The 57671-nt window shown below is 74.5% G+C and carries 48 protein-coding genes and 1 pseudogene (2 of these 49 only partly in view); 29 read left to right on the forward strand and 20 right to left on the reverse strand.

Going from position 1 to position 57671, the window contains the following annotated elements; all coding sequences use genetic code 11:
• The 4 genes from ACL02T_RS04470 to ACL02T_RS04485 form a co-directional block, all read left to right on the forward strand.
• On the forward strand, nucleotides 1-777 hold the final stretch of the coding sequence (locus ACL02T_RS04470; RefSeq protein ID WP_412829379.1) for a xanthine dehydrogenase family protein molybdopterin-binding subunit. 1503 nt of this gene lie to the left of the window's left edge; 777 of the gene's 2280 nt are visible here — the last part of the coding sequence; its start codon lies off the left edge, out of view; the stop codon is at nucleotides 775-777.
• The gene (locus tag ACL02T_RS04475; RefSeq protein WP_412829380.1) at nucleotides 774-1322 is read left to right on the forward strand and encodes a (2Fe-2S)-binding protein; all 549 of its coding nucleotides are present in this window, start codon (nucleotides 774-776) and stop codon (nucleotides 1320-1322) included. The genes ACL02T_RS04470 and ACL02T_RS04475 overlap by 4 nt, the downstream gene beginning before the upstream one ends.
• The gene (locus ACL02T_RS04480) at nucleotides 1319-2146 is read left to right on the forward strand and encodes an FAD binding domain-containing protein (RefSeq protein ID WP_412829381.1); all 828 of its coding nucleotides are present in this window, start codon (nucleotides 1319-1321) and stop codon (nucleotides 2144-2146) included. The genes ACL02T_RS04475 and ACL02T_RS04480 overlap by 4 nt, the downstream gene beginning before the upstream one ends.
• Before the next feature lie 166 nt (nucleotides 2147-2312).
• On the forward strand, nucleotides 2313-2933 hold the full coding sequence (locus tag ACL02T_RS04485; protein WP_412829382.1) for a hypothetical protein: 621 nt from the start codon (nucleotides 2313-2315) through the stop codon (nucleotides 2931-2933).
• Nucleotides 2934-3145: 212 nt separating this feature from the next.
• Here the strand turns inward: ACL02T_RS04485 and mftM are convergent, their stop codons facing one another.
• The 5 genes from mftM to ACL02T_RS04510 form a co-directional block, all read right to left on the reverse strand.
• Entirely contained in the window at nucleotides 3146-3844 is a 699-nt protein-coding gene (gene mftM / locus ACL02T_RS04490; protein ID WP_412829383.1) for a mycofactocin oligosaccharide methyltransferase MftM, read from the reverse strand.
• 369 nt (nucleotides 3845-4213) lie between these two features.
• Complete coding sequence (locus ACL02T_RS04495; protein ID WP_412829384.1) at nucleotides 4214-5755, reverse strand: VWA domain-containing protein; 1542 nt, start codon at nucleotides 5753-5755, stop codon at nucleotides 4214-4216.
• Nucleotides 5756-6976 (reverse strand): AAA family ATPase, encoded by a 1221-nt coding sequence (locus tag ACL02T_RS04500; protein WP_412829385.1) that lies wholly within the window; start codon nucleotides 6974-6976, stop codon nucleotides 5756-5758.
• A gap of 179 nt (nucleotides 6977-7155) precedes the next feature.
• A complete protein-coding gene (mdo, locus tag ACL02T_RS04505) occupies nucleotides 7156-8448 on the reverse strand; it encodes an NDMA-dependent methanol dehydrogenase (RefSeq protein ID WP_412829386.1) in 1293 nt (430 codons plus the stop codon).
• 219 nt (nucleotides 8449-8667) lie between these two features.
• The gene (locus tag ACL02T_RS04510; RefSeq protein ID WP_412829387.1) at nucleotides 8668-9780 is read right to left on the reverse strand and encodes a GNAT family N-acetyltransferase; all 1113 of its coding nucleotides are present in this window, start codon (nucleotides 9778-9780) and stop codon (nucleotides 8668-8670) included.
• Nucleotides 9781-9980: 200 nt separating this feature from the next.
• On the opposite strand from ACL02T_RS04510, the gene mftA reads away from it, so the two are divergent.
• The 7 genes from mftA to ACL02T_RS04545 all read left to right on the forward strand — a co-directional run bounded on the left by mftA (nucleotide 9981) and on the right by ACL02T_RS04545 (nucleotide 17503).
• The gene (mftA, locus tag ACL02T_RS04515; RefSeq protein WP_037048757.1) at nucleotides 9981-10082 is read left to right on the forward strand and encodes a mycofactocin precursor MftA; all 102 of its coding nucleotides are present in this window, start codon (nucleotides 9981-9983) and stop codon (nucleotides 10080-10082) included.
• Complete coding sequence (gene mftB, locus ACL02T_RS04520; RefSeq protein ID WP_412829388.1) at nucleotides 10072-10371, forward strand: mycofactocin biosynthesis chaperone MftB; 300 nt, start codon at nucleotides 10072-10074, stop codon at nucleotides 10369-10371. The genes mftA and mftB overlap by 11 nt, the downstream gene beginning before the upstream one ends.
• A 32-nt stretch (nucleotides 10372-10403) precedes the next feature.
• On the forward strand, nucleotides 10404-11642 hold the full coding sequence (mftC, locus tag ACL02T_RS04525; protein ID WP_412829389.1) for a mycofactocin radical SAM maturase: 1239 nt from the start codon (nucleotides 10404-10406) through the stop codon (nucleotides 11640-11642).
• 167 nt (nucleotides 11643-11809) lie between these two features.
• Nucleotides 11810-14200 carry an oxidoreductase gene (locus tag ACL02T_RS04530; RefSeq protein ID WP_412829390.1) on the forward strand — a complete coding sequence of 797 codons (2391 nt, stop codon included), beginning with the start codon at nucleotides 11810-11812 and terminating at the stop codon, nucleotides 14198-14200.
• Nucleotides 14197-16065 (forward strand): mycofactocin system FadH/OYE family oxidoreductase 2, encoded by a 1869-nt coding sequence (locus ACL02T_RS04535; RefSeq protein WP_412829391.1) that lies wholly within the window; start codon nucleotides 14197-14199, stop codon nucleotides 16063-16065. The genes ACL02T_RS04530 and ACL02T_RS04535 overlap by 4 nt, the downstream gene beginning before the upstream one ends.
• Nucleotides 16066-16129: 64 nt before the next feature.
• Nucleotides 16130-16837, forward strand: a complete 708-nt coding sequence (gene mftE, locus ACL02T_RS04540) for a mycofactocin biosynthesis peptidyl-dipeptidase MftE (protein WP_412829392.1) — start codon at nucleotides 16130-16132, stop codon at nucleotides 16835-16837.
• A 108-nt stretch (nucleotides 16838-16945) separates the two neighbouring features.
• On the forward strand, nucleotides 16946-17503 hold the full coding sequence (locus tag ACL02T_RS04545; protein WP_412829393.1) for a Uma2 family endonuclease: 558 nt from the start codon (nucleotides 16946-16948) through the stop codon (nucleotides 17501-17503).
• On the opposite strand, the gene ACL02T_RS04550 is transcribed toward ACL02T_RS04545, so the two are convergent.
• The gene (locus tag ACL02T_RS04550) at nucleotides 17490-18641 is read right to left on the reverse strand and encodes an alkaline phosphatase family protein (RefSeq protein ID WP_412829394.1); all 1152 of its coding nucleotides are present in this window, start codon (nucleotides 18639-18641) and stop codon (nucleotides 17490-17492) included. The genes ACL02T_RS04545 and ACL02T_RS04550 overlap by 14 nt on opposite strands.
• Nucleotides 18642-18703: 62 nt before the next feature.
• Here ACL02T_RS04550 and mftF point away from each other — a divergent pair, with 62 nt between their 5' ends.
• From mftF to ACL02T_RS04580, 6 genes are all read left to right on the forward strand, one after another.
• A complete protein-coding gene (gene mftF, locus ACL02T_RS04555) occupies nucleotides 18704-20128 on the forward strand; it encodes a mycofactocin biosynthesis glycosyltransferase MftF (protein WP_412829395.1) in 1425 nt (474 codons plus the stop codon).
• Nucleotides 20129-20404: 276 nt separating this feature from the next.
• Complete coding sequence (locus tag ACL02T_RS04560) at nucleotides 20405-20917, forward strand: (2Fe-2S)-binding protein (protein WP_412829396.1); 513 nt, start codon at nucleotides 20405-20407, stop codon at nucleotides 20915-20917.
• A gap of 3 nt (nucleotides 20918-20920) precedes the next feature.
• Complete coding sequence (locus tag ACL02T_RS04565; RefSeq protein WP_412829397.1) at nucleotides 20921-23416, forward strand: xanthine dehydrogenase family protein molybdopterin-binding subunit; 2496 nt, start codon at nucleotides 20921-20923, stop codon at nucleotides 23414-23416.
• Nucleotides 23413-24264 (forward strand): FAD binding domain-containing protein, encoded by an 852-nt coding sequence (locus ACL02T_RS04570; protein ID WP_412829398.1) that lies wholly within the window; start codon nucleotides 23413-23415, stop codon nucleotides 24262-24264. The genes ACL02T_RS04565 and ACL02T_RS04570 overlap by 4 nt, the downstream gene beginning before the upstream one ends.
• A gap of 153 nt (nucleotides 24265-24417) precedes the next feature.
• Nucleotides 24418-25164 carry an SRPBCC family protein gene (locus tag ACL02T_RS04575; protein ID WP_412829399.1) on the forward strand — a complete coding sequence of 249 codons (747 nt, stop codon included), beginning with the start codon at nucleotides 24418-24420 and terminating at the stop codon, nucleotides 25162-25164.
• A 299-nt stretch (nucleotides 25165-25463) separates the two neighbouring features.
• Nucleotides 25464-26477: a P1 family peptidase gene (locus ACL02T_RS04580; RefSeq protein ID WP_412829400.1), complete on the forward strand. Its 1014-nt coding sequence runs from the start codon at nucleotides 25464-25466 to the stop codon at nucleotides 26475-26477.
• A gap of 137 nt (nucleotides 26478-26614) precedes the next feature.
• On the opposite strand, the gene ACL02T_RS04585 is transcribed toward ACL02T_RS04580, so the two are convergent.
• The 3 genes from ACL02T_RS04585 to ACL02T_RS04595 form a co-directional block, all read right to left on the reverse strand.
• Complete coding sequence (locus ACL02T_RS04585; protein ID WP_412829401.1) at nucleotides 26615-26896, reverse strand: MoaD/ThiS family protein; 282 nt, start codon at nucleotides 26894-26896, stop codon at nucleotides 26615-26617.
• A 14-nt stretch (nucleotides 26897-26910) separates the two neighbouring features.
• Complete coding sequence (gene moaA, locus ACL02T_RS04590) at nucleotides 26911-27972, reverse strand: GTP 3',8-cyclase MoaA (RefSeq protein ID WP_412829402.1); 1062 nt, start codon at nucleotides 27970-27972, stop codon at nucleotides 26911-26913.
• Nucleotides 27973-28149: 177 nt separating this feature from the next.
• The gene (locus ACL02T_RS04595) at nucleotides 28150-28470 is read right to left on the reverse strand and encodes a hypothetical protein (RefSeq protein ID WP_412829403.1); all 321 of its coding nucleotides are present in this window, start codon (nucleotides 28468-28470) and stop codon (nucleotides 28150-28152) included.
• Between the two features lie 603 nt (nucleotides 28471-29073).
• Between ACL02T_RS04595 and ACL02T_RS04600 the strand changes: the two genes are divergently transcribed.
• Nucleotides 29074-31167 carry a DEAD/DEAH box helicase gene (locus tag ACL02T_RS04600; protein WP_412829404.1) on the forward strand — a complete coding sequence of 698 codons (2094 nt, stop codon included), beginning with the start codon at nucleotides 29074-29076 and terminating at the stop codon, nucleotides 31165-31167.
• Between the two features lie 79 nt (nucleotides 31168-31246).
• Here the strand turns inward: ACL02T_RS04600 and ACL02T_RS04605 are convergent, their stop codons facing one another.
• Nucleotides 31247-32449: an acyl-CoA dehydrogenase family protein gene (locus ACL02T_RS04605; protein ID WP_412829405.1), complete on the reverse strand. Its 1203-nt coding sequence runs from the start codon at nucleotides 32447-32449 to the stop codon at nucleotides 31247-31249.
• A gap of 182 nt (nucleotides 32450-32631) precedes the next feature.
• Here ACL02T_RS04605 and modA point away from each other — a divergent pair, with 182 nt between their 5' ends.
• The 5 genes and pseudogenes from modA (at nucleotide 32632) to ACL02T_RS04630 (ending at nucleotide 36843) form a co-directional block, all read left to right on the forward strand.
• Nucleotides 32632-33417 (forward strand): molybdate ABC transporter substrate-binding protein, encoded by a 786-nt coding sequence (gene modA, locus ACL02T_RS04610; protein ID WP_412829406.1) that lies wholly within the window; start codon nucleotides 32632-32634, stop codon nucleotides 33415-33417.
• Between the two features lie 62 nt (nucleotides 33418-33479).
• Nucleotides 33480-34316, forward strand: coding sequence for an ABC transporter permease (locus tag ACL02T_RS04615; protein WP_412829407.1), 837 nt, complete (start codon nucleotides 33480-33482; stop codon nucleotides 34314-34316).
• Between the two features lie 50 nt (nucleotides 34317-34366).
• A pseudogene (locus ACL02T_RS04620) lies at nucleotides 34367-34798 on the forward strand (ATP-binding cassette domain-containing protein); the annotation flags it as partial.
• A 39-nt stretch (nucleotides 34799-34837) separates the two neighbouring features.
• On the forward strand, nucleotides 34838-35440 hold the full coding sequence (locus ACL02T_RS04625) for a TOBE domain-containing protein (protein ID WP_412829747.1): 603 nt from the start codon (nucleotides 34838-34840) through the stop codon (nucleotides 35438-35440).
• 167 nt (nucleotides 35441-35607) lie between these two features.
• Nucleotides 35608-36843, forward strand: a complete 1236-nt coding sequence (locus ACL02T_RS04630; protein WP_412829408.1) for a S8 family peptidase — start codon at nucleotides 35608-35610, stop codon at nucleotides 36841-36843.
• A gap of 110 nt (nucleotides 36844-36953) precedes the next feature.
• On the opposite strand, the gene serS is transcribed toward ACL02T_RS04630, so the two are convergent.
• Nucleotides 36954-38222 (reverse strand): serine--tRNA ligase, encoded by a 1269-nt coding sequence (serS, locus tag ACL02T_RS04635; protein WP_412829409.1) that lies wholly within the window; start codon nucleotides 38220-38222, stop codon nucleotides 36954-36956.
• A gap of 148 nt (nucleotides 38223-38370) precedes the next feature.
• On the opposite strand from serS, the gene ACL02T_RS04640 reads away from it, so the two are divergent.
• Both ACL02T_RS04640 and ACL02T_RS04645 read left to right on the forward strand, forming a co-directional pair.
• Nucleotides 38371-40029 carry an AMP-binding protein gene (locus tag ACL02T_RS04640; RefSeq protein WP_412829410.1) on the forward strand — a complete coding sequence of 553 codons (1659 nt, stop codon included), beginning with the start codon at nucleotides 38371-38373 and terminating at the stop codon, nucleotides 40027-40029.
• 231 nt (nucleotides 40030-40260) lie between these two features.
• Nucleotides 40261-40647 (forward strand): cold-shock protein, encoded by a 387-nt coding sequence (locus tag ACL02T_RS04645; protein WP_412829748.1) that lies wholly within the window; start codon nucleotides 40261-40263, stop codon nucleotides 40645-40647.
• Between the two features lie 59 nt (nucleotides 40648-40706).
• Here the strand turns inward: ACL02T_RS04645 and ACL02T_RS04650 are convergent, their stop codons facing one another.
• The 6 genes from ACL02T_RS04650 to ACL02T_RS04675 are packed head-to-tail and all read right to left on the reverse strand — an operon-like array spanning nucleotide 40707 to nucleotide 48548.
• The gene (locus ACL02T_RS04650) at nucleotides 40707-41537 is read right to left on the reverse strand and encodes an endo alpha-1,4 polygalactosaminidase (protein ID WP_412829411.1); all 831 of its coding nucleotides are present in this window, start codon (nucleotides 41535-41537) and stop codon (nucleotides 40707-40709) included.
• Entirely contained in the window at nucleotides 41534-42202 is a 669-nt protein-coding gene (locus tag ACL02T_RS04655; protein ID WP_412829412.1) for a spherulation-specific family 4 protein, read from the reverse strand. Before ACL02T_RS04655 ends, ACL02T_RS04650 begins: the two co-directional genes overlap by 4 nt.
• Nucleotides 42199-43668 carry a hypothetical protein gene (locus ACL02T_RS04660; protein ID WP_412829413.1) on the reverse strand — a complete coding sequence of 490 codons (1470 nt, stop codon included), beginning with the start codon at nucleotides 43666-43668 and terminating at the stop codon, nucleotides 42199-42201. The genes ACL02T_RS04655 and ACL02T_RS04660 overlap by 4 nt, the downstream gene beginning before the upstream one ends.
• Nucleotides 43665-45566, reverse strand: a complete 1902-nt coding sequence (pelF, locus tag ACL02T_RS04665; RefSeq protein WP_412829414.1) for a GT4 family glycosyltransferase PelF — start codon at nucleotides 45564-45566, stop codon at nucleotides 43665-43667. The genes ACL02T_RS04660 and pelF overlap by 4 nt, the downstream gene beginning before the upstream one ends.
• Nucleotides 45563-47587 (reverse strand): hypothetical protein, encoded by a 2025-nt coding sequence (locus tag ACL02T_RS04670; RefSeq protein WP_412829415.1) that lies wholly within the window; start codon nucleotides 47585-47587, stop codon nucleotides 45563-45565. Before ACL02T_RS04670 ends, pelF begins: the two co-directional genes overlap by 4 nt.
• A gap of 4 nt (nucleotides 47588-47591) precedes the next feature.
• Nucleotides 47592-48548: an NAD-dependent epimerase/dehydratase family protein gene (locus ACL02T_RS04675; protein ID WP_412829416.1), complete on the reverse strand. Its 957-nt coding sequence runs from the start codon at nucleotides 48546-48548 to the stop codon at nucleotides 47592-47594.
• Nucleotides 48549-48834: 286 nt separating this feature from the next.
• Between ACL02T_RS04675 and ACL02T_RS04680 the strand changes: the two genes are divergently transcribed.
• Nucleotides 48835-49476: a class I SAM-dependent methyltransferase gene (locus ACL02T_RS04680; protein WP_412829417.1), complete on the forward strand. Its 642-nt coding sequence runs from the start codon at nucleotides 48835-48837 to the stop codon at nucleotides 49474-49476.
• A 39-nt stretch (nucleotides 49477-49515) separates the two neighbouring features.
• Here ACL02T_RS04680 and ACL02T_RS04685 read toward each other — a convergent pair whose 3' ends face one another.
• The 3 genes from ACL02T_RS04685 to ACL02T_RS04695 form a co-directional block, all read right to left on the reverse strand.
• Complete coding sequence (locus ACL02T_RS04685; protein ID WP_412829418.1) at nucleotides 49516-50001, reverse strand: DUF2771 family protein; 486 nt, start codon at nucleotides 49999-50001, stop codon at nucleotides 49516-49518.
• A 10-nt stretch (nucleotides 50002-50011) separates the two neighbouring features.
• Nucleotides 50012-51940, reverse strand: coding sequence for an MFS transporter (locus ACL02T_RS04690; protein ID WP_412829419.1), 1929 nt, complete (start codon nucleotides 51938-51940; stop codon nucleotides 50012-50014).
• Between the two features lie 62 nt (nucleotides 51941-52002).
• Complete coding sequence (locus tag ACL02T_RS04695; RefSeq protein ID WP_412829420.1) at nucleotides 52003-52794, reverse strand: glutaminyl-peptide cyclotransferase; 792 nt, start codon at nucleotides 52792-52794, stop codon at nucleotides 52003-52005.
• An 83-nt stretch (nucleotides 52795-52877) separates the two neighbouring features.
• On the opposite strand from ACL02T_RS04695, the gene ACL02T_RS04700 reads away from it, so the two are divergent.
• The 3 genes in view from ACL02T_RS04700 to mshA are tightly spaced (at most 8 nt apart) and all read left to right on the forward strand, a layout consistent with a single transcriptional unit that may run on beyond the window.
• A complete protein-coding gene (locus ACL02T_RS04700; protein WP_412829421.1) occupies nucleotides 52878-53885 on the forward strand; it encodes a DUF3027 domain-containing protein in 1008 nt (335 codons plus the stop codon).
• A gap of 8 nt (nucleotides 53886-53893) precedes the next feature.
• A complete protein-coding gene (locus tag ACL02T_RS04705) occupies nucleotides 53894-56935 on the forward strand; it encodes a sacsin N-terminal ATP-binding-like domain-containing protein (protein WP_412829422.1) in 3042 nt (1013 codons plus the stop codon).
• Nucleotides 56932-57671, forward strand: partial view of a D-inositol-3-phosphate glycosyltransferase gene (gene mshA / locus ACL02T_RS04710; protein ID WP_412829423.1) — the 5' portion only. The gene runs 580 nt beyond the window's last position; 740 of the gene's 1320 nt are visible here — the first part of the coding sequence; its start codon is at nucleotides 56932-56934; the stop codon falls past the right edge of the window. The genes ACL02T_RS04705 and mshA overlap by 4 nt, the downstream gene beginning before the upstream one ends.

Here is a 57671-nt window from a genome sequence, read left to right on the forward strand (position 1 = left end):
CCGGTCGAGAAGATCACCGTGAAGCACGGCGACACGGACCTGATCCCGACCGGCGCCGGCACCATGGGCTCGCGGAGCCTGCAGACCGGCGGCGTCGCGGTGCACAACGCCGCGGTCGAGCTGGTCGAGCTGGCCAAGCAGCGCGCCGCGGACGTGCTGGAGGCGAGCGTCGACGACCTGGAGCTGGACAAGGCCACCGGGTCGATCGTCGTCAAGGGCGCCCCGGGCGCGAAGAGCGTCTCGCTGGCCGACCTGGCCGGCACCGAGGAGCTCAAGGTCTTCCACGAGTGGGACGCCAAGAAGCCGACCTTCCCGTTCGGCGCGCACGTCGCCGTCGTCGAGGTCGACGTGGAGTCCGGCAAGGCGACCGTCGAGCGGATCTGGGCGCTCGACGACGCCGGCCCGATCCTCAACCCGCTGATCTTCGACGGCCAGCGGCACGGCGGCATCGCGCAGGGCATCGCGCAGGCGATGCTCGAGGAGGTCGTGTTCGACCCCGAGGGCCAGCCGCTCACGGCGACCTTCGCGGACTACGGCATCCCCTCGGCCGCGGAGCTGCCCAGCTTCGACCTGGTCACCATGGAGACCCCCACGACGATCAACGCCATGGGCTACAAGGGCGTCGGCGAGGCGGGGACCATCGGGTCCTGCCCCGCGGTGCACAACGCGGTGATCGACGCCGTGTCGCATCTCGGCGTCCGCCACATCGACATGCCTCTCACCCCGGTGCGGGTGTGGACCGCCATCCACGAGGCCCAGAAGGAGTCGGCCAAGTGAAGGTAGAGATCACCGTCAACGGTGAGCACACCAGCCACGACGTCGAGCCGCGCACGCTGCTCGCGCACTACCTGCGCGAGAACCTCGGGCTCAAGGCCACGAACATCGGCTGCGACACCACCTCGTGCGGGGCCTGCACGGTCCTCGTCGACGGCGAGGCCGTGAAGTCCTGCACCGTCCTCGCGGTCCAGGCCGACCAGCAGTCGGTCACCACGATGGAGGGGCTCGACGGCGCCGCGCAGGGCGAGCTGGGCCACCCGGTCACCAAGGCCTTCCGCCAGGAGCACGGCCTGCAGTGCGGGTTCTGCACCCCGGGCATGGTGATGGCCGCGGTCAGCCTCATCGACGAGAACCCGGACCTGACCGAGAAGGACGTCCGGGAGGGGCTGGAGGGCAACCTCTGTCGCTGCACCGGCTACCACAACATCGTCCGGGCCGTGCTGGTCGCGGCGGGCAAGGACCCCGACGCCGCGCAGGCGGCCGAGGCCGTGTCCGACGAGCGCACCACGGCGCCGGGCTTCTCCACCGGGGAGGGCGACAAGTGATCCCCGTCGGCTTCGACTACCAGCGGCCGGAGTCGGTCGACGCGGCGCTGGCGCTGCTCGCCGAGCACGGCGACGACGCCACGGTGCTGGCCGGTGGGCACTCGCTGCTCCCGGTCATGAAGCTGCGCCTGGCCGCGCCCGAGGTCGTCATCGACATCGGGCGGCTCGCCGAGCTCAACTACATCCGGGTCGACGGCGACGAGGTCGCGGTCGGCGCGGGCACCCGCTACCGGGACATCGTGATCTCCGACGTCCTGGCGAAGGAGTGCGCGCTGCTCCCGGCCGTCACCCGGACCGTCGGCGACCCGCAGGTCCGCCACCGCGGCACCCTGGGCGGCGCGCTCGCCCACGGCGACCCGGCCGGCGACCTGCCCGCCGCGATCCTCGCGCTCGAGGGCACGATCGTCCTGCGCAGCCCACGGGGCGAGCGGAAGGTCCCGATCACCGAGTTCTACACCGGCGTGTTCTCCTCGGTGAAGGAGCCGGACGAGCTGATCGTCGAGATCCGGGTGCCCCGCACGGGCAGCACCGGGTGGGCCTACGAGAAGTTCACCCGGCGCAGCAACGACTGGGCGATCGTGGCCGTCGCCGTCGTGACCGCCCCGGACGGTGCGCGCCGGATCGGGCTGGTGAACATGGGCTCCACCCCGCTGCGGGCGAAGGCCACCGAGGCCGCGCTGGCCGAGGGCAAGAGCATCGAAGAGGCGGCCGCGCTCGCCGCCGAGGGCACCGAGCCCCCGGCGGACAACGCCGGCACCCCGGAGTACCGCCGCCACCTGGTGACGGTGCTGACCCGGCGGGCCCTGCAGACCGCCGCGGGCTGAGCCGGCCGCAGCGCCTGCCGACGTCCCGGTTCCTCCGTCCACGGGGAACCGGGACGTCGACGTTCTCGGGGCCGTGGGGCCGTTGTGCGCGGGGCCCGGCGCGAGGACCCTGTCCGGCGTCCGGTGGCACCGCCGGGGTGCCGCCCCGACCGGAAGGAGGTGGGCCGTGTTCGCACGCTCCACCACCATCCTTGCCCACCGCGAGAGCATGGACCGCGGCATCGCGCTGATCCGCGACGAGATCATGCCCGCGGTGCTCGACATGTCGGGATGCATCGGCATGTCGATGCTCGCGGACCCGGAGTCGGGCCGCTGCATCACGACGACGGCCTGGGACTCGCGGGAGGCCATGCAGGAGTCCGCCGCCGAGGTCCGGCCGATGCGCGACCGTGCGGTCGACGCCCTCGAGGGCACTGCGCAGGTCGACGAGTGGGAGATCGGGGTGCTGCACCGCGACCACCCGTCCGCGCCCGGCGCGTGGGTGCGGGTGACGTGGGTGCGGGGGGACCCGGCGCGGATGGACGGGGCCGTCGAGTTCTACACGTCGACGCTGCTGCCGGAGATGGAGCAGTGGGAGGGCTTCTGCAGCGCGAGCCTGCTGCTGGACCGGGCGGAGGGGCTCAGCGTCTCGTCGGTGACCTACGACAGCCGGGAGGCGATGGCGGCGGCCCGTGACACGGCCTCCCGGACCCGGGAGTCGGCGATGCGGGAGACCGGCGGCGAGGTCCTCGAGGTCCGCGAGTTCGAGCTGGTCCTGGCCCACCTGCGGGTGCCCGAGCTGGTGTGACGTCGGCGTCCGGGCGTCGGTCCGCCGGCGCCCGGGTCGGCCACGCGCCCGGGGTCGGGACCGGGCCGGCGTCCACGGCCTCGCCGCGATCCCCCGCCCGCGATCCCCGTCCGCGATCCCCCGTCCGCCCCGTCCGCGATCCCCCGCCCGCGATCCCCGTCCGCGATCCCCCGTCCGCGCTCCCTCGGGCTCCCGTCCGGGGCCGTGCGCCGTCACCGATCGAGGACGAGCCATCCACCGTGGTGGACCGAGACCTCGTACGGCAGCCCGGTGGCGGCACCGAGCTCGTGCAACGCGGCCTCGTCGAAGGTCGTCACGTGCCCCCACGTCTCGTTCGGCAGCTCCTCGAAGGGTACCGCGACGACGACCCGGCGCCGGGCCAACCGGGTCGCCTCGACCAGCACGGCCTTGCCCTCCGCGGCCGACAGGTGCTCGAGCAGGTGCACCGCCAGCACGGTGTCCGCGTGGCCGTCGGGCAGGGGGACGGCGCGGGCGTCGGCGACGAGGGTGTCGACCGCGAGCCCGAGCCGCGCCGCCATCCGGGCGAGCAGGCCGACGGTGCCGGGAACGAGGTCGGCCGCGGTGACCTCGTGCCCGGCCTGCGCGAGCCGGAGCGCGAGGAACCCGAAGCAGGACCCCAGCTCCAGCACGCTCCCGACGGCCAGCTCCCCTGCCCGTTCGTGCACCGGCTTGAGTTGGGCGTTCGTGCCGCCCGGCTCGGGCTCACCGCGCAGCGCGTCGAGGGTGTTGCGGTAGAAGGCCAGCCAGGCGTCCTCGGGGTCCGGGGCGCTCGAGGTGACGATCGCGACGAAGGCCTCCTCGAACCGCTCCGGCGGCAGGACCCCGGGCACGACGAGCGTGCGGTCCAGCCAACCGGCCAGGTCGTTGTCCAGCCGTGCGAGCCCGATCATGGCGCTCCCTTCCGCGTCCCCCTCGACGCTAGGGAGCGGGGGGTCGCCGTGGGGCGGGAACCGTCCGGCCCGGCACGGCGAACCGTCCGACCGGACAGGGCGGGGTCGGCCCGTCCGGCGGGTGCGCGGGGAGGGCGCCGGCGCCGGCGCGCTCGAGGGAAGCGTTCGATGTTCGCCTCGACCCGGCGGCGCAGGCCGTCGAGCGGGGCGTCGGCGTCCCGGCCGAGCGCAGTGGGACGAGCACGTCGTGGGCCGCGAGCCGGGCACGCTGGACCGGGCGGAGGCCGCGGCGATGGTGGCCCAGCCGACCCTCTGACCTCGTGAGTGGCGATGGTTCGCCATGACGACCATCGCCACTCACAGGGTCCTTCACCGCCCGATGAGCTCGCCGGCCATCTCGTGGGTGGTCTGTTCGAGGCCCGTGAGGTCGCGGACCACGCGGACCCGGTCGCAGTACTCGGCGTAGTCCGGGAGGTCGCAGCGGCCCAGACCCCACGAGTAGCGGGGCTCGGGCGTCAGCCAGATGGTCTCCCGGGCGCGCCGGGTGATCTCGACGAACGCCTCCATGTTCGGGTCGTTGCCGTTGCCCCGGCCGTCGCCGAGGACCAGCACGGTCGAACGCCGGGTCACGGCCGAGCCGTGCTCCTCGAGGAAGCGGCCGAAGGCCAGTCCGTAGTTCGAGTTGGCGTCGACGTCGACCACGTCCCCGCCGAAGACCAGCCCGAGCGCGTGCTCCACGGGGTGGTCGGCGAACAGCTCGGTGACCTCGGCGATCTCGTCGACGAACGCGAACGACCGGACCTGCCCGAACAGGTCCTGCAGGCCGTGGACCAGGTGCAGGGTGAACCGGGCGGTGGCCCGCACCGACAGCGACACGTCGGTCAGGACGACGAGCCGGGGCTTGTCCTCCTGCCGGCGCACCGTCACCGGTGTGAACGGGATGCCGTCGAACCGCATGTTCCTGCGCATCGTGCGGCCCGAGTCGATCCGCCCCTGCGGCGAGACCCGGCGGCGGTGTGTCAGCGCCCCGTGCAGCGTCTTCGCCAGGCGGCGCAGCGAGTCCTCCAGCTGCATCCGCTCGGTCTCCGACGCCCGGTCGACCTGCGCCGTCCGCCCCTCGCCCTCGCCGCCGTCGATGATCCGCTGCTCGATCTCCAGCAGCCGCTCGAGGTGCGCCTTGATGGCGTCCGGGAGGTTCTGCAGGACACCGGCGAGGCGGCGGCGCAGGGCCGCGGCGTCGTCCTCGGTCCCCGCCGTGGCGGCGACGTCCTCCTCCGCGGCGGTCAGCCAGCCCAGCAGCGCCTCCTGCTCGGCGACGGAGAGGTCCGCGTCGACCTTGGTGCCGGTGGCCGTCGAGATGTCGCCGGGCAGCCCGGCACCGGAGAGCCGGTCGGTCTCGATCTGGACCCGGTTGCCCTCCGAGACCTGGTTGGCCGTGTCGTCCTTCGAGAAGACGATCTCCTCGGTCATCGCGGCCAGGTCGATCTTGTTGGCCTCCTGGTGCAGGTTGTACTGCTGCGCCAGGTCCTCCGGGTCGAAGTAGTCCCGGATGTCGACGGGCTTGCCGTGCTCGTGGCCCTGCTGCGGGGTCTCCGAGGGGTCCTCGGAGAAGGTGAAGTCGTCGAGCGTGCCCTCGTCGGAGAGGTCGCCGTGGCCGTGCCCGTGCCCGTGCCCGGTCTCCGGCTCACCCACCTTGACCAGCGCGAAGAACAGGTCGAAGACCTCGTCGAACGTCGCTTCGTCCCGCCGGTCCTTCACCAGCGCGACGCGCAGCGCCTCCTTGAGGACCGCCTTGTCGGCCAGCACGCCCGGCTGCGACGCGCACCGCATGGCGTCGACGGCCTCGGAGACCGAGACCCGCACGCCGCGGATGCGCAGCAGCCGGACGAACCGGTGGATGCTGGCCTCCATCTAGAGCGCCCGCTTGCGTCCGAGGCCGAAGGAACGCGAACCCTGGCCCGACGTGACCGACCGCGGCGTGGCGGGGGCGTCGCGCTCGGACCCCTTGGCGTAGTTCGGCGTGCCGTAGACGCCCTCGCCGTGCCGGCCCGCGGTGTCCCGGTCGGCGCGGACCTGCCGGCCGTCGACGTCCCCGTCGTCGTCCTCGTCGTGCGAGTGCCCGTGACCGTGACCGTGCCCGTGCCCGTGCCCGGGCTCCTCGATCTCGGCGTTCGGGTCGACGAGGCGGGGCAGGGCGTCGAGGGCCTTCGTGACGTCCTTGTCGTACTTGACGACCACGGAGACGGTGTCGGAGAGGACCTGCGAGTTCAGCTCGTCGACGCCGAGGACCGCCAGCGTGCGGGCCCAGTCGATCGTCTCGGAGATGCTCGGCGCCTTGCGCAGCTCGAGCTCGCGCAGCCCGCGCACCACGTTGACCAGCTCCTCGGCGAGCGAGTCCGCCAGCCCGGTCTTCTTCGACCGCACGATCTCCAGCTCGCGCTCGGCGGAGGGGTAGTCGAGGAACAGGTGCAGGCAGCGGCGCTTGAGCGCCGCGGCGAGGTCGCGGGTGTTGTTCGAGGTCAGCAGCACGTACGGGCGCTGCTTCGCGGTGAAGGTCCCGACCTCGGGCACGGAGATCTGGAACTCGCCGAGGGTCTCCAGGAGCACGGCCTCCAACGCTTCGTCGGCCCGGTCGACCTCGTCGATCAGCAGCACGACGGGCTGCTCGGACCGGATCGCCTCGAGCAGCGGGCGCGGCGCGAGGAAACGCTCGGAGAAGAACACGCTCTCGTTCTCGCCGATCCGCTCGACGGCCGTGGCCAGGTCCGGGGCGTCCTCGACGACCTGCCCGATCTTCTCGCGCAGGATCTGCGTGTACATGAGCTGCTTGCCGTAGTCCCATTCGTAGAGGGCCTTGGTCTCGTCCTGGCCCTCGTAGCACTGCAGGCGGAGCAGCCGGCGGCCGGTCGCCGCGGCGAGCATCTTGGCCAGCTCGGTCTTGCCGACGCCCGCGGGTCCCTCGAGCAGCAGCGGCTTGTCCAGCCGGGTGAGCAGGAAGACCGTGGTGGCGAGCCGGGTGTCGGCGATGTAGCCCTGGTCGTGGAGCGCGGCCACGACCTCGTCGACGGACTCGAACGGCGGGTCGGGATCGGTCTGCGGGCCGTCGGAGAGGCCGTCGGACAGGCTGGTCAAGGCCGGAACTCCTTCCGCGCGGCTCGCCGGCGAGCCGCGGTGGTGCGCACGTAGGGGGCGCCCGGGCGGCCGGGCCCGCCACGGATCCAGTGTGCGCCGGATGCGCGTGACGGGCCCGCCGAGGCCGGACGCGGTCGTGAGTGGCCAGTGCCGCCGGAGAGCAGTCGCCACTCACGGGGTCAGCTGAGCAGGTCGTCCAGGTCGCCGTTGATGCAGTGGTCGACCACGGGGCGGACGGTCTCGAAGGTGCACTCCTTGGGGTTGCCCGGGGTGCACGCGTCGCCGAGGACGTGGTTGGTGATCCGGTCGACGTCGGCGGCGTCGCCCTTGATCTCCTTGGCGTTCTCGTAGTACTTGGTCGGGCCCTGGCCGAGCCGGTTCTTCGAGTACGTGTCGGCCTTGACGTCGATGAAGCGCTCCGGGATGCCCACGTCGCGCAGCAGCCGGATCGCGGCGGCCAGCGCGGCCTCCGCGGCCTGGACCTTGGTCATGCCGTGGGTGTCGATCCCCATGGCCTCCGCGATGTCCGCGAAGCGCTCGTAGGCGACCGGCATGTTGAACGCCCACACCCGCGGCAGCGCGATGGCGTTGTTGAGGCCGTGGTGGGTGTCGTAGAACGCCGACACCGCGTGCGAGATCGAGTGGATGATCCCCAGGCCACCGGAGTTGAACGCCTGGGCGGCGATGTACTGCGCGTACATCATGCCCTCGCGACCGGCCAGGTCCTGGCCGTTCCACACCGCCGCGCGCAGGCTCTGCGCGGTCAGCTTGATCGCGTGCAGGGCGTTGCCCAGCGACGGCTGGAAGTTCAGCCGGGACACGTACGGCTCGGAGGCGTGCGCGAGCACGTCGAACCCGCACTGCGCGGTGTAGTCGATCGGGCAGTCGTAGTAGAGCACCGGGTCGTCGATCGCCAGGCTGGTCACCGAGGCGTCGTCGAACGCGACGTACTTGTGGGGGTTGTCGGGGTCGGTCGTGGTGTCCGTGATGACGTACGCCCACGAGGTCTCCGAGCCGGTGCCGGCCGTGGTGGAGACCGCGATGTGCGGCGGGTTCTGCGGGTTCTCGGACTTGTTGAAGCCCTCGAACTCGTTGACGTTGCGGCCGTCGTGGGCCACGGAGATGCGCGCGCCCTTGCAGGCGTCGTGCGAGGACCCGCCGCCGATCGAGACGAACGAGTCGCAGTTGTTCTGCTGGTAGAGGCCCACAGCGTCCATGACGTTGTAGTCCTTGGGGTTCGACTCGACCTGGTCGTACACGACGACCTCGAGGCCGTGGTACTTCATCGACTCGACGATCTTGTGGACGATGTTGGTGCCGCGCAGGCCCGACGTCATCACGAGCGTCTTCCTGAAGCCGAGCTTCAGGGCCTCCGGCCCGATCATCTCGTGCGCACCCGGGCCCAGCAGAGCCTTGGGGAACGGGTGGAACTCCTTGAGCGGGAACGGTTTGAGCAGTTCGTCGACCTGCATGGCAGCCCTTTCTGGTGCAGGTGAGGTCGGCGGAGGCGGAGCCTGCGGAGCCGACCGATCGGGTCGATTCCCGACGCTAGGACCGGCGTGACGCCGGGCACAGAGGCCGACGGCCCAAACCGTCAAGAGGTGGGGGCGGAAACCGTCGGGTCGGAGGGGTGGGCCTGCTGCGGCCGACGGGTGCGGGCGCCGAAATAGTTGCCCATGACTGGCAACAGGTCAGTCCGTCCGGCCCGCGTTCCACGCCTCCCCGACCTCCCCGAAGCCGCGCCGGAGGTACCACTCGCGCGGTGCGCCGCCGGCGTCCGCCTGCAGGGCGAGGAGATCGCACCCGGCCCGCTCTGCGATCCGCAGGGCGCCGCTGACCAGCGCGTTCCCGTGCCCGCGGCCCCGGTGGGGTGCGGCGGTCTCCACCGCCTCGAGGACCGCGGTGGCGCCGTCGAGGTAGAGCGCGGCCGCCGCGACGACCAGGTCGCCCTCACGCACGGCGAGCACGCGCAGGTCGGTGCCGCGGTCCTCGACGAGGTACCGGTCGGGGAGCCGGAGCCGGCGGGGGTCGGCACTGGGCAGGTCGGGGCGCCAGGCCTCCGTCCAGAGGTCCCGGACGGCGTCGAGGGGCACCTCGTCGGCGGCCGGGCCCGGGTCCGCGTCGACGGCCCGGGCCAGGACGACGTCGTGCTGGAGCCACCAGCCGGACCGGTTGAGCTCGCGGGCGACCGGGCCGGGATCGGCACCCCGGATCGTCACGCAGCGGTGGTCGCGGCCCGCCCCGCCCAGCACGCGGTCCGCCTCTGCGGCGATCTCCTGCGCCGGGGTGCCGTCGTCGACCAGCAGGCGGTTGAGCGCGGGCGCCCACGGCACGTCGTGCTGCAGGACCGCGATCCCGCCGGCGACGGCGTCCTCCGAGCTCGCCACGCGCCGCGGCAGGGAGTCGGCGAAGGCGCGCAGCCGCCCGGCGTGATCGGTGCGGGACGGCGGCGCGGGCGGAGCGGCGAAGGTGCCGCCGGGTCCGGGGCGGTAGGTCGAGACCGCGACGACGGCCGACACCGGGACGGGGCCGTAGGCGTGCGGGAAGCGCATGGCGCCGGGATCGCCGGGCACGCCGGGCTCGTAGCGGATCTCGCAGCCGACCGTGGCGGCGTCGACGGCGAGCAGCAGCAGGTCCCGCCGCCCGGCGAAGAGCCGGTCGGCCGGGAGGGCCACCTGGTCGGCCGTCGAGAGGTGCACGAAGCCGACCTCGGCGAGGGACGGCGGTGTGACGACGCCCGCTCGCAGCGCTGTGCGCCACTCGGCAGGGGTGGTGAGATGCAGCAGGGTCGCGGGTACGGACACGCCGTCAGCATGCTCGTCCACCTGCGTCTTCGTCCTCCCCGGGGCGGGCGCGAAGATCGTCGGACCGGTCCGCGCCGCCGCTCCGAACGGACGGGGATCCCTCGGGCCCCTTGCTTCCGGCACCCGGTGCCAATATCGTCCGACCTGCCGGCCGGCACGTCCGACACCGATGTCCACCAGGTCGCACCAGGAGGTACCCGATGGCCCCGATCGAGCAGTCCGAGCAGGTCGAGGACGCCCCCGTCGTCGAGGAGACCCTCGTCGAGGAGGTCTCCATCGACGGCATGTGCGGTGTCTACTAAGAGCGCCGAGGGTGTGGCCGGGATCGACTTCGATCCCGGCGCCCCGTACCGCTGCAGCCCTCAGGTGTCGCTGCGGCCGGAGCCCTTCGGCGCACTCGTCTACCACTTCGGCACCCGCAAGCTCTCGTTCCTGAAGACCCTCCCGCTGGTGGAGGTCGTCAAGGGCCTGGAGAGCCATCCGGACGTCCACTCCGCCGTCGAGGCGGCGGGCGTCGAGGAGGCCCAGCGCCCCGCGTACCTGAAGGCGCTGGCCGGACTGGCCGCCTCCGGGACGATCGAACCCCGCTAGCCCCACCACCGCGCGCCCATCGGAGTGCCCCCGTGAAGCTCGTCGACCACTTCCAGTACGGCCTGAACTCCCCGATCTGTCTGACCTGGGAGCTCACTTACGCCTGCAACCTCTCCTGTGCCCATTGCCTGTCCTCGTCCGGGCGCCGCGACCCGCGGGAGCTGACCACGGCCGAGGCCAAGGCCGTGATCGACGAGCTGCAGCGGATGCAGGTCTTCTACATCAACATCGGCGGCGGCGAGCCGACGGTGCGCCCGGACTTCTGGGAGCTGCTCGACTACTCCATCGCGCACAACGTCGGGGTCAAGTTCTCCACCAACGGCCTGAAGATCGACAAGAAGCGGGCCGCCCAGCTGGCGGCGACCGACTACGTCGACATCCAGATCTCGCTCGACGGCGCGACCCCCGAGGTCAACGACTACGTCCGCGGCCCCGGCTCGTACGACATGGCGATCAAGGCACTGGAGAACCTCGCCGAGGCGGGCTTCCAGCAGCCGAAGATCTCGGTCGTCATGACCCGACAGAACGTCGACCAGCTCGACGAGTTCAAGGCCATCGCGGACAAGTACGGCGCCCAGCTGCGGATCACGCGGCTGCGTCCCTCGGGCCGCGGTGCCGACGTCTGGGACGAGCTGCACCCGTTGCCCTCGCAGCAGAAGCAGATGTACGACTGGCTGGTCGAGCGCGGCGACCAGGTCCTCACCGGGGACTCCTTCTTCCACCTCTCGGCGTTCGGCGAGGCGCTGCCCGGGCTGAACCTGTGCGGCGCCGGGCGCGTCGTCTGCCTGATCGACCCGGTCGGCGACGTCTACGCCTGCCCCTTCGCGATCCACGAGAACTTCCTCGCGGGCAACGTCCGTTCCCCGGGCGGGTTCCAGGAGGTCTGGGAGAACTCCGAGCTGTTCACCGAGCTGCGCCGGCCGCAGACCGGCGGCGCCTGCTCCGGATGCATGCACTACGACTCCTGCCAGGGCGGGTGCATGGCGGCCAAGTTCTTCACCGGCCTCCCGCTCGACGGGCCGGACCCCGAGTGCGTGCGCGGGTTCGGCGAGCAGGCCCTCGCCGCCCGCGGCGAAGACCACGTGATCCCGAAGTCCGAGGTCGACCACTCGCGGACGACGCTCGGCAAGAAGGCGCCGGTCCTGCTGCAGCTCTCGATGACACGACCCACCCCAGCCCGCCCGGACCGCGCCTGCGAGACCAGTCCGCTCGCCGGGTTGGGCGCGTCGGAGACCGACTCGGGCCTGCGCCTCCCGGTCGCCGGCTCCTAACCCCACAGACCGCCGGCGCCGGGCCCGGGGACGACGGGTCCGGCGCCGCGCGACCAGCCATGACCGACGTGCGCGGACGGAACCCTCGTTCCTCGGAAGCGAACGAGCGTGCCGGTCGTGCGCTGGCCGGTCAGGTGGTGCTGCGGGGTCGAACGGCACCGTCGCGCGTGCTGTTCGGACCGCACGTCACCAACCTCGGGCGCGAGCGCGGGTTCTCCGAGCGGCACGTCGCCTACTACGCCGAGCGGGCCGCGGGCGGGTGCGGCGTGATCGTCACCGAGACGGCGTCGGTGCACGGGTCGGACCGGCCGTACGAGCGGGCGCCACTGGCCCCGGAGTGCGTGCCGGGGTGGCGGGCGATCCGTGCGGCGTGCCCCGACACGCTGGTCCTGGCCGGGCTCGGGCACGCCGGCGCGCAGGGCACCAGCGCGTTCACCGGGCGGGCGCTCTGGGGCGCCTCCCGGGTGCCGGACGTCGTGTCCCGCGAGGTCCCGCAGGTCATGGAACAGCCGGAGATCGACGCGCTCGTCGCCGGGTTCGCCGCGGCCGCGGCGGAGGCGGTGGCCGCGGGACTCGACGGGGTGGAGATCCAGGCGGGCCAGCACTCGCTGCTGCGGCAGTTCCTGTCCGGGTTGACCAACCACCGCCCCGACGCCTACGGGGAGGACCGCTCCCTGCTCCTCCGCGAGGTCGTCGGGGCGGTGCGTGCCGCGCTCGGCCCGCACCACGTCCTGGGCGTGCGGCTCTGCTGCGACGAGCTCGCCCCCTGGGCAGGCATCACCCCCGCCTCCGCCCACGCCCTCCTCTCCACCCCGCGAGTCGCGCTCTGGGCTTCCGCGAGTCGCGCTGTGGGCTCCCGCGAGTCGGGCTTTGGGCGTCCGCAAGTCGCGCCCTCCGCTCCCGCGAGTCGGCAGTTCCACGAGACCGAGACGGCATTTCCGGGTGAGCCGGCGAGCCTTGCGCAGCTCGTCGACTACCTCGTGCCCGTACGTGGCTCGGGGCTGACCATCCCCGCGACCCGTCCCGACCTGCACACCCCGCCCGGTTTCAACCGCCCCCTTGCGCTCAGCCTCCTCGGGCTCGGCGTCCCGATCGTGCTGCAGGGCAGCGTGGTGGACCCGGAGATGGCGGAGGCGGCGCTCGACGAGGGGATCGCACTCGTCGAGATGACGCGGGCGCAGATCGCCGACCCTCGGCTCGTCGCGCACGTCCGCGCCGCGACGCCGGAACGCATCCGCCCCTGCACCCTCGCCAACCAGCACCGCGCCCGCGACCCGCGCAACCCGCTGATCACCGACGAGGCGGAGCCGCGGTCGGGTCACGAGACGCTCGACCCGGCGCTCCCGCTCGCACCCGTGGACGGAGCGGGCGATCTCGTCGTCGTCGGCGGGGGTCCGGCGGGGTTGGAGGCCGCCCGGACGGCGGCGCTGTACGGCTACCGGGTGCGGCTGATGGAGAGGGCTCCGCAGCTCGGCGGTGCGCTGCGGCACGCGGCGGCCGTGCACGGTCGCGCCCGCTTCGGGTTGCTCGTCGAATGGTGGGAGCGCGAGCTCGACCGGCTGGGCGTGGAGGTGGCCCTCGGCGCAGAGGCACGTCTGGCGGATCTGACCGCCGACGTCGTGCTCGCGACCGGGTCCGTGCCCTCGCCGGTGGGCTTCGTGGCCGGGCCGGACGTCGTCGTGCTGCCGGCGGGCGAGTTCGAGGCCGCGGTGCTCGCCGCGGCCGGACCCCGCCGCCCGTCCGACCCGCCCGCGCCCGATGCGACGGCCGCCGTGCTGCCCGCCGGCGCCCATGTCGTCGTGCACGACCCGGTCGGCGACTGGACGGGCCTCGGGATCGCGGAGCAGGTGGCTGCGGCCGGGCTGCCGTGCGCGCTCGTCACGCCCGACGCCGTCGCCGGCACCCAACTCGCCCGCACCGGCGACCTCGCCGACGCCAACGGCCGGCTCGAGCGGGCGGGCGTCGCGCGGGAGCTGTTCGCGCGCCTCCGGTCGGTCGGGGGCGGGACCGCGCTGCTCACCGACGTCGACCACGGAACGGCCCGGGAGATCCCCTGCACGGTGGTGATCGACTGCGCCCACCGCCTTCCCGACGACGGTCTGTGGCGCGGGCATCCCCACCTCCTGCACGTCGGCCAGCTCGACGACACAGATGCGCTCACGGCGCGACTCGGGGGAGCCCTGGGCGCGACTCGCGGAAGCTCGGGGCGCGACTCGCGGGAGCTCACGGCGCGACTCGGGGGAGCCCTGGGCGCGACTCGCGGAAGCCCAGAACCCGACTCGCGGAAGACCGAAGCGCGACTCGGGGGAGCCCAGGGCGCGACTCGCGGAAGCTCGGGGCGCGACTCGGGGGAGCCCAGGGCGCGACTCGCGGGAGCCCAGAGCGTGACTCGCGGGGTTTCGCAGGGCGGTGCGGGGAGACGGCTGGTAGTGGCGGGGGACTGCGTGGCGCCCCGGACCGTGCACGAGGCGGTGCGGGAGGGGCGGCGCGCGGTGCAGTATCTGCGCAGCTCAGCCGAGGTCGTGGGGGCCGACAGCCCCTCCGGGGGCAGCTCATGATGCTGCACGAACCGCTGCGCGTCGGCCGGCTGACCCTGCGCAACCGGATCGTCTTCACCGCTCACCTCACCGGCTACGCGACCGACGGCCGGCCCACCCCGCAGCACGCCGCCTACTACGCCGCGCGGGCCGCGGGCGGTGCCGGGCTGGTGATCACCGAGGAGCACTCGGTCCACCCGCACGACCGCCCCTACGAGAAGCTCATCCGCGGCCACGATCCGGCGGTGCTGCCCGGGTACCGCGCGATCACCGAGGCCGTGCACGCCCAGGGCGCGGCCGTGCTCGCCCAGCTCAACCACAACGGCCCGCAGTCCTGCGGGATGTATTCCCGCGAGCCCGTCCGCGGCCCCTCCGCCGTGCCCGACCCGATGTTCCGCGAGGTCCCGGTCGCGATGAGCGAGGCCGACCTCGACGAGGTGGTCTCCGGCTACGCCCTGACCGCCCGGCACTGCGTCGAGGGCGGGTTCGACGGCGTCGAGCTGCAGTGCTCGCACGCCTCCCTGATCCGCTGTTTCCTCTCGCCCGCCACCAACCACCGCGACGACGACTACGGCGGGAGCCTGGGGAACCGCGCGCGGCTGCTCCTGCGGGTCGTCGCGGCGGTCCGGCGGGAGCTCGGCGACCGGGTCCTCGGCGTGCGGATCGGCGGTGAGGAGGGCATCGAGGGCGGCATCGGGCTGGATGAGGGCGTCGCCCTGGCCCGCCTGCTCGAGCGGACGGGCGAGGTCGACCACCTCAACACCTCGATCGGCGTGGCGACCGCGTCGCTGCACCTGATCGAGGCCTCGATGCACACGCCGGCCCACTACGCGACCTTCATCCCCTCGGCGATCCGCGCGGCCGTGCGGATCCCGGTCGTCGCGGTCGGCCGCTTCACCGAGCCCGCCGTCGCGGAGCAGGCGCTGGTCGAGGGGCACTGCGACCTCGTCGGCGTCGCACGCGGCCAGATCGCCGCCCCGGACTTCGCCGCCCCCGGCGGCCCGACGCGGGTGTGCGTGGGCTGCAACCAGGAGTGCGTCGGCCGGGTCGGGGTGAACCGCCCGCTCGGCTGCGCGGTCAACCCGCGCGCCGGGCACGAGGCCGTCCCGCTGCCGGCTCCCGGAGTGCCGCGCCGGGTGACCGTGGTCGGGGGCGGGCCGGCCGGGCTGCGCGCCGCCGCGACCGCGGCCGCCCGCGGGCACCGGGTGACCCTCTATGAGCGCGACCGGCTCGGCGGCCAGCTCGCCCTCGCCGCCCTCGCGCCCGGGCGCGGCGAGCTCGCCCACGTCGTCCGGGACCTCGTGGCCGAGTGCGAACGGGCCGGGGTCGAGATGGTGCACGGGGAGCCGGACCACCTCGGAAGCGCCGACGTCGTCGTCCTCGCCACGGGCGCCCGGCCCGCCCGCCGGCCCGGCACGCTCGACGTCCGGGACGTGATCGACGGCAGCGCCGCGCCCACCGGCGCCGTGCTCGTCGTCGACGAGCTGGGGTTCCACCACGCCACCTCGGTGGCCGAGCTGCTGGCCGCCCGCGGCTGCGCCGTGGAGATCGTGACCCCGGGGATGGTGGTCGGCCAGGACCTCGGGCTGACGCTCGACCGTGAGGGCTTCCGCCGCCGGGCGCACGCGGCGGGCATCCGGCTCAGCACCGACCGGCTCGTGACGGCCGTCGAGCCGGGCCGGGCGACCCTCGTGCACCATCCCACCGGGAGGACGGAGACGAGGGAGGTCGACGCCGTGGTCCTGGCGCTCCCCGCCGAGCCCGACGACGCCCTGTGGTCCACGCTGCGTCACCGGTCCGGGGTCCACCGGATCGGTGACTGCCTGGCCCCGCGGCGGATGGACGCCGCACTCCGTGACGGCGAGCGGCTGGCGGTGAACCTGTGAAACCCGAGAGTGGTGTCCACCTGTGGACCGACGCTGTGGGCAACTGCGTTGTCGCAGGTCAGCGGTGAGGACCGACGAGCTCACGTGGACGACCCTCACCGACGGTCCACCCCGGACCCTGGTCGTCCCGGTCGGATCGGTCGAGCAGCACGGACCGCATCTGCCCCTGACGACCGACGTGCGCGTGGCCGAGCGCGTCGCCGCCCGGATGGAGCAGCGCGACCCCGATCTGGTGCTTGCCCCCGCCGTCGCCTACGGGGCCGCGGGTGAGCACGAGGGGTTCCCGGGGACCGTGTCCATCGGGCACGAGGCGTTGCGGGCCGTCCTGGTGGAGCTCGGTCGCTCGGCCTGCCGGTGGGCGGCCCGGCTCGTGTTCGTCAACGGCCACGGCGGCAACGTCGGCACCCTGGTCGAGGCCGTCCGGCTGCTGCGGTACGAGGGCCGCGACGCCGCGTGGGTCCCCTGCGTGGCTCCGGGTGTCCGCGGCGACGCGCACGCCGGCCGCACCGAGACCTCCCTGATGCTCGCGCTCGGAGCCCGGGTCGGCCCCGAGCGCGAGCCCGGCGCGACCGCCCCGCTGCGGGAGCTGCTGCCGGAGATGCGGGAGAAGGGGGTGGCCGGGGTGAGTCGCAACGGCATCCTCGGCGACCCGCGCGGAGCCTCCGCCGAGGAGGGGGAGGCCCTGCTCGCCGCGATGACCGACTCGCTCGCCGCCGCCGTCGAGCGGTGGGAGCCGGACGAGGGGACGGGGCGCCTGGCGTTCGGGAGCTGAGCCGTTCGCGCTGGTGAACGATGCCCCGGTTCCGCGCGCCCGACCGGGCCGAGCTGCGCCGGATCGTCGGTCGGGGCTGCCATCATGGGTTCGGGAAGGAGACGCACGATGAGCCTGACGTGGCCCGACCACCCCATCACGCTCGCCGAGTGGGAGGCGTTGCCCGAGAACGGCGACCTGCGCCTCGAGGTGACCGAAGGGATGTTGGTGGTGTCGGCGAAGCCGATGTTCGGTCACCAGCGGGCCTGTCTGTGTCTCACCGCCCGGCTCGACGAGGCCCTCCCCGGCGATCTGATCGCCCTCAGCGATGTCGAGGTCATGCTGGAGGAGTCGCCGCTGACGATCCGGGCCCCGGACGTGGTCGTCATGCGGACCGACGTGTACGAGCCGACCCGGGCGCGAGCCGACGTGGCGGAGGTGCTGCTCGCCGTCGAGATCCTCTCCGACGGAACCCGGCGGATCGACCGGGTGCTGAAGTACTCCGAGTACGCGGACGCCGGGATCCGCCAGTACTGGCTCGTCGACCTCCTCGACCAGGTGACCCTCACGACCTTCCAGCTCGTCGACGGCGGGTACGAGCTCACGGGGGAGTGGACGGGCAGCGCCTCGCCCCTGGTCGCCGGCGTCCCCGTCACCCTCGACCTCGACCGCCTCACCGCGCGGTAGTCGCCACCAGCAGCGGCACGAGCTGCTCCTCCGCGGTCAGCGAGCCGTGCTGGCCGGGCAGGCCGGCGAGGACGGGCTCGGCGAGCGTCCGCACCACCCCCGCCGATCCCCGCAGCGCCACGACGAGGTCCCCGATCCGCTGGGCGACGTGCGGCCCGAGCGGGCCGAACCAGTCCGCGGCCACCGCCTCGTCCCGGGTCACGATCCAGGCGTCGTCACCGAGGGTCTCCTGCCAGGCGGCGTGGACCTCGTCGAGCGCGCCCTCCTCGACGTAGACGTGCCGGGCCCGCGGGTCGCCGCCGAGGAGCCGGACGCCGAGCCGCAGCGGGGTGAGCTGGTCGGCGTCGTAGCGGCGGGTCACCTGCACCATGCCGTGGTCGCCGGTGACCGCGAGCAGCGCGTCCGGTGGCAGCCGGTCGGCGATGGTCGCGGCGAGCCGGTCGATCTGCCGCAGCTGGTAGCGCCACGCCACCGAGCCGGGCCCGTGCACGTGGCCGAGGGTGTCGAGATCGGCGTGGTAGCCGTAGCAGAGTCGGCGGCCCGGCCCGTCGAGCGCGTCGACCACTTCGGCGGCGAGGTCGCCGAGCGCCAGCACGCCGCGGTACTGGCCGCCGCGCAGGGCCGCGCGGGTGAGACCCGAGCCGCGGAAGGCCCGCGGGCCCACCGAGGTGACCCGCACGCCGTCGGCCGCGGCCCGCTCCAGCGCGGTGGGCGCGGGCTGCACCTGCTCGGGCGGCAGGGTCTCGCGCAGGTCGGCAGGCTCGGGATCGCCGTAGGTCGTCCACTTGAGGGAGTCGAGCAGCGCGTCCCCGCAGGCCCGGAAGCTGATCCCGACCACGCCGTGCCCGCCCGGCGGCAGCCCGGTGCCGAGCGAGGTGATGCTGATCGAGGTGCTCGCCGGGAACCCGACGGTCAGCTGTTCCCCCGGGAGCGAGGAGAGGAACGGGGCGTCCTCGGCGTGGGCCCGGAGCAGCTCGGCGCCCAGTCCGTCGACCAGCAGGACCGCGGCCGCGCGCACCTGCGGAAGCGTGATCGCGGGTGCCGGCCCCGGGACGTCCAGCGCGGCGAGGACGGCCGGGAACACCTCGGCCAGCGAGCCCTCGCCGTAGCGGGGGAGGAGCGGATCACCGGAGGGCACGGCGTGAGGGTCCCACGGCATGGGGCGGCCCCGGCACCGCAGCGGCGTGTTTGGATTCCCCGGTGCACACGACGGGGGCCCTGCCGGACGGGATGCGGGTGACGCTGGACCGGCGGGTCCGACGGCTGGCCGGACGGGACGGCGGGGCGGCGTTGCTCGGCGGGGCGCCGCCGAAGCTGGTCCACCTGACCGCGCGGGCGCAGGCCGTCCTCGGCGACGGCGACACGGTGACCGTCGCCGACCCCACCTCCCGGGCGCTGGCCCGCACCCTGCTCGACTCCGGCTTCGCCCACCCGGCCCACCCGATCCCGGGCGGCCCGGGCCCGGGCGAGGTCACCGTCGTCGTCCCGGTGAAGGACCGGCCCCTCGACCGGCTGCTCGCCGCCCTGCCCGCCGATCTCGGCGGCCTGGTCGTGGTCGACGACGGCGGCGCGGATCCGGCGGGCCTCGCCGCCACGGTGGAGGCCGCGCACGGCCGGGTGATCCGGCACGAGACCCCGCGCGGGCCGGCCGCCGCCCGCAACGCCGGCCTGGCCGCGGCCACCACGCCGCTCGTGATGTTCCTGGACTCCGACGTCGTGCCGCAGGAGGGCTGGCTCGACCCGCTGCTGGAGCACCTCGCCGACCCCGCGGTCGCGCTCGTGGCCCCGCGGATCGTCGCCCTGCACCCGGTGCGCGGCCCGATCGCACGCTACGAAGCCGTGCGGTCCAGCCTCGACCTCGGTCCCCATCCCGCACTGATCGTGCCGCGCAGCCGGGTCGCCTACGTGCCGAGCGCCGCGATGCTGGTGCGCCGCGAGGCCGTCGGTGCCGGGTTCGACGAGGACATGCACGTGGCCGAGGACGTGGACCTCGTGCTGCGGCTGCACGCCGAGGGCCGGCGGCTGCGCTACGAACCGGCGGCCCGGGTCGCCCACGACCACCGGACGTCGCCACGTGCCTGGTGGGTGCGCAAGGCGTTCTACGGCACGGGCGCCGCGCCGCTGGCCCGCCGGCACCGAGGTGCCGTCCCGCCGATGGTGCTCAGCCCGTGGACCGCGGCGGCCTGCGCGGCGCTGCTGGCGCAGCGCCGGTGGTCCGTGCCGGCGGCCGCGGTCGTGACGGGTCTCGCGGCGGAACGGTTGTCCCGCAAGCTCTCGCGACTGCAGCGGCCGCGGCTCTCGGCGGCCCGCCTGGCCGGGCTGGGGCTCTCCGGTGCCGGTCTGCAGGTCGCCAACGCCCTGCTGCGCCACCACTGGCCGCTCGCCGCGGCCCTGCTGCCCCTCTCCCGGCGGGCGCGGCGCGCGGTGCTGTTCGCCGCCGTGGTCGAGGGGCTGGGGGACTGGTGGACCCACCGAGGGCACGACCCGGCCGCCCGGCCGGGCCCCGTGACCCATCTGGTCGCCCACCGCCTGGACGACGTGGCGTACGGCACGGGGCTCTGGTGGGGTGCGTGGAAGGCACGCGACACCGCCGCACTGCTCCCGGTCTCACCCGGTCGGAAGTAGCGGCACCCTCCGTCAGGTCTGGTCCGGACGGGTGATTGACTTCCGCCGTGACCGCCGCGGCTGCGGAGGACTGGTCGCTTTCGATCCGCGGATACGGAGTGACGTCGGACGGGGTCGTCGTCGCTCTACGGAGGTTCGTCCGAGTGCCTTGCACGTCATGAAGATCGGGAGTGTGATGTGCTCGCCGCCACAGATGCGTGCGCGGCCCGAGAGCGCACCGGCCACCGGTGGCTCTCCCGGAGGACGCGACCACCACCGCGGTTGGGAGAGAGACTCATGGCAGAGGTCCGGGTCACCGTCGACGGCGTGAACTACGCCGACGAGGTGGAGCCCCGCATGTTGCTGGTCCAGTACCTCAGGGAACGGCTCGGGAAGACGGGCACGCTGATCGGCTGCGACACGAGCAACTGCGGTGCCTGCACCGTTCACCTGAACGGGCAGAGCGTGAAGAGCTGTTCGGTGCTCGCGGTCCAGGCGGACGGCGGCGAGGTGCTGACCATCGAGGGCCTGGCCCGCGACGGCGAGCTGCACCCCGTGCAGAAGGCCTTCAACGAGTGCCACGGGCTCCAGTGCGGCTACTGCACGCCGGGCATGATCATGGCCGCCGTCGACCTGCTCGGGGACAACCCCGACCCCGACGAGGACGAGGTGCGCGAGGGCATCGAGGGCAACCTCTGCCGCTGCACCGGCTACCAGAACATCGTCCGCTCGGTACAGCGTGCGGCCCAGACGATGAAGCCCGGCGCGTCCGCCCCCACCGAGACGCCCGCCCCCGTCGCAGGAGACTGAGAGATGACCGCGACCGCCGACACCACCGCACTCGAGTTCGGCAAGGCCCGCGCCCGCAAGGAGGACGCGCGCCTGATCGCCGGCCGGAGCCGCTACACCGACGCGATCACCCCGCCCGGGACCCTGCACGTGGCCGTCGTCCGCTCTCCGCTGGCGCACGCGCGGATCACGAGCATCGACACGGCCGAGGCCAAGCGCGCCCCGGGCGTCCACGGCGTCTACACCGTCTCCGACCTGGGCGCCGACGAGATCGGCATGCCGTGCGCCTGGCCGATCACCCCGGACCAGAAGGCGCCGCAGCGTCCCGTCCTCGCCAAGGACGCCGTCCACTTCGCCGGTGAGGGCGTCGCCGTCGTCGTCGCGCGCAGCGCCGCCGAGGCCAAGGACGCCGCCGAGCTCGTCGAGGTCGACTACGACCCGCTCGACCCGGTCCTCGACATGGAGGCCGCGCTCGCCGAGGGCGCCACCCTCGTGCACCCCGAGCTGGGCACCAACGAGTCGGCCACCTGGGTCTTCGACTCCGCGGAGGCCGGCACCGGCGGCAGCGCCACCGACGCGATCGCCGCGGCCGAGGCCGACCCGGACCAGGTCGTCGTCCGGCGCCGGTTCCGTCAGCAGCGCCTGATCCCGGCGTTCATGGAACCGCGCTCCTGCGTGGTCGACCCGACCGGCGAGCAGATGGTCATCTGGTCGGCCACCCAGATCCCGCACATCCTGCGCACCATGACCACGGTGACGCTCGGCATCCCCGAGTCGAAGGTCCGAGTCATCGCTCCCGACGTGGGCGGCGGGTTCGGCGGCAAGATCGGCGTGCTGCCCGAGGAGATGATGACGGTCCTGCTCGCCCGGAAGCTGGGCAGGCCGGTCAAGTGGACCGAGACCCGGTCGGAGAGCATGCTCACGGCCCACCACGGGCGGGACCAGATCCAGGACATCACGATCGCGGCGCGCAAGGACGGCACGATCACCGCCCTGGACGTCAAGCTCCTCGCCGACATGGGGGCCTACCTGGGGCTGGTCGGGCCCGGCGTGCCGATCCTGGGCGCGTTCATGTTCAACGCCATCTACAAGATCCCGGCCTACCGCTTCCAGGACACCAACGTCTTCACCACGAAGACGCTGACGGACGCCTACCGCGGCGCCGGTCGCCCCGAGGCCACCTTCGGCATCGAGCGCATCATCGATGAGCTCGCCGTCGAGCTCGGCCGGGAGCCGCTGGAGCTGCGCGAGCAGAACTGGATCTCCCACGAGGAGTTCCCGTTCACCACGGTGTGCGGGCTGACCTACGACTCGGGCAACTACGAGCAGGCCACCGCCCGGGCCAAGGAGCTCTTCGACTACGACGCCCTGCGCCGCGAGCAGGCCGAGCGCCGCGAGCGGGGTGACCAGGTCCAGCTGGGCATCGGCATCTCGACCTTCACCGAGATGTGCGGCCTCGCGCCGTCGCGCGTGCTCGGCTCGTTGTCCTACGGTGCCGGCGGCTGGGAGGCCGCGAGCATCCGGATGCTGGCCACCGGCAAGGTCGAGGTCATCACCGGCGCCTCCGCGCACGGCCAGGGCCACGAGACGGCGTTCAGCCAGATCGTCGCGGACAAGCTGGGCGTTCCGTTCGAGGACGTCGAGATCCTGCACGGCGACACCGCGTCGTCGCCCAAGGGCCTCGACACCTACGGTTCCCGCTCGCTGGTGGTCGGCGGCATCGCGATCACGATGGCCGCGGACAAGGTCGTCGAGAAGGCCAAGAAGATCGCCGCGCACCTGCTCGAGGCCGACGAGGCCGACATCGAGTTCGACGCCGGGCAGTTCACCGTTCGCGGCACGGACAAGGGGAAGGCGATCCAGGAGATCGCGTTCGCCGCGTTCATGGCGCACGACTACCCGGAGGGCATGGAGCCCTCGCTCGACTCCGACGCCGTGTACGACCCGGAGAACTTCTCCTTCCCGCACGGCACCCACCTCGCGGCCATGGAGGTCGACACCGAGACGGGCCGCGTGAAGCTGCGCCACTACGTCTGCGTCGACGACATCGGCAACGTCGTCAACCCGCTGATCGCGGAGGGCCAGGTCCACGGCGGCCTCGCCCAGGGCATCGCGCAGGCGCTGTTCGAGGAAGCCAACTACGACGACCAGGGAACCCTGGTCAACGGCACCTTCGTCGACTACACCCTGCCGTCGTCGGCCGACCTGCCGAGCTTCACCACGGAGATCGTCAGCACCCCGGCCACGTCGAACCCGCTCGGCGTCAAGGGCGTGGGCGAGGCGGGCACCATCGCCTCCACCCCGGCGATCGTCAACGGCGTGCTCGACGCGATCCGGCACCTCGGGGTGCAGGACATCGAGATGCCGACGACCTCGCAGCGCGTGTGGCGTGCGATCCAGGAGGCCAAGGGCCGCTCCACCCAGGAGACCCCGATCGACACCCACTCGCCGGGTGCCGGCCTCGGCTCCATCGACCCCAACAACCCGCCGCGTGAGATTTCCGAGGGAGAGGTCCAGTGATCCCCGCCAAGTTCGACTACGTCCGGCCGTCGACGGTCGAGGAGGCCGTCAGCGCGCTCCAGCAGGGCGGGGAGGACGCCAAGATCCTGGCCGGCGGGCAGAGCCTGCTGCCGGTCCTGCGGCTGCGGCTCGCCGCGCCGTCGGTCGTCATCGATCTGGGCGCCATCCCGGAGCTGCGGCAGATCAGCGAGGAGGGGGACCGGGTCGCCATCGGAGCCATGGCCCCGCACCACGACGTCATGCGCGACGACCTGGTCAAGCAGCACGTCTCCCTGCTGTCGCAGGCCACCGCGACCGTCGCGGACCCGCAGGTGCGCCACCGGGGGACGCTCGGCGGCGCGCTGGCGCACGCCGACCCGGCCGGTGACCTGGGCGCGGTCGCCCTGGCGCTCGACGCCGAGTTCGTGATCGCCGGGTCGTCCGGGACCCGCACGGTCCCGGCGAGCGAGTTCTTCGTCGACTACTTCACCACCGCGATCGGCGAGGGCGAGATCCTCACGCAGGTCCGGTTCCCGAAGTACACCGGCTGGAGCACGCACTACGAGAAGTTCAACCGCACCGCGCAGGCCTGGTCCATGGTGGCCGTCGCCGCCGCGCTGCGGGTGGAGGGCGGCTCCATCGCCGAGGCCCGGATCGGCCTGACCAACATGGGCACCACCCCGATCCGGGCCACCGGCGTCGAGCAGGCGCTCGTCGGCCAGGCCGCGACCGCGGACGCCGTCCGCGCCGCGGCCGAGCACGCGACGGAGGGAACGGCCGCTCCGAGTGACGCCGATGCCGCAGCCGACTACCGTGAGCACCTGGCCAGGGTGCTCACCGGCCGAGCGGTGCTGGCGGCCGCCGGCTGAGGGCAGCCCGCGGGGCGGAGGCCACTTCCGTGGGCACCCGCGAGACGGCTGGACGCCTGCCCGGGGACCTCGGGCAGGCGTCCGGCCGTTTCTCCTACCAGGAGCCCGCCCGCACCCGCCGGGCGCGGCTCGCCGACGAGGAGACTGGAAGTCATGCAGCTGGAGAACAAGTTCACGATCGCCGCGCCCGTCGCCGAGGCATGGGCGGCCATGAACAACCCGGAGACGGTCGCGCCCTGTTTCCCCGGCGCCACGCTCACCGAGTACACCGGTGACTCCTTCACCGGCACGGTGAAGGTCAAGCTGGGCCCGATCTCGCTGACGTACAAGGGCAAGGGCACCTACGTCGAGCGCGACGACGCGAACCACAAGGTCGTGATCGATGCCAACGGCCGGGACTCGCGGGGCAACGGCACCGCGAGCGCCAAGGTCACCGGCACGATGAGGGCGGACGGCCCGGACAAGACCGAGGTCACGATGGTCACCGACATGACCATCACCGGCCGCCCCGCCCAGTTCGGCCGCGGCGTGATCTCGGACGTCGCCGACAAGATCATCGGCCAGTTCTCGTCCTGCCTCGCGGACAAGCTGACCGAGAAGGAGACGCCGGCCGAGCCGGTCACTCCGGCGACGACGGCCGCCCCCGCCACCCCGACCGCGGGCGGCGTGGCGGCCGAGACGCCCGACGCGACCACGCCGTCCCCGATGGGCACCGAGCCGAGCGGGAGCGCGGCCAAGCCCGCCACCACCACGCCCGCCCCGATGAAGAGCACCGTCGACGCCATCGACCTGCTCGACACCGCGGGCGCCCCGATCATGAAGCGGCTCGTCCCGGTCGCGGGCGTGCTCGCCGTGCTGCTCGCGATCTTCGTCATCGTCCGGAGCCTGCGGAAGAGCTGAGCCGGGCACACGCACGGTCGAGGGCCGGCGACCCATCGGGTCGCCGGCCCTCGGTGTTCCCGCGTGGTGTGTCAACGCCGCTGAACTCCGTCTCGGTGTGCTCACGGTGGTGCGGTCGGCCGTCACTGCACCGGGACGGTGATCACGACGCCGCTGCGGGCCGGTCGTCGCGGCCGGTGATCGCCGGCTCGGTGCGCTCGCGGTCGGGTGGTCAACGCTGCATGCACGTAGCCGGCGATCATGGCGCCCGCCCGGCGGCGACGGGGTGGAGCAGCGCGTCCGGGTGCGAGGATCGGGGCATGCACGCCGGACCACACAACGCGATCACCGACGTCCCCGGCATCCGGGTCGGCCACGCGGCCCTGACCGCGGACGACGCGCTGAGCGGCACCACCGTCGTGCTCTGCCCGCCCGGGGGCGCGGTCGCCGGGGTGGACGTGCGGGGGGCCGCGCCCGGCACGCGGGAGACGGACCTGCTGGCCCCCGGCAACACCGTGCAGCGGGTGCACGCGGTCGTCCTGTCGGGCGGCAGCGCCTACGGCCTGGCCGCCGCCCAGGGTGTGATGGACCGGCTCGAGGCGGCGGGGGACGGTTTCGCGGTGCCGGGCGGCGTCGTCCCGATCGTCCCGGCCGCGGTGCTCTTCGACCTCGGCCGCGGCGGCCGGTTCGCGGCGCGCCCGACCGCGGACACCGGGGCCGCGGCGTACGACGCGGCCACCTCGGGTCCCGTGCCGGCGGGGGTGGTCGGCGCGGGGACCGGCGCGACGGCGGGCGGGCTGAAGGGTGGGATCGGCACCGCCGGCGTGGTCCTCGACGACGGCACGACGGTCGCCGCCCTCGTCGCGCTGAACGCGGCGGGCTCGCCGGTGCACGGCCCGACCGGGCGGCTGCTGGGGGCCCGGCACGGGCTGCCGGGGGAGTTCCCGGACGACGAGGTGTCGCCGGAGGCGATCGGGGAGCTCGCGGCGGCACTGCGCCGGCGGGGCACGCTGACCCCCGGGACGGCGACCTCCCTCGCGGTCGTCGCCACGGACGCGACCCTGGACAAGGCCGGGTGCGGGCGGCTCGCGACGGTCGCGCACGACGGCTTCGCCCGCTCGCTCGACCCCGTGCACACCGTGATGGACGGCGACACGATCTTCGCCCTGGCCACCGGCGACCGCCCGGTCCCGGGCGCCGAGGAGCTGTACGCGCTGCACGCGGCCGCGGCCGACGTCGTCACCCGCGCCGTGGTGCACGCGGTGCTGGCCGCCACCCCGGTCACGACGGCGGGCGGCTCGTGGCCCTCCTACCGGCAACTCGCCGGGCTCTGAGCGGGATCGTGGCGCGGGGCACCACCGGATTCGTGCGGTTGCGGCTCGCCTCGGTGCCGTCACCGCACGGATCCGCGGGCCCCGACCACCGGCCCCGCACAGGCTGGTCGTCCGAGGACCCCGCCGGCCGGCCCGGCTCAGCCGCCCGCGAAGGGGGGCAGCACGTCGACGACGGCGGCCTCGGGCAGCACCCGCTCCGTGTCCCGCACCGCGACCTCGTCCACGAGGTAGGAGCAGCGGGCGAGCACCCGCGCGAGCTCCGGGCCGTGCCGCTCCGCGAGGAGTTCGGCGAGCGAGGCCACGCCGGCCTCGCGCGGCACCTCGACGGTCTCGGCGTCCCGGCCGGCCGCGGCCCTGGCGGCAGCGAAGTAGCGGACGGTCACGGTCCGCACGCCGGTGCCGGTCGCGTCGGTGGTCACCGAACCCATCCTCCTCACCCGCCGATCGCGCTCATCGGGCGGTCGGGCTGCAGGAACCCGGGATCGTCGATGCCGTGCCCGGCGAGCTTGCCCCACATCGCGTCCCGCCAGACGTCGGCGATCTCGGCGTCGCTCGCGCCGCCCCGGACCAGCGACCGCAGGTCGGTCTCGGTGCGGGCGAAGAGGCAGGCCCGGACCTGCCCGTCGGCGGTGAGCCGGGTGCGGTCGCAGGCGCCGCAGAAGGGCCGGGTGACCGAGGCGATCACGCCGACCCGCGCCGGGCCCCCGTCGACCAGGTAACGCTCGGCCGGGGCGCCCCCGCGCTCCTCGCCGTCGGGGGTGAGGGTGAAGCGGGCGGACAGCTTCTCCATGATCTCGCCCGCAGTGATCATCTCGCTGCGCTCCCAGCCGTGCTGGGCGTCGAGCGGCATCTGCTCGATGAACCGCAGCTCGTAGCCGTGCTCGACGGCGAAGGCCAGCAGGTCGGTGGCCTCGTCGTCGTTCACCCTGCGCAGCAGCACGCTGTTGATCTTCACGGGGTCCAGGCCCGCCGCGCGGGCCCCGGCGAGCCCGTCCAGCACGTCCGAGAGCCGGTCGCGGCGGGTGATGGTGGCGAAGCGCTCGGGGCGCAGCGTGTCCATCGAGACGTTGAGCCGGTTGACCCCGGCCGCGGCCAGCGCCCCGGCGCGGCGGGCCAGCCCGATGCCGTTGGTGGTCAGCGAGATGTCCGGGCGGGGCTCGAGGGCGGCGGAGGCGGCGATGACCTCCTCGAGGCCCTTGCGCAGCAACGGCTCGCCGCCGGTGAAGCGGAGCTCGTGCACGCCGAGGTGTCGGACCGCGATCGTGATCAGCCGGACCAGTTCCGCGTCCGTCAGCTGCTCCTCGCGCGGCATCCAGTCGAGCCCCTCGGCGGGCATGCAGTAGGTACAGCGCAGGTTGCATCGATCGGTCAGCGAGATGCGCAGGTCGGTGGCGACCCGGCCGAACCCGTCGATCAGGCGGCTGTCGTCGGGGCGGCGCGGGTCCCGCTTCGCGGTCCCCCGCAGTGCGGGGAGACCCAGCTCGGTTGCCGTCACGTGCACGAGGGTAACCGGCTTCCGCGATCTTCAACCAGGGCGGAAAACGCCAGGTCAGAAGGCTCCGCAGATGCGGAGTCGGACGCCGTCGCGGGCACGCAGGAGCGGCCCGCGACGGCGTCGCGGCCTGTCCGGAGGACGAGGATCACCCCATCGGTAGGGGCACCGGGTGCCGGGTCAGATCTCGGTCTTGAGGATGCAGATCGCGAGGTGCGCGTCGAGCACGGCCTCGCGGGCCTTCGCGTCGAGGCCGGGGTCGGCCTCCGCCGCCGCCTTGGCGCTGTCGGCGGCCTGCTCGAGCTCGACGACGGCGTCGTGGGCGGCGGCGTCGCTCTCGGCGGCCAGCCGCCCCGCCTTCGCCGCCTTGCCGTCGAACTCCCGGACGACGGCGAGCAGGACGACGGACGCGCCCGTGTCCGCCTCGGCCGCCCGGAGCGCGGCGTCGGACTTCTCCCGGCATTCGGCGAGCCTGGTCTGGATGTCGGTCATCGTGAGCATCTCTGACTCCCGTGGTGGTGCGTGCGGTCAGGAGCCGGACCCGGACCCGCCGTCGGCGGGTGGCTCGTCGGGCGGGAGGGAGATGGCGGAACCGGGCCCGGACACCGTTCGGCTCCCGCGGGCGGGGACTCTGCTCACGGACATCGCCTCCCTCGACCGGGCGCTCCACCGTGCCCGGCCGCGGGAGGCCGGGCAAGGGCCGTTCGGGGGACGGCGGGCGGTGCCGCGGCGCGGACCGGCCGCAGCCGGTACCCTGGACCGGGAGATCCGGCTCCGCCGAGCCCGTCGCGGCTCGGCACGGCCCGTCCGCGGGTGCCGGGACCGGTACCCGCGTGCTCGCCCGGTGCGAGCTCCCGGAGCCCCGGGGCCGCCGTGATCTCCCCAGGTGGATGGTTCGAGTCGCCTCTCGTGGGAGCCATGGTCGGGCTCCCCGGGCGACACCCATCGCCGGACCGTTGCATGCGTGTGCGGCACGGCCGCCGGAGCGGCCCTGCCGGGCACACCGAGGAGGATTCGTTGGCTCGAGGAGGCAGGCCCCGGACGAGGGCTCGCCGTGGTGTCCCCCGCGACCGCCGCCGCGGTCGCGACGGTGCGACCGACGTCATGTCGGTGCTCGCGCGTTCGGTGCGCGAGGTCGAGGCCGCGCTGCGCCGCGGCCGGGTGTCGCCGACGACACGCACGAAGTTCCAGGCCGTGGCGCTGTTGCTGCGCGAGGAGCGCGCCCGGGTGCGGGCCGAGCAGGGCACGAGCGAGCGGCACCGCGCCGAGCAGCTCAAGCGGGTCGACGGGATCGCGAAGGCCCTGGCCATGAGCGCCGTCCGCGAGCCGACGCTCCTGGCGCTGCTCGACGACGACGCCGTCGTCTCCGACGAGGCCCGCTCGCTGAGCCGCGAGGTGCTGCGGACCGCGGGCGTCGAGACCGGACCCGAGCCCGGGCCCGAGCAGGCGGACGACGCCGCGGAGGTCCCCGCCGCACCCGCCAGGCCCCGCGTGGTGCCCCAGGCGGTGGTCTCCCGGCAGTTGGCGAACCCCTTCCTCGCCCCCGACTTCTCGGCGCCCCGGCCGAGTGCGCGCCGGCCCACGCCGCTGGCCGGGTGGGAGCTGCTCGGCCCGCTGCTGCGCTCGTTCGAGCGTGCGGGCGGCGGGGCCGCGGCGTGCATGAGCCTCCCCGACCCGTCCCCGCGTCGGGCCCCGGGCGGGCAGCAGCTCATGCCGCACCAGGCCGGGTTGGTCGCCGCGGTGGAAGCCGGCCACCGGACGTTCCTGCTCGCCGACGAGCCCGGGCTGGGCAAGACCGCCCAGTCGCTGCTCGCCGCGCAGGCGGCGGACGCCTACCCACTGCTCGTCGTCGTGCCCAACGTCGTCAAGACGAACTGGGTCCGCGAGGCCGAGCGGTGGACCCCCCGTCACCCGGCCACCCTGATCCAGGGCAACGGCGACTCCCTCGACGGGTTCGCGGACATCGTCGTCGTCAACTACGAGGTGCTGGACCGCCACATGGGCTGGCTCGGCGACTTCGGCTTCCGGGGGATGGTCGTCGACGAGGCGCACTTCATCAAGAACAAGACCGCCCAGCGCTCCCGGCACGTCCTGCAGCTGGCCGACCGCATCCGGTCGCGGACCCCCCGCCCGCTGCTGATGGCGCTCACCGGCACCCCGCTGATCAACGACATCGAGGACTTCCTCGCCATCTGGCAGTTCCTCGGCTGGATCGACGACACCGCCCCGCGCGCGGAGCTGATGAACGCCCTCACCGCCACCGGCCTGACCCCGGCCGATCCCGGCTTCTACCCCGCCGCCCGCCGGGCCGTCGTGGATCTCGGCATCGTCCGCCGTCGCAAGGTCGACGTGGCCGCCGACATCCCGGCCCGGCGCATCGCCGACCTCCCCGTCGAGCTGGACGGGCAGGCGGGCCGCTCGATCCGGGCGGCCGAGCGGGACCTCGCCCGCCGCCTGGTGGCCCGGTACTCCGACGCGTTGACGACCCGTCGGGCGGGCGCGGTGGTGGAGGGCGTCGACCACGACCTGGTGCGGCAGGTCGCCCGCTGGGAGCTGAAGGACGCGACGTCGTCGTCCGCGGGCGACAACGTCTTCGGCATGATGCGCCGCATCGGCCGGGCCAAGGCCGCCCTCGCCGCCGACTACGCCGCCCAGCTCGCCCGCAGCGCGGGCAAGGTGGTCTTCTTCGCCAAACACGTCGACGTGATGGACGCCGCCGAGGAGACCTTCGCCAGGCAGGGTGTCCGGTTCTCCTCGATCCGCGGCGACCAGACCCCTGCGGCCCGGCAGCGCGAGATCGACGCCTTCACCGGCGATCCCGACGTCGCCGTCGCGGTCTGTTCCCTGACGGCCGCGGGCGTGGGTCTCAACCTCCAGGTCGCGTCGAACATCGTGCTCGCCGAGCTCTCCTGGACCGCGGCGGAGCAGACCCAGGCCATCGACCGCAGCCACCGCATCGGCCAGACGGAGCCCGTCACCGCCTGGCGGATCATCGCCGCGCAGACCGTCGACGCGCGCATCGCCGAGCTGATCGACAGCAAGGCGGGCCTCGCCGCCCAGGCCCTCGACGGCTCCGACGACGAGGTCGGGTCGTCGGCCGACGTGCAGCTCGAGGCTCTCGTCACGCTGCTGACCGATGCGCTGTCGGACGCCTCGCCCTCCCAGGAGGCGTCCGACGGCCACCGCCGGGCCGGGTAGGGCGACACCCGCCCGGCCCGGCGGTCACGGCCTGGCCGACCTCCTCGACGGCGCTCGCGCGGAGCCGGCCGCTCGGTCCTCAGTGCCGGGCCAGCTCCTGCCGGGCGACCGAGCGGAGGTGCACCTCGTCGGGGCCGTCGGCGAAGCGCAGCGCCCGGGCCCAGGTGTAGAAGTAGGCGAGCGGGAAGTCGTCGCTCATCGCGGCGCCGCCGTGGACCTGCATGGCGCGGTCGATCACCGTGCAGGCCATCCGCGGCACCACGACCTTGATCGCGGCGATCTCGCTGGCCGCGCCCTTGGCGCCGAACTTGTCGATCAGCCAGGCGGTCTTGAGCACCAGCAGCCGGGACTGCTCGATCTCCATGCGGGACAGGGCGATCTGCTCGCGGACCACGCCCTGGTCGGCCAGCGGCCGGCCGAACGCGACGCGGTCCTTGGCCCGGCGGACCATCAGGTCCACGGAGCGCTCGGCCATGCCGATCAGCCGCATGCAGTGGTGGATGCGGCCCGGTCCGAGGCGGGCCTGGGAGATGGCGAACCCGCCCCCCTCCTCGCCGAGCAGGTTCGACACCGGCACCCGCACGTCGGTCAGGCGCAGCTCGGAGTGCCCGTGTTGGTCCTGGTAGCCGAACGTCGGCAGGTGCCGGGTGATCTCCAGGCCCGGGGTGTCGCGGGGGACCAGGACCATCGACTGCTGGCGGTGCTTGGCCGCCTCGGGGTCGGTCTTGCCCATGACGATGAAGATCCGGCAGCGTTCGTCGGCGGCGCCGGAGATCCACCACTTGCGGCCGTTGACGACGTACTCGTCACCCTGGCGCTCGATGCGGGTCTCCACGTTCGTGGCGTCGGAGGAGGCGACCTGCGGCTCCGTCATCGCGAACGCCGAGCGGATCTCGCCCTCCAGCAACGGGTCGAGCCACTGCTCCTGCTGCTCGGGCGTGCCGAACAGGTGCAGCGTCTCCATGTTCCCGGTGTCCGGGGCCTGGCAGTTGATCGCCTCCGGCGCGATGACCGGCGACCAGCCCGACACCTCGGCCACGGCGGCGTACTCCAGGTTCGACAGCCCCGAGATCGCCGGCAGGAACAGGTTCCACAACCCGCGCCCGCGCGCGGAGGCCTTCAGCTCCTCGACGACGGGCGGCAGGTCCCACTCCTGCGGGGTCCCGCGGCGTTCGGCGCGGAAGGCGTCGTACGCGGCCTCGGCGGGGAGGACCTCCTCGTCGAGGAACGCGCGCATGCGCTTGGTGTAGTCGGCAGCGGCGGCGCTGGGTTCGAAGTCCACGGGGGCATGACACCACAATGCAGCTGCATTAAACAACGCCGTCGGCGTGATGTGCGTCCCGCAGCGGGTGGCGAATCGCGCATCCGCGGACATAGGATCCCGCCCGTGCCGCAATTCCGGATCGCTCGCGGTGGCTGTCGTCCCGTCCGCGAACGTCGTGGTGGAATCCCCGGAGGAAGTTCATGAAGCGTCTGGTGGTCGCGGGCGTCGCCGGCCTGGCCGTCGTGCTCGTCGCGGCGTGCGGTTCGCCGTCGCAGGCATCCGGCACGGGTGGATCGTCGGCGGCCCCCGAGGTCCGCACGCTCACGGTGTTCGCCGCGGCCTCGCTGACGGAGTCGTTCACCGCGCTGGAGAAGCAGTTCGAGGCCGCCCATCCGGGCGTGGACGTCACCGTCAACTACGCCGGATCGTCCGACCTCGCCCAGCAGATCGTGAACGGGGCCCCCGCGGACGTCTTCGCGGCCGCGAACACCTCGACGATGAAGACGGTCGCCGAGGCGGGCCTGACCGCCGCCGCCCCGGTCACCTTCGCCACCAACGTGCTGGAGATCGCGACGCCGCCCGGCAACCCGAAGAACGTCACCGGGCTCGCCGACCTCGCCCGGCCGGACGTGCAGACGGTCGTGTGCGCCCCGCAGGTACCGTGCGGGGCGGCCACCCAGAAGGTCGAGCAGGCCGCCGGCGTCACGATCGACCCGGTCAGCGAGGAGAACGACGTCAAGTCCGTGCTGAGCAAGGTGTCCACCGGCAACGCCGACGCCGGGCTCGTGTACGTCACCGACGTGAGCGCGGCCGGGGACACGGTGCAGGGGGTGACCTTCCCCGAGGCCGACGCCGCGGTGAACGAGTACCCCATCGCCGTGGTGAAGAACGGGCCGCAGGCCGGCCTCGCGCAGCAGTGGGTCGACCTCGTGACCGGCGACGTCGGGCGCACGACGCTCGAGGCGCAGGGCTTCGGCGCGCCGTGAGCCCCGCCGCGAGCGCCGTGGGCCCGGTCGTGAGCCCGTCGTGAGCCGGGCGTGAGCACGGCATGACGGCGCCACCCGCCACCCGGGCCGCGCGGGGACCCGACCGGCACGAGCAGTCGGTCGGGCTCCCGTGGTTCGTCTGGATCCCGGCCGGGCTCGCGTTCCTGCTGATCGCGCTGCCCGTGGTGGGGCTGCTGTGGAAGGCCGACTGGGCGCGGATGCCGGAGCTGCTGCTCAGCGACTCCGCGCTCGACGCCCTCCGGCTCTCCCTGCAGACCGCCGCGATCTCCACCCTCCTGTGCATCGTGCTGGGCGGCCCGCTCGCCGTGGTGCTCGCCCGCTCCCGGCTGCCCGGCCTGCGGACGGTGCGCTCGGTCGTGCTGCTGCCGCTCGTGCTGCCGCCCGTCGTCGGGGGGTTGGCGCTGCTGTTCCTGCTCGGCCGGACCGGGCTGGTGGGGCGGGGGCTGGACCTGGCCTTCGGCATCACGATCCCCTTCACCACCGCCGCGGTCGTGCTGGCGCAGACCTTCGTGGCCCTGCCCTTCCTCGTCGTCGCGCTGGAGGGGGCGCTGCGCACCGCCGGCCGGCGCTACGAGGCGGTCGCGGCCACCCTCGGCGCCTCCCCGTCGCTGGCCTTCCGGCGGATCACCGTCCCGCTGGTCCTGCCCGGGCTCGCCTCGGGTGCGGTGCTGGCGTTCGCCCGGTGCATGGGGGAGTTCGGCGCCACCATCGCCTTCGCCGGCAGCCTGCAGGGCACGACCCGGACGCTGCCGCTGCTCGTGTACCTGGAGCGGGAGACGGACGTCGACGGTGCCGTCGCCCTGTCGCTGCTGCTGGTCGTGGTGGCGATCCTGGTGATCGTCGTCGGCCGCCCGCGCGGCTCCGAGGGGCTCTCGTGAGTCTCGACGTCGACGTCCGCCTGGACCGCGGTGCGTTCTCGCTGGAGGTGGCCCTCTCGGCCGGGCCCGGCGAGGTGGTCGCCGTCCTCGGGCCCAACGGCGCGGGCAAGTCGACGCTGCTCGGCATCCTGTCCGGGCTGCTGCGGCCCGACGCCGGGCACGTCCGGGTGGGCGACGAGACCGTGACGGACGTCCGGGCGGGGGTCTTCGTGCCCCCGCACCGGCGCGGGGTGGGGTTGCTCGCGCAGCAGGCGCTGCTCTTCCCGCACATGACGGCCGGGGCCAACGTGGCGTTCGGGCCGCGGGCGCAGGGCGTACCCAAGCGGGAGGCCGAGGCCCGGGCGCGGGCCCTGCTCGCCGACGTCCTGCCCGACGTCCCGGGGCTGGCCGGGCGCAGGCCCCTTCAGCTCTCCGGTGGGCAGCAGCAGCGGGTCGCCCTGGCCCGCGCCATCGCCCCCGAGCCCGGCCTGCTGCTGCTCGACGAGCCGCTCGCCGCCCTCGACGTCGACGCCGCGCCTGCCATGCGCTCGCTGCTGCGCCGGGTCATCCGGGACGGCAAGCAGACCGCGGTCCTGGTCACCCACTCCGCGCTCGACGCGCTGGTGCTCGCCGACCGGGTCGTCGTGCTGACCCACGGGCGGGTGGTGGAGCAGGGGTCGACGCGGGAGGTGCTCGGGCGCCCGCGCAGCCCGTTCACCGCCCGGATCGCGGGCCTGGACCTGATCCCGGGGGTGCGCACGGTCGGTGCGCTGCGCACCGACGACGGCACGGTGATCGCCGGGCGGGACGGGCAGCCGGGGGGTGTGGACGGGTCGGGACGTGGTGCGCCGGGCGGTGGGGGGGAGCCGGCCGTGGCCGTCTTCCCGCCGTCCGCGGTGGCGGTGTTCGCCGAGGAGCCGCACGGCAGCCCCCGCAACGTCCTGCCGGTGCGCCTGGCCTCGATCGAGCCGCGCGGGGACGTCGTCCGGCTGCGGGCGGCGCCGCGGGAGGGCGGACCGGGCTGGCTCGACGGCCTCGCCGCCGACGTCACGCCCGCCGCGGTGGCCGACCTCGGAGCCGAGCCCGGCAGCCTCCTCTGGTTCGCGGTCAAGGCCACCGAGGTGGAGATCCACCGCGCGGGGTAGGACGGGCCGCCCTGATGATCGCCCGGTGCCGGGGCGAATCGCCCGGGTCGGGCGTTCACACCTCGTCCACTCCTGCAACCGACGGTCACCTCATCGGTCACAAGGGTCACCCGAGCCACTATCGTGTACCTATGTCGCAGGGCGATCGGGCCTTACCGTCGCTTTCCGTGACACGTCAGCTGCTGCGGCTCGTCTGCGTCGCGATCGCCGTCGGGCTCCTCCCCGTGACCGGGTCCGTCGCGCTGGCGAGTCCGGGGGGGCACACCACCGACACGGCGGGGCCCGCGGTCTCCGCCGACCTGTTCGCGGGTGCACCGGCCGCGGCGGGCCTGCCCGGCGACTACGTCGTCCTCGCCCGGGACTCGCAGCGGGCGACCGACGCCGCGGCGCAGGTCGGGGTCGCCCCGAACACGGTGTTCACCAGGGCGTTGACCGGCTTCGCCGCCCGGCTCACCGCGGACCAGCTCGCCCGGCTCCGGGGGCTCCCGGGGATCCTCGGGATCGAGGAGGACCGGCGCATCGACCCGCTCGGGCCCCGGACGGGGCGGCTCCCCGGGCTCACCGAGGCGACCCAGGAGAACCCGCCGAACTGGGGCCTCGACCGCATCGACCAGCGCGGCCTGCCGCTCGACGAGCGCTACACGACCCGCGCCACCGGCCGGGGGGTCACGGTCTACGTGGTCGACACGGGCGTCGACGTCACCCACCCCCAGTTCGGCGGGCGCGCGAGCTGGGGTACCAACACGATCGACGACACGGACACCGACTGCGACGGCCACGGCACGGTCGTCGGCGGGATCGCCGCGTCCCGCGACTACGGCGTCGCCAAGGACGCGCAGGTCCGCGCGGTGAAGGTGCTCGACTGTCAGGGCTCCGGCACCCTCTCCTCGCTGCTGTCCGGCCTCGACTGGGTGCTGCAGAACCACCGGGCCGGCCCGGCGGTGGCGGTGATGTCCTGGAGCTACGGCCCCTCGGACGCGCTGCTCTCCGCCGTGACGAACCTGGTCGACGACGGCGTGTTCGTCGCCTCCTCGGCCGGCAACAGCGGTGCGAACGACTGCGCTGCCGCCCCGCGCGCCGCCCCCGAGGTGCTGGTGGTGGCCAACTCGACGATCGACGACCGGCGCAACAGCTCGTCGAGCACGGGGCCCTGCGTGAGCCTCTACGCGCCCGGGACGAGCATCGTCGCCACCACACCCGGCGGCCGGACGGCCTCGTACACCGGCACCTCGATGGCCGCGCCCTTCGCCGCCGGCGTCGCCGCGCTGTACAAGCAGACCTACGGCGACGCCCCGAGCTCCACGATCAAGAAGTGGCTCGTGGACAACGCGGTGCCGGGGACGATCGCGGGCGGCGAGACGGGCGGCACCCCCAACCTGCTCCTCAACACCGCCGGCCTCTGACGACTGCACGAACGGCACTCGTGTGCAGCAGGTCCGCACGAACGGCACTACTGCACCGCGAGTCGGGGGTTTCCTGCAGCGCGAGTCGGGAGTGCCGACTCGCGGGTCGGTCAGGCGGGTTCGAGGACCTCGAAGCCCGTGTAGGGGACGAGGGCGGGCGGGATGCGAACGCTGCCGTCGGGCTGCTGCCCCTGCTCGAGCACGGCGACGAGGGTGCGGCCGATCGGGAGGCCCGAGCCGTTGAGGGTGGCGGCGAACCCGCGGGTGCCGTCCTTGGCCTTGGTCCGGATGGCGGCGCGGCGGGCCTGGAAGGTGCCGAAGTCCGAGACCGAGCTGACCTCGCGGTAGCGGCCCTGGCTGGGCAGCCACACCTCGATGTCGTAGGTGTACTCGGCGGAGAAGCCGATGTCGCCGGCCGCGAGCCGGACGACCCGGTAGGCCAGCCCCAGCGCCTGGACGACGGCCTCGGCGTGACCGAGCAGGACCTCGAGCTCCTCGCGCGAGCGCGCCGGGTCGACGATCCGGACCAGCTCGACCTTCGAGAACTCGTGCAGCCGGATCAGCCCGCGGGTGTCCTTGCCGTAGGACCCGGCCTCCGAGCGGAAGCACGGCGTCTGCGCGGTGTAGGCCAGCGGGAGCCCCTCGGCGGCGAGGGTCTCGCGGGCGTGCAGGTTGGTCAGCGGCACCTCGGCCGTGGGGATGAGGAACAGCTCCCGGTCGGCGACCTCGGTGCGGAACAGATCCTGCTCGAACTTGGGCAGCTGGCCCGTGCCCGTCATGGTCGGCCGCGTGACGAGCACCGGCACCGACCACTCGGTGTACCCGTGGCGCTCGGTGTGCAGATCCAGGAAGAAGCGGGCGAGCGCGCGCTCGAGCGCGGCGCCGCGGCCCTTGAGCACCGCGAACCGCGGACCCGACAGCTTGGTCGCGCGCGCCAGGTCCAGGATCCCGAGCTTCTCGCCGAGGTCGACGTGGTCGAGCGGGTTCTCGACGACCGGGATCTCGCCCCAGGTCCGGACCTCCTCGGCGTCCTCGTCGCTGGCGCCGTCGGGCAGCTCGTCCGCCGGGAGGTTCGGGATCTCGAGGAGGTACTCGGTGAGCTGGGCCTCGAGCTCGCGGTGCTCCTCCTCGGCGAGCGTGATCGCGGCCTTCGTCTCCCGGGCCTGCCGGACGAGGCCGGGCCGTTCCTCCGGGGACGCCCCCTTGACCGCCTTCTGCAGCCGGTTCGCCTCGGCCCGGGACTCGTCGCCCTTCTGGATGGCCGCGTTGCGGCCGCCCAGCAGCTTCTCGAGGCGCTCCAGGTCGAGCGAGTAGCCGCGGCGCGCGAGCTTGCGCACCGCGTCGGTGGCGGGATCGAGCAGGACGCGGGGGTCGTGCATCGCCCGAGCGTATCGCCCGACGGCACGGCGTTCTCCCGCTCCTCCCCGACAGGAGGTGGCGTCGGGGGTGGGTCGTCGGCAGGATGGGCCGTGGATCACGTGACCGGGCGCACCGCTGCGCCGCTCGCACCTCACAAGGAGGACGCAGGTGACCACCTCCACCCCCGCGCTGCCGTCGTACGCCTCCGGAATCGCGGACGTCCCGTTGTGGGGGGACACGATCGGGGACAACCTCGACCGCACCGTCGCGGCCGACCCGGGGCGGGAGGCCCTGGTGGAGGTCGCGACGGGGCGTCGCTGGACCTACGCCGAGCTGCGCGCGGACGTCGACGCCCTCGCCCTGGGCCTGTTGGCCGACGGTGTCGCCAAGGGTGACCGGGTCGGGATCTGGGCGCCGAACATGGCGGAGTGGACGTTGTTGCAGTACGCGACGGCGAAGATCGGCGCGATCCTGGTCAACATCAACCCGTCGTACCGGACCCACGAGTTGGAGTACGTGCTCAAGCAGGCCGGGATCTCGCTGCTGGTCGCGGCGCGGGAGTTCAAGACCTCCGACTACGCGGCGATGATCGAGGACGTGCGCGGGAACTGTCCGGACCTGCACGCGGTGGTGCTGATCGGGTCGGGCGAGTGGGACGGGCTGCTGGAAGCCGGTCGCGGCGCCGACGCGGACCGGTTGGCGCAGGCGCAGGCGGGGTTGTCCCCGGACGACCCGATCAACATCCAGTACACGTCCGGGACGACGGGCTTCCCCAAGGGCGCCACCCTGAGCCACCACAACATCCTGAACAACGGCTACTTCGTGGGGCGGCTCTGCGGCTACACCCCGGCGGACCGGGTGTGCATCCCGGTGCCGTTCTACCACTGCTTCGGGATGGTGATGGGCAACCTGGCCTGCACCTCCCACGGGGCGACGATGGTGATCCCGGCGCAGGGGTTCGACCCGAAGGCGACCCTGGACGCGGTCGCGGCCGAGCGGTGCACGTCCTTGTACGGGGTGCCCACGATGTTCATCGCCGAGCTCAACCACCCCGACTTCGAGTCCTACGAGCTGTCGAGCCTGCGGACGGGGATCATGGCCGGGTCGCCGTGTCCGGTGGAGGTGATGAAGCAGGTCGTCTCCCGGATGGGCATGGAGGAGGTCACGATCTGCTACGGGATGACCGAGACGTCCCCGGTGTCGATGCAGACCCGCGCGGACGACTCGCTCGAGCTTCGCGTGTCGACCGTCGGCCGCGTGCACCCGCACCTGGAGATCAAGATCGTGGATCCGGACACCGGGCTGACGGTCCCGCGCGGGGAGCCCGGGGAGCTGTGTACGCGCGGGTACTCGGTGATGCTGGGCTACTGGGACGAGCCGGCCAAGACCGCCGAGGCGATCGACGCGGCGCGCTGGATGCACACCGGGGACCTCGGGGTGATGGACGCCGACGGGTACGTCAACATCACCGGGCGGATCAAGGACATGGTCATCCGGGGCGGGGAGAACATCTACCCCCGCGAGATCGAGGAGTTCCTCTACACCCACCCCGACATCCTGGACGCCCAGGTCGTCGGGGTCCCGGACGTCAGGTACGGCGAGGAGCTCTGCGCCTGGGTCCAGGTGCGCGAGGGCGCCCAGGTCACCGCCGAGTCGCTGCGCGAGTTCGCCAGCGGCAAGCTGGCGCACTACAAGATCCCCCGCTACGTGCTGGTCGTCGACGAGTTCCCCATGACCGTGACCGGCAAGGTCCGCAAGGTCGAGATGCGCGAGAAGTCCGTGGACATCCTCGACCTCCGGGACGCGGCGTCCGTGCGCAACGCCTGACGTCGTCGTGAGTGGCGACGGCTGCCATGGCGCCATCGCCAGTCACAGGGTGGGGCGGCGAAGGACGGTGCGCCGCACGGTTTGCGCGACTAGGCTGTGACGTAGCGCGTCCCGGTGTCGCTCGGCGAGCCCACCATCCGTGTGCGGCGGACCAGGGAACCCGGGGCGCGTTCGTCGTGCGCGGCGCGTACGGCGGGATGTGCGGTACCGAACGAGGAACGGGTGAGCAGGGTGCCGACCGGCAGGGTCAAGTGGTACGACGCCGAGAAGGGGTTCGGGTTCCTCTCCCAGGACGGGGGCGAGGACGTCTACGTCCGCAAGGCCTCGTTGCCTCCGGGCGTCGACGCGCTCAAGGCCGGGCAGCGGGTCGAGTTCGGCATGGCCGAGGGCCGGCGCGGGCCGCAGGCGCTGTCCGTGCGCCTGGTCGAGACGCAGCACTCCGTCGTCGAGGCCAAGCGCCGCCCGGCCGAGGAGCTGCACGGCCTCATCGAGGACATGATCAAGCTGCTGGACGCGCGCGTGCAACCGGACCTGCGCCGCGGCCGCTACCCCGACCGCAAGACGTGCAAGCTCGCGGCCGAGGTGGTTCGGGCGGTGGCCAGGGACCTGGACGGCTGACCGCCGTGCGCGGGAAGCGGTGCTCGGAGCACCACTTCCCGTGCCCGGGCGGGGAGCGCTCAGGGGCAGGGCTCGCGGGGGGCCGTGAGGTCGCGGGGCTTGCGGATCGACTCGAACCCCATGGCCGTGGTCTCCGCGCAGAAGGCCGAGGTCTCGAGGTCGTACTCCACGTGCAGGACCGGCTTGCCGGCCCGGACGAACGGCTCGAGCCGGGCGCACTCGTCGTACTCGGCGCACTGCTCGTTCACGGCGAAGTCGAAGTCCGGCTCCAGCTCCGCCACCTGGTCGAGGTCGTTCTTCAACCCGATGCTCAGCGAGCGCTCGTGGGCCAGCCGGGCGACGAGCCGGTTGTAGGTCAGCTGGTCCTGCGCGGTCAGGTCGAAGCCGGAGTCGTTGGTCCAGCCGTCGACGTTGTCGGCCTCGACGCCGTCGAACCCCTTGTCGCGACAGAGGTCGAAGCGGCTCGCGAGGAAGGGCCCGAGCAGGTCCGTGCGGCGGACGTCGTACCAGAACTCGCCGGGCCAGTCCTCGAGCTCGTTGCCGCGGACCTCGGCCGGCAGCGCGGCGGAGTCGGGACGCCAGTCCTCCGAGGCGCCGACGTTGACGTAGCAGATCACCGTCCGCCCGCTCGCCCTCAGTTCCTCGACGACGGGCTCCGGGGTGTCGAAGAGGTCGACGACGAAGGTGCCGGCCGGCACGGAGGTGTCGACCGGTCCCTGCAGCTGGTACTGCCAGCGGGTGTCCGCACCGTCGGCGGACTCGTGGGTCGCCGCCGGCCCGGAGCCGAGCGAGCAGGCCGCGGACACGGCAACGGTGGCCGCGATGCCCGCGAGCCTGCGCACACCCCGCACCGGTTGCGCCCCTCCTCCGTCGGGCCCCGGCGCGGTCACGCGCGGACCGTCGATCCGGCGGCCCGGGGCAACCCGTCCCACGGGTTCGGGAGCCTACGGTCGGTGACGTAGCCGTGGTCGGCCCCGGCCGCACGTACCCACTCCCGGGTGTCCTCGATCATCCCCTCGGGCGTCCCGTGCACCAGGTGCCACGTGCGGGCCCGGCCGGTACCGGTCTCGACCGGCCGCTGCGCGCGGTAGGCCTCCCAGGTCCCCTCGAAGGTGACGACCACGTCGGCGATCTCCAGGTACCTCTCGTCCGGGCGGACCCCGGGGTTGATCAGCAGCGGCCCGCAGCCCGCCGCACGCAGGCGGGCGGCGAGCGCGGCGTAGGCCGGCAGGTGGTCGTGGCCGGAGGGGACCTGGTCGGCGAAGACCCCCCGCACGCCGTACCGCTGCGTGTAGGCGCGCGCCTCGGCGACGATCTCGCCGGCGGACCGGGTGCCGTACGCCGTGTCGACGTACCCGGCCACCACCACCCCGGTCCCGGCCAAACCGGCGCAGGCGCGCCGGTACGCCGGGTCCGCGCCGGAGCCGGCACCGGAGGCCGGATTGATCACGACGATGTCGACCGTGCCGGCCCGGGCCCCGGCCGTGAGGACGGCCCAGTCGGCGGCCTCCCGGTCGGGGTGGAAGTAGGCGGGCACCCCGTCGCTGCCGTTCACCGGTGGTGGACCGGCGTGCCGGCGTGCCGGCGGACCAGGAACGCGTGCAGCACCAGCAGGACCGTCGAGACGGCGCCCTGCCAGAGGATCGCGGTGAGGTCGTCGACGCGGTGGTCGGCCACGACCTGGAAGACGAGCAGGGCGGCGACCGCCCCGCCCGCGGTCTTCAGCACCGTCTCGAGGCGGCCGAGCAGGTTGAGGACCATCCCGGAGAATACCGCCGTGCCGAGGATCAGGTAGTCCACGCCGAGGACCACGTAGCGGATGTCCTCGAGGTCGAACAGGGCCGCGCCGAGCCCGCCCAGCGCCACCGTGATCAGGGCGAGCGCCGCGGTGAACTGCAGGTGGGCGCGCAGCATGGCCCGGCGCATGCGGCCGGCGAACTCGGCGGTCGTGCGGGACCCGGCGAGCAGCCGGGCGGCGGCCGCCCGGTGGTCGCGCAGCAGGGTCTCCGCCACGCCCATCCCGAGCACCAGCGGCAGCGCGGCGAGCGTGACCGAGAGCGGCAGCGAGTCGTAGTTGCGGACGGTGAGCTCGAACAGCGCCGGGTACAGCACCAGCACCGCCACCATCAGCCCGTACGCCACCTGCAGGACCGCGTCGAGGTAGGTCGTGCGGGGCAGCGGCTGACGCGGTGGCGCCGCCCGGCGGGTGGCCTGCACGGCGAACACCAGCGCCAGCAGCACGGTCGCGGCCAGCCAGCCCAGCTCCCAGCCGCGCCCGGGCTCGCTCGGGCCGGCGAGGGGGGCCGCGATCTCGCCGTCGACGGCGTTGATCAGCGCACCGATCCCCGCGGGCGTGAGGGCGACCAGCAGCCGCGCCTCGCTGCCGGTCATCAGGAGCGTGGCTGCGGAGAGCAGGTAGACCGTCTGCCCGACCAGCAGGGCCACCGTCCCGAGGGTGACCTGCATGGTCATCGTCCAGACCAGCGACCCGAACACGGCGACGACGGCGACCACCGTGGCCGCCGCGGTGCCGGCGGCGATGGCGCGGCGGAGGGAGCGGTGGGCGGCGGGCACGTCGAGCGCACCCAGGTAGGACCAGGCGACGTAGGTGACGCCGTAACCGAGCGCCCAGCTCAGGGCGAGGCCGCCGATCAGCAGGCCGGACTCGACGTGGTCCCCCGCCGGGAGCAGGGACAGCGCGACGAGCGCCGGGACGGCGTACAGCAGCCCGCGGACGTGGAACCAGCGGCTCGCACCCGGGCCGTGCGCCACCCCTGCGGCGGGTGGCGGGTCCGCCTCCGGCTCGGTGCGCGGCCGGCCCGCGGCGGCGACGCCGGCGTACCCGGCGAGGGCGAACACGTCCCGGGCGGCGAACCGCTCCCGGGCGACCCGGTCGTTGATCCCGACGCTCTCCAGGGTCACGGCGACCTCGGCGGGGTGCGTCGAGGTGGTCGCGGCGTCCGCGAGCTCGGGCGAGAGCGCGGGCCGGCGCGGGCCGGGCACGAAGGGGGTGCGACTCATCCGGCCTCACCCACCCGCACCCGCTCCTCCGAGGGCCGGGGCGCCGACGGCCGCACCGGCCCGCGCGGCCTGCCCGCCGGGCGCGGTGCCTGGCCCGGGATCCGGTTCCGTGGCGCGACCGGGGTGAGCCGCGACGTCGGCGGGTCAAGCTGTTGCGGGACCCGCGCGAGCCGGGTGGTCGGCGGGTCGAGGGACTCCGGCACGACGGCCGCGATCCGGCTGGTGGGGACCTCCGCGGGCTCGCGCGCCGGGACGGTGCCGGTCCGCGCGGCCGGGATCTCGACCGGGTCGGGCGCGGGGACCGCCTCGATCCGCGAGGTCGGGACCTCGACCGGCTCCGGCGCCGAGGCCGCGTCGATCCGCCCGGCCGAGGCCTCGACCGGCCGCACGAGCGTCGCCGCCGAGAGCCGCACGGCGGGCCGCACCGACACCGCGGGCCCGACGGGCAGCTCCTCGCCCGCCCCGACGCGGACCGGCAGCGGGCGGCGCCGGGCGAGCGAGACGTAGACGGACCGGAAGTTCTCGGCGAACCGCTCCAGCGTGAACAGCTCGAGTGCGCGCTCACGGCCGCGCGCGGCGAGCTCGTGGCGGAGCTCGTGGTCGCGCAGCAGCCGGATGCACGCGGCGGCGAAGGCCGGGGCGTCGCCGGCCGGCACCACCAGGCCGCCGTCGCCGACCGCCTCGGCCATGCCGCCGACGTCGGTGGCCACGGTGGCGCGTCCGGACATCGCCGCCTCGATGATCGTGAGCGGCAGCCCCTCCGACCTGCTGGACAGCACGACGAGGTGGCCGCGCCGGAACGCCTCCGTCACCGGGGAGACCGGTCCCTCGAAGGTCACGGCGTCGGTGAGACCGAGCTCGGCCACCCGGGCCTCGCAGCGCCGGGCGTAGTCCTCGTTGCCGGCCGGGACGCCGCCGAACAGTCGCAGGCGCGCCGCCGGCATGGCCCGCCGCACCTGCGCGAACGCCGTGACCAGCAGCTCGATGTCCTTCAGCGGGTCGATCCGGCCCACGAACGCGAGCGTCGGCTCGGCCGGCTCCTCGGTCAGCAGCGGCAGTGCCGCGGGGTCCACGCCGTTGTGCATCGTGCGGACCCGCCCGGGTGCCGCGCCGCCCCGCCGCGCCCACCGGCCGTTGAACCCGCTGACGGGCGCGACGAGGTCGGTGTGCCGGTAGCAGAGCTCGGTGAGCCGCAGGAAGAACCGGACCTGCGCCGCCCGCGCCGCCCGGGAGTCGCCGCTGCGCCGGATCGCGAGCATGCGTTCCCGCAGGTAGACGCCGTGCTCGGAGAGCAACACGGGGGTGCCGTGGGTCCATTTCGCGAGCAGCCCCATCAGCGCGCCCGGGCCGTTGGCCGTGGCGTGGACGAGGTCGGTCTCGAGCACCGGCAGGGCCAGCGGGCGCAGGAAGTGCTCCATCAGCTCGGTGACGGCGAGGGCGTCGCCGACCGAGAGCGTCCCGGTGTCGGCCTCGGCCCGGTGCCGGTCCCAGGCGTCGACGAACAGGTCGACGGCCCGCTGCCCGCGCAGCAGGGGGACCAGCGGAGTCTCCGCGGCGAGGGCGTGCAGGGCCCGCACCGCGGATTCGAAAGCGAGCGCGGAGTGCGGCCCGTCCTCGCCCAGCATCGCCTCGAGCAGCTCCTCGTAGGCGATCGCGAAGCGCGACGCGAGCGCCCGCGGCACCCGGCGGGCGCGCGGCGGCGGTGCCCACAGGCCGATGCGGCGCACCGCCCGCACGTTCTCCGGCACCGTGAACACGGCCGGCTCGCGCCCGGAGCCGGACAGCGCCACGACCTCGAACGAGACCTCGGGCAGGCCGCGGATCAGCTGCTCGCACCAGCCGCTCACGCCGCCGGACTGGATCGGGTAGGTGCCTTCGGTGACGAGGGAGACCCTCATCGCTGCTCCTCGCTCGCGGTGGGAAGGGTGAGGGTGCGCGGGCCGTCCGCCGGGAACCAGCCGGAGCGGACGGTGCCGTACGCGTCCCCGAAGTCGCCGGCGACGCCCTCGAGGCGGGTGCCGGGCGGGGCGGTCAGCGGCACGTCGACGTGACCGTCGCTCGACACGGTGACCACGCCGTCGACCACGTAGGCGTCGACGCGGCCCTCGTCCACCGCGCGGGCGAAGGCCGCCCGGCCGTTGAGCACGTCCCGGGTGGCGGTCATCGTCGGCACCAGCAGCGGCCGCTCCTCGGTGAACAGCGAACGGTAGGTGCCCAGGACGCGCTCGAGGATCGGGTAGAGCGTGCGGTCCTCGGTGAGCTGCGGTTGGTGGACGTAGTGCGGGCGCGGGTCGTTGGCCATGACGTGCCGCAGCGCGAGATCGGCCTCGGCCGGCACGACGACGTCCCGGAAGCCGCTCACGGGGTCGGCCGGCGGGATGCAGCTGCCGTCGGCCTCGCAGGTCCCGTCGCCGCCGTCGGCCAGCGAGGTGGAGATGAAGTTGTACTGGTCGACGGTCTCGGCCTCGGTCGCGGTGTTGAAGTCGAGGTTGATCGGGTGCCGCGGCACGGAGTTCGCGCCCCCGACCATCCGCTGCTCGGCCTCGGAGGAGGCGTCGGAGGCCAGGGTGAGAATGCCGGTCCGGTCGAGTGCGTCCGCCAGGTTCGGGTTGTCCTCCGGCATCCGCGGCGGCTTCGCGAGCCCGCCGTGCTCGCCGGTGACCAGCTCGGCCTCGTCGATCGGCAGGCCGTGCCGGCGGGCGAAGTCGATGTTCAGCCGGATCTCCTCGGCGATCGTGTTCTCGCCGACGAACCGGGTCCAGCCGAACAGCGGCACCTCGTCGCACTGCCACGGGGTGACGGAGAAGTCCCGGATGCAGCCGAGGTAGAGGTGCGACCAGGTGTGGTTGATCCAGCCGAACTCTCCCTTGGCGGCGACCAGGGCCTCGGTCAGCGGGTCGACGGCGCCGGGCGCGGCGGCGACGCTGCCGGCGCCGTTGTAGACCATGTCCATCCGGAAGTCGTTGCGGCGCTGCCAGTCCACGGCGTGGGCGACGTCCTCGGCGGTCATCCGGATGAGCGGCCGCGGGCCGACCTCCGGCGGGCAGTCCGAGCCGGCCGTGCAGTTCGCCTCGGGCACCCACCGGGCGTTGGGCAGCAGGACGTCGTCGATGTGCACGGCGAACCACGCACGCTCGAGGCCCAGGTGGACCCCGCGCGTCAGCCACCGGATCATGCCCGGCGCCAGCACCTGGAACTGCGATGCGCCCGTCCGGTAGCCGACCGTCAGCACGAGCTCCTCGCGGCCGCCGTCGGAGCGGATGCCGGCGACGGTGAGCCCGCGCGGCGCTCCGGGCGCGTTCACCGTGACCAGGGGCCGGACGCCCGGCAACGCCCGGCCGGCCTCGGCCCAGCTGTCCGGGTGCGGACCGGGGTCCTCGAACGGGACCGGGCCGCGGGCGTAGCCGAACTCGGCGCCGAGCGCGTCGGTGGTCAGCCGGCCGGACAGGCCGTCGAGCGCGCCGCTGAACCCGGGCTCGCCGGTCCCGGCGGCGGGACCGCCCGTCGCGAGCGCGGAGATCTGCCGGACGTCGAAGCGACGCTCGTAGGCGTGCAGGGCCGTGAGTTCCGCCGGGGCCAGCTGCTGCGGCGCCGGGCCGGGGAGCACGACGCCCTGGAACTTCGCCCGCGGCCGGCCGTCGACCCGGTCGGCCAGGAAGGCCGCGTCGATCCGGGGCCGGGCGGGGTCGGCCAGGTCGAGGACCTCCACCGGCACCCCGGTCGTGTCGAGCGCGTCGTGGAACGCCTCGACCTCCCGGGACCCGTCGGTCACGACGAGGACCTGCAGGTCGACCCGGGCGCCCGCCGGCGCCACGGGCCGGGCCGCGGCCGGGGCGGCGCCGGCCAGCAGCAGGACGGTCACGAGCAGCAGGACGGAGGCGGCGGGCCCGAGCGGTCGCCGCGGTACTGCGAGGGACACCGGACTACAGGCTCCGCATCCAGTCGAGGGTGTGGCGCAACCCCTCCTCGAGGGGGGTCGGCTCCGGCAGGCCGAGGTCCTGTCGGGCCCGGCGGACGTCGAGGCAGCTGCGCGGCACCTCGCCGGCCCGCGCGGGGGCGAGGATCGGCTCCGCGAGCGCGGGGTCCGCGCCGGCTGCCCGGGCGACGGCGGCGATCAGCTCGCGGATGCTCACCTCGCGCCCCGTGCCGACGTTGTAGACGGGCCGGAGCGGGCCCTCGGCCTCGGCGGCGGCGAGGTTCGCCCGGGCCACGTCGCCGACGTGGACGAAGTCGCGGGTCTGGGAGCCGTCGCCGAACACGGTCGGGCGCCGGCCGGCGAGCACGGCGTCGCAGAAGATCGCGATCACGCCGGCGTCGCCCTTCGGGTCCTGGCGCTCGCCGTAGACGTTGCCGTACCGCAGGGTGACGACGTCGAGGCCCTTCGCCCGGCGGAACCAGTCGGCGTAGGTCTCGACGGTGCGCTTGCTGAGGCCGTAGGCCGACAGCGGCTCGGTCGGGGCCGTCTCGGGTGTCGGCACCGGGGCGTCGGGGCCGTAGATCGCGCCGCCGGTCGAGGTGTTGACCACCCGCCGGGCGCCGGCTGCCCGGGCGGCGGAGAAGACGTTGACCGAGCCGACGACGTTGCGCCAGGCGTCCTCGGCCGGGTCGGCCATGGAGGCCCGCACGTCGATCTGGGCGGCGAGGTGGAACACGACCTCGGGCCGGAAGGCGGCGAGTGCGCGGTGCAGCGTGTCGGCGTCCCGGATGTCGATCTCGGCCAGCTCGGCGCCGGCCCCCGGGCCCTTCAGGTTCTCCGGGCGTCCCCGGCTCAGGTCGTCGACCACGAGGACCTCGGCGCCCCCCGACGCCAGGCGTTCCACGACCGACGAGCCGATGAAGCCGGCTCCACCCACCACCACTGCACGCGCTGACGCGGCCACGAATCCCCCCCGGGTCGCTCGGCTCAGCTGTCCGGTATGCGCGATTTCACCGGTTCAGCCCTCTGAATCCGTATCGAGCGATCAGTGCGGTCCGTTACGAACCCGGGAGGAGTGCGGCCGACCGGCCGTACATTCGTCGTGCGTTCGGCTCAGCACGTCACAGGGGGCGGTCGCCAGGAGGGCCGAACGGGTGTACCGAGCGGTGCGATCGGTGCACCTGCCTGCGAACGCCTTCCGAAACCCGCTCCGCGCTGCGGGATCGGTGCCGGTACGGGAATGTCCGGGTATGACCTCCCGGACCAGGCCGGCCAGACCCCACCACGACCGCGCGACCGGCCGCGCCTTCCTGTACCGGGCGGTCCGTCGCCCGCACCTGTTCGGCTCGCCGGCGCCGTCCGGCCGCCCGCTCGGCGCGCAGGTCGCGAGCCTGCTGCCCGACTCCGGCAGCCCGACGGTCGTCGAACTCGGTGCGGGCACCGGGGCGCTGACCACGTGGATCCACAAGCGCCTGCCGGCGGGGTCGCGGTTGCTGGCGATCGAGCTGGACGAGGTGCTGGCCGCGCACCTGGCCGCCCGGCTGCCCGCCGTCGACGTCCGGCAGGGCGACGCCGAGCGGCTCCCGGCGCTGCTCGCCGAGGCCGGTCTGACCCGGGCCGACGCCGTCGTCACGTCGTTGCCGTGGACGTTGCTGCCCCAGCGCCGGCGGGACGCGCTCCTGGACGCCGTGGCGGCCTCCCTCGCCCCCGAGGGCCTCGCGACGGCGGTCGTGACCCGCACCGCCCTGCCCGGCCGGGTCCGGGACCTGCGCCGCGCCTTCGAGGCCCGCTTCGGGGAGGTGACGGTCCTGCCGACCGTGTGGCGGAACCTGCCGCCGGCGGCGGTGCTGGTCGCGCGCCGGCCCCGGCGTGCGGCCGCCGAGGACGCCTGATCCGCGCTCCGCGCCGTCGGGCTCGGCGGGGAGCCCGGCTCACTGGTGGGCGACGAGCACCCAGGTCGCGCGCGCCGGGAACGCGATCTCGCCGGTGCCGGGGTCGGCGACGGGCGCGGCACCGAGCAGCTGGACCTGGGCCGTGCCCAGCACGTCGCCCGGCTCCGGCAGGGTGAGCGTGTAGCTCGTCCGCGCGTCCGGGGCGAACACGGGGCTCCGCCCGTCCGTACGCTGCCCGTCCGGCCCGGTGTAGGAGAAGACGACCGACCAGGGGGCCCCGGAGACCTCGTCGGGCACGGTCACCTCGACGGGGGTGCCGGCCGGGACGGGGAGCAGGGCCCGCGCGGCCTCGTCGTTGGTGCAGTCCTTCATCGTGAGGTCGCAGAACTGGGCGGGGCCCACCGTCGCGCTGGCCTCGCCCGCGGACCACGTGACCTGCGGCTCGGAGTCGCTCCCGCACCCGGCCAGCACGAGGCAGGCGGCGAGGGGGAGGGCGGCGAGCAGGCTCCGGCGGGTCCGGGACACGCCGTCCAGCCTACGGAGCCGCCCGCCCGGCGCCCGGGCCGGCCTCGGACGCGGCGGCGTCGACGGGCCGGCCGGACGGCCCGCCGGTGGCGCCGTGGTCCCGGCCGGTGGGACGGCCCGCGCCGGTCCGGCGCTCGGGCAGCGGCTCGCGCAGGCCGAGGCCCGGCACCAGCGTGCGACCGCGCCACACGAGCGCCGCCTGGACCCCCACGACGGCCACCACCGCGGCCAGGACGGCGAACCCGAGGCGGAACCCGCTGTGCGGCAGCAGTACGCCGAGTGCGCCGCCGGACACCCAGGCCAGCTGCAGCACGGTCTCGGAGCGCCCGAAGGCCGACGCCCGCGACTCCTCGGGCAGGTCGCGCTGGATCACCGCGTCGAGGCAGACCTTGGCCAGCGCGCTGCCGGTGGCCCCGACCAGGCCGACGACCGCGGCCGTGAGGATGCCCGGGAGCACCGCGGCCACCGCGGCCGCGGCACAGGCCGCCGTCACGCAGCCGATCACCATCGCCTCCGCGCGCCCGAAGTGGATGCGCGAGCCCACGCCGTTGCCCAGGAAGGAGCCGGCCCCGGCCGCCGCGCCGACGACGCCGATCAGGAACAGCTGTTGGGCCGCGTCGCCCTGCGACTGCTCCTTGACGACGAAGGCCACGAACAGGGTGAGGAACCCGGTCACCACCCGGGCCGCCCCGTTGGCCCACAGTGCGACCACCACCGAGCGGCCGACGGGTCGCCGCCGCGGGCGGCGGGTGCTGCGCAGCCGCGCCGGCACCTCCCCGGCCGTGACCTCCACCCAGCGCGGGATGCGGCTGCACAGCAGCGCACCGACCACGCCGAGCGCGGCGGTGTAGTAGAGCGCGCCGGGCGAGCCGAACAGGTACGCGACCCCACTGGCCACCCCGCCGAACACCGCCCCGGCGATCAGGCCGAACGTGGTCAGCCGGGAGTTGGTGGTGGCCAGCGTGATGCCCTCGGGCAGCACCCGCGGGGTCACCGCGGCCTTGAGCACGGTGAACGACTTGCTGAGCACCATCGCGCCGAGCGCGGCGGGATAGAGGATCCAGTTGTCGTAGTTCAGCGCCATGACGACGGCGAGCACCGCCCGGCCGAGCATGGCCGTGGCCAGCGCCGCGCGCCGGCCCCGCTGGAGCCGGTCCAGCAGCGGTCCGATCACCGGGGCGACCACGGCGAACGGCGCCACGGTGATCAGCAGGTACAGCGCGACGTTGGTCTTGCTCTCCGCGGTGGCCGCGGCGAAGAAGAGGGTGTTGGCCAGCGCGACGGCCACGGCGGCGTCGACCGCGTAGTCCATCATCGAGGCGTAGGTCAGGGAGGTCAGGCCGGAGCGGTCGGCGCCGTCCGCCGTGGCCGCGCGCCGGAACGTGTCGACCGCCGCCCCGGTGAGCTGGCGGCTGCGCAGCGCGGCGACCCGGGTCACGGTGAGTTTCTTCGGCAGCCGCGGCGGGGGAGGCGCCTGCTCGCCCGGCTCGCCCGGCTCGCCCGACCGAGGGCCCCGGCCGGACGCCTGGTCGGGGCCGGACGCCTGAGCGGTGTCGGACGTCTGGTCGGGGCCGAGCGGACCCCGGGCGGACTCCGGGCCCTGGCCGGACGCCGTCCACGGTCCCTCCGAGGGCCCGGGGCCGGCCGGGCGAGCCTGTTCGATCCACTCGGCGAACCGCGTCGCCCCCGGACCGGGCTCGCGGTGGTACTCGGCCGGGTCGTAGTCCGGGTCGTCGTGCCACGGGTAGCGGCGCCGGACGGTCGGGACGTACGGGGGCGGTTCCGGCCGGTCCCCGTCGGGTCGGGACGTCTCGGGTCGGGCCCCCTCCGGTCGCGCCGCCTCCGGCTCCGGTGCGGGCCGGCGGTGGGGCGCGCCGTCGGCCGTGGCCCAGCGGCGCGCGCGCCGGCCGAACCGCGGGGTCCGATGATCGCGCGCCATGCCCTCATTCTGCCCGGGGAACCGCGGGTCCGCGGCCTCTCCGGGATGGCGGGCGCGTCACGTCACCCGGGTACCCGGACGTGGAAGGCGGCGGGCCAGAGCTTGCCCGTGAGGAGGTACTCGTCCCCGCCGAGGTGCGCGATGCCGTTGAGCACGTCCGTGTCGGCCCGGCGGGCCGGGTCCAGCAACCCGGACGCGTCGACGACCGCGGTCACCACACCCGTCGCGGGGTCGATCCGGACGATCCGGTCGGTGCGCCACACGTTCGCCCACACCGCGCCGTCGACGCACTCCAACTCGTTGAGCTCGGGCACGGGCGCGCCGTCGAGCGTCACCACGACCGAGCCCGTCTCGGCGAAGGTGACGGGGTCGTGGAAGCGCAGTCGCTCCGTCCCGTCCGAGCGGACGAGCCGGCCGGGTCGGGCACACAGCCCCCAGCCCTCCCCGTCGACGGGCACCGTGCGGCGGAGGGTGAAGGTGGCCCGGTCCCACTCCAGCGCCACACCGTCCTGCCAGGTCAGCTGCCAGATCGACGGGCCGACGACGGTGATCCCCTCGCCGAACCGGTTCCCCGGCAGCGGGACCGCGCGGCGGACGGCGCCCGTGGCGGCGTCGAGCTCGCGGAGCTCGGAGCGGCCCGCCAGCCCGGTGCCCTCGTAGAGCGTGCCGGGGTCGTCGGGGGACAGCTCCAGGCCCTGGGTGAAGGCGGTCGGGTCGTGCGGCAGCTCGGCCAGCACCACGGGACGGACGGCGGGGGCGGACCCCAGCGCGGCGGCAGGGGGCGCCGCACAGGCCGCGGCCCCCGTCGCCACGACGGTCACCGCCGCGACCAGTCCCAGCAGCACCCGGCTCATCGCCCGCGATCCTGCCGCACGGCCCCGAGCATCGGTGTGGACGGTGCTCCGACGCGCCGGGCGCGGGTGGCACAATCGTCCGGATGAGCGCGATCACCGGCATCGACCCCGAGACCAGTCCGGCGGACGCCCCCGCCGTGCCCGGCCGGCCGGCCGGGGCGGTCGAGCAGGCCCGCACCGCCGCCGTCGAGGAGGCGTCGGCGGACATCGGCCTGCGTGCGGGCGCCGCCGCCGTCGGCGAGCACCTCGGGTTCGTGGTCGAGGACGAGGTCTCGGTGAGCCACCACTTCGCCGCGCACCTCGCCGGGTACCACGGCTGGTGGTGGTCGGTCACGCTCGCCGCCGTCGACGACGGGCCGGTGACCGTCAGCGAGGTCGTGCTGCTCCCGGGCGCGGAGGCGCTGGTCGCGCCGGCCTGGGTGCCGTGGCAGGAGCGGATCCGCCCCGGCGACCTCGGCCCCGGCGACCTGCTGCCCACCGAGCCGGACGACTCCCGGTTGGTGCCCGCCTACGTGCAGTCGGACGACCCGGCCGTCGAGGAGGTCGCCGTCGAGGTCGGGCTCGGCCGCACCCGGGTGCTCAGCCGGGAGGGCCGCCTCCAGGCCGCCGAGCGCTGGCGGGACGCCCGCGGCCCGGGATCCGACCTCGCCCGCGCCGTCACCGAGGTCTGCGGGACCTGCGGGTTCTTCACCCCGCTCGCCGGGTCGCTGCGCGCCGGGTTCGGCGTGTGCGCCAACGAGTACGCGCCGGCCGACGGTTCGGCCGTCTCGGTGGAGTTCGGGTGCGGGGCGCACTCGGAGCTGAAGGTCGAGCAGGGCTCGCCGGTGCACGTCGCCGCGCTGGTCTACGACGACGGGACGGACCTCGAGCGGGTGCCCACCGCCACGGCCCCGGTGGCGGACGTGGAGCCTGCCGGCGAGGAGCCCGAGCCCGTCTCGCCCGTCGCCGAGGACGCGCCCGCCGCGGTCGCCGACGCGGCCGAGGCACCGGCCGCCCCCGCCGCCGTGACCGACTCGGACGAGGCGGTGGAGGAGGTCGCGGCGCCGGACGAGCCGGTCGCCGCGGCGGGCACCGAGGGCGTGACCTCCTGACCGACGCCGTGCCGGACCTCGGGGCTCCGGACAGGATCGGCCCGGACAGGATCGGCCCGGACAGGATCGGCCCGGACACCGGCGGCGGCGATCTCGCCGGCGAGGAGCTCGCGGACGGGGACCCGTTCGGCACGGCGGCGCTGCGCACCGCACTGCTCGCGACGTGGTCGGACTCGCCCACCCGGTTCCGCGAGGACGCCAACGCGGAGGAGGACCTCGTCCTCGGCGGCTACGCCGAGACCTGGTTCGTCGAGCTCGCCCAGAACGCCGCCGACGCCGCGCGCGCCGCCGGTGTCCCCGGCCGCATGCGCCTCGGCGTGCACGACGGGGAGCTGCGCGTCGCCAACACCGGCGCCCCGCTCGACGCCGCCGGCGTCACCGCCCTGGCCTCGCTGCGCGCGTCGGCCAAGCGCGACGACCCCGGTGCCGCCGGGCGCTTCGGCGTCGGCTTCGCCGCGGTGCTCCCGATCTCCGACGCGCCGCGCCTGGTCACCGGGCCCGGGACCGGCGTGCGGTTCTCCGCGGCCGCCACCGCGGCGGCCGTGTGCGCGCTGCCCGGCCCCGCCGCCGAGCTGACCCGACGCGGCGGCCACGTGCCCGTGCTGCGCCTGGTCTGGCCCTGCGAGCCCGACGAGTCCGGCCCGCCGCCCGGCCACGCGACCGAGGTCCGGCTCCCGGTGCGCCCGGGCCTGGACCCCGCCGAGCTGCTGGAACGGGCCCGCGCCGCGGCCCCCGACCTGCTGCTCGCCCTGCCGGACCTCGCGGAGGTGGTCGTCGCTGCGCCGGACGGGGAACCCACCGTGGTGCGCCGCACCGAGGTCGACGGGATCACCACCGTCGGCGAGCGGCACTACCGCGTGATCCGGGCCGCCGTCGCGACCGACCCGGGCGCCGCGGTCGAGGAGCGGCACCGTCGCGAGCGCGGCGTCTGCTGGGCCCTGCCCGTCGACGTCCGGGGTGATCCGGCTCCCTTGGGCCCCGACTCCGGCGAGGTCCTGCACGCGCCGACGGCCGCCGTGGAGCGGCTCGGGCTGCCCGCCCGGCTGATCGCCGACCTGCCGCTGGACCCGGACCGCCGCCGGGTCCGGACGGGCCCGGTCGCCGACGCGGTGCTCGCCGCGGCCGCCGCGGCCTTCCTCGACCTGGTCCGGGCCGTCGCGCCCGAGCGCAGGCTCGACCTCGTGCCCGCGCCGGGGTTCCCGCTCTCGGAGCTCGACGGCCGGCTGCGCGCCGCCGTCGTCGCCGCCCTGGCCGAGGGTGCGTGGCTGCCCGGCGCGGCCCGGGAGGCGGAGGACCTCGTCCCGCGGCGTGCCGAGTGGCTCGACGTGCCCGGCGCCCCGGACCTGCCCGCGCTGCTCGCGGCCGCCGATCCCGCCTTCGCCCGGCTCGCCGCCGTCGAGCCCCGGCACGCGGCGGCGCTCGGCGAGCTCGGCGTGCGCCGGATCGGGGCGGCCGGGCTGGTGGAGCGCCTGCACGGCGTGGACCGCGATCCGGGCTGGTGGCGCTCGCTGTACGCGGCACTGGAGCCCGCCGTCGAGACGGTTCCCGGGCTGACCGAGGAGCTCCGGGCCCTGCCCGTTCCGCTGCTCGACGGCCGCCTGGTCGCCGGACCGCCCGGCGTCCTGCTCCCGGGCACCGGCTCGGACACCGTTCCCGACACCGGCACCCGGGCCGTCGCGGAGCTGGCCCTGCCCGGCCTGCACGTCGCCGATCCCGGGGCGGTCCACCCGCTGCTCGAGCGGCTCGGGGCCACCGCCACCGACCCGGCCGCGCTGCTCGACGACCCCGCGCTGCGCGAGGCGGTCGAGCGCTCCCTCGACGACGCCGAGGCCGGGCTGGACACCGCGCCCCTCGCCGAGGCCGTCCTGGGCCTGCTCGCCGTGACGGCCGCTCCCGGGTTCGGGGCTCTCGCCCTGCCGGACGCCGACGGCCGGCCCTCGCGTGCCGACGAGCTGATGCTGCCCGACGCCGCGGTCCGGAAGCTGTTCGACCCGGAGGCGCCGGTCGGCGTCATCGACCCCACGTGGACGGCGCGGATCCCGCGGGAGGCGCTGGTCGCGGCCGGGGTGCTCGACGGGTTCGCCGTCGTCGTCGACGAGGATCCGGCCGGCCCGGACCACGACCTGCACGACGAGGACCTGTGGTGGGACGAGGGAGCCGGGCCCACCCGGCTCGCCGGGGTGCGGGATCTCGACCTGGTCGCGGACGACGCCTGGTCCGCCGCCCTCGCCCTGCTCGCCGCCCGGCCGGAGACCCGGGCCGCCGTGCTCGAGCCCGGCGGCTACACCGGCTGGTGGCTCGCCCGCCACGCCCTGCTCGGCGGGTACGAGCCCGGGCACTGGCGCCTGCCCGACGCCGAGCGGCTCGCCGGCCTCTACGACCCGGTCCCGGTGGGGCTCGACGAGCGGCTGCTCGCCGCGATCGGTGTCCGCGCCGAGCTGGCCGTCGGCTCCACCGAGGAGGCCGCGGACCTGCTCGAGCGGCTCGCCGACCCCGCCCGCACCGTCGACGCGGCCCTCGCCGCCGACGCCCACGCCGTGCTGGCCGCGGCGGTCGCCGAGGGCGTCGTCGAGGTCGACGACCTCGACCTGCCGGACCGGGTCCGCTCGCTCGCGGGCACGGTCGTGAGCGTCGACGACGCGGTCGTGCTCGACGCCCCGTGGACGGCGGCGGTGCTGCCGGCCCGGGACGTGGTCGTCGGCGGGGAGCCGCACGCGCTGGCCGACATCCTGGACCTGCCGCTCGCCTCGGACGTGGTCGCGGCCGAGGTCGTCGGCACCGGCCGGCCGGTGCGCTGGTCGGCCCTGCCCGAGGTGGTGGTGGCCTGTCGCACAGCGGGCCTGCCGGTCCCCGCCGGTGAGCTGTGGGTGCACGAGGCCCTGGAGGTCGACCTGACCCGGCCCGAGGCGGGCAGGCGCAGCGTCCCGACCTGGGTCGACACCGCCGGGCGGGTGCACGCCGCGGATCCCGCGCGGGCCCTGCTGGCGCTGTCCCGACGCACCGGCGACGACGGTGACCACCCCGGCCTCGTGCTAGGAAGAAGCATGTGAGAAACCGAGCCGACACGGACACGCCCCCGCCGGTCCGTGGCCGCGTCGCCATCCTCTCGGTCCACACCTCCCCGCTGGAGCAGCCCGGCACGGGCGACGCCGGCGGGATGAACGTCTACATCTCCGAGACCGCCACCCGCATGGCACGCCGCGGCATCCCCGTCGAGATCTTCACCCGGGCCACCTCGTCGGAGCAGCCGCCGGTCGCCGAGCTGGCGCCGGGGGTGCTCGTCCGGCACGTCGCCGCGGGCCCGTTCGAGGGGCTCGGCAAGCACGACCTCCCCGGTCAGCTGTGTGCCTTCACCGCCGGCGTGCTGCGGACCGAGGCGCGCCACGAGCCCGGCTGGTACGGCGTCATCCACTCCCACTACTGGCTCTCCGGCCAGGTCGGCTGGCTCGCCCGGGACCGCTGGGGCGTGCCCCTGGTGCACTCCGCCCACACCCTCGCCCGGGTCAAGAACGCTGCGCTGGCCGAGGGCGACCAGCCCGAGCCGATGGTCCGGGTGATCGGCGAGGACCAGGTGGCGGCGGAGGCGGACCGGCTCGTCGCGAACACCGACATCGAGGTCCGCCAGCTCGTCGAGCTGTGCGAGGCCGACCCGCTGCGCACGGTCGCCATCCCGCCGGGCGTCGACCTCGACCGCTTCCGCCCGGCATCGCGCCGCGCGGCCCGGGCGGCGCTCGGGCTGCCGCACGACGCCGTCGTGCTGGGGTTCGTCGGACGGATCCAGCCGCT

Source organism: Pseudonocardia oceanicola, from assembly GCF_047200735.1.
In the GTDB taxonomy this organism is placed as follows: Bacteria; Actinomycetota; Actinomycetes; order Mycobacteriales; family Pseudonocardiaceae; genus Pseudonocardia.

Bases quoted from the DNA above. Each gene is read 5' to 3' on its own strand.
- mftM (WP_412829383.1), bottom strand. From the start codon at position 3,844: ATGATCGGGCTCGCACGGCTGGACAACGACCTGGCCGGTTGGCTGGAC.
- ACL02T_RS04495 (WP_412829384.1), bottom strand. From the start codon at position 5,755: ATGGAGGCCAGCATCCACCGGTTCGTCCGGCTGCTGCGCATCCGCGGC.
- mdo (WP_412829386.1), bottom strand. From the start codon at position 8,448: ATGCAGGTCGACGAACTGCTCAAACCGTTCCCGCTCAAGGAGTTCCAC.
- mftA (WP_037048757.1), top strand. From the start codon at position 9,981: ATGGCCCCGATCGAGCAGTCCGAGCAGGTCGAGGACGCCCCCGTCGTC.
- ACL02T_RS04535 (WP_412829391.1), top strand. From the start codon at position 14,197: ATGATGCTGCACGAACCGCTGCGCGTCGGCCGGCTGACCCTGCGCAAC.
- ACL02T_RS04545 (WP_412829393.1), top strand. From the start codon at position 16,946: ATGAGCCTGACGTGGCCCGACCACCCCATCACGCTCGCCGAGTGGGAG.
- ACL02T_RS04560 (WP_412829396.1), top strand. From the start codon at position 20,405: ATGGCAGAGGTCCGGGTCACCGTCGACGGCGTGAACTACGCCGACGAG.
- ACL02T_RS04565 (WP_412829397.1), top strand. From the start codon at position 20,921: ATGACCGCGACCGCCGACACCACCGCACTCGAGTTCGGCAAGGCCCGC.
- ACL02T_RS04575 (WP_412829399.1), top strand. From the start codon at position 24,418: ATGCAGCTGGAGAACAAGTTCACGATCGCCGCGCCCGTCGCCGAGGCA.
- ACL02T_RS04580 (WP_412829400.1), top strand. From the start codon at position 25,464: ATGCACGCCGGACCACACAACGCGATCACCGACGTCCCCGGCATCCGG.
- ACL02T_RS04595 (WP_412829403.1), bottom strand. From the start codon at position 28,470: ATGCTCACGATGACCGACATCCAGACCAGGCTCGCCGAATGCCGGGAG.
- ACL02T_RS04600 (WP_412829404.1), top strand. From the start codon at position 29,074: ATGTCGGTGCTCGCGCGTTCGGTGCGCGAGGTCGAGGCCGCGCTGCGC.
- modA (WP_412829406.1), top strand. From the start codon at position 32,632: ATGAAGCGTCTGGTGGTCGCGGGCGTCGCCGGCCTGGCCGTCGTGCTC.
- ACL02T_RS04615 (WP_412829407.1), top strand. From the start codon at position 33,480: ATGACGGCGCCACCCGCCACCCGGGCCGCGCGGGGACCCGACCGGCAC.
- ACL02T_RS04625 (WP_412829747.1), top strand. From the start codon at position 34,838: ATGCGCTCGCTGCTGCGCCGGGTCATCCGGGACGGCAAGCAGACCGCG.
- serS (WP_412829409.1), bottom strand. From the start codon at position 38,222: ATGCACGACCCCCGCGTCCTGCTCGATCCCGCCACCGACGCGGTGCGC.
- ACL02T_RS04660 (WP_412829413.1), bottom strand. From the start codon at position 43,668: ATGAGTCGCACCCCCTTCGTGCCCGGCCCGCGCCGGCCCGCGCTCTCG.
- pelF (WP_412829414.1), bottom strand. From the start codon at position 45,566: ATGAGGGTCTCCCTCGTCACCGAAGGCACCTACCCGATCCAGTCCGGC.
- ACL02T_RS04680 (WP_412829417.1), top strand. From the start codon at position 48,835: ATGACCTCCCGGACCAGGCCGGCCAGACCCCACCACGACCGCGCGACC.
- ACL02T_RS04690 (WP_412829419.1), bottom strand. From the start codon at position 51,940: ATGGCGCGCGATCATCGGACCCCGCGGTTCGGCCGGCGCGCGCGCCGC.
- ACL02T_RS04695 (WP_412829420.1), bottom strand. From the start codon at position 52,794: ATGAGCCGGGTGCTGCTGGGACTGGTCGCGGCGGTGACCGTCGTGGCG.
- ACL02T_RS04700 (WP_412829421.1), top strand. From the start codon at position 52,878: ATGAGCGCGATCACCGGCATCGACCCCGAGACCAGTCCGGCGGACGCC.